Below are 57,671 nucleotides of genomic sequence, written 5' to 3'. Positions count from 1 at the left end.
CTCGACGCTCGCCACGCAAACCGAAAAGTTCCGCCACTCTCCGGGGGGCCGCACCCAAACGCCGCCCGAAAAACTCCGTCAGATTGCGTCGGCGTCGGTTCGCGCCTACCTCGGCGGAGAAAACACGACAGCGGTGCGCAAAAGCATCGTCGTGCACTACCTGAACACGGTGCCGCTCGCCGCGCGCGCCGGTATCGGCGAAGTGCAGGGCCTCGGCGACGGGATGACGGCTTGGTACGGGCGCGATTTCGACGAAGCGAACCAACTGCTCTCGCAGATCACCGCCGAAACCGGCAATGGGCCCGCCGCGCCGGGGGTATTGGCCAGCGAAGCACTCGCGTTCAAGCAGGCGCTCTCGCTGTTGATCGCCCAGCGCGCGCCCTCGTACTACCTCGTGCGCAACCGTCCGGCGCTCGATCGGCTGACCGATAGCTATATCCGGGTGCTCGCGGCCAACGGCGTGATCTCGGCGCCGCTTCGCGACGCCGCGCTCGCGGCCCCGCTCGATTCGCACAAAGGCGCCCCGCCGCAGCCGGCCGCCTCGTTCGTCGCCCGCAAGGCGGTGACGCTTGTGCGCTCGCGCCTGCAACAAGCGCTCGGCGTAAACGGTTTTTACGATCTCGACCGGCTCGACCTGACGGTCCATTCGACCTTGGACGACGCCGTGGAGCGCGCCGTCGGCGCCCGGCTCGCGCAGGCCGCCACGGTCGACGGCGCGAAGGCGGCCGGACTCTACGGGTTCGAGATGCTGCGCCCCGGCGACGATCCGTCGAAAATCTCGTTCAGCTTCGCGTTATTCGAACACGAGCCGAGCGGCCAGGACGTCGTGCGCGTGCAAACCGACAGCGTGAATCAGCCGTTCGACATCAACGGCGGCGCGCGGCTGAATCTCGGCTCGACGGCGAAGCTGCGAACGATCGTCACGTATTTGCAGATCGTCTCGACCTTGCACGCACGCTATGCGTCTCTGAGCGCAACGGAACTCAAACACGTGCCGCTCGACCCGCTCGACGGCTTGTCGCGCTGGGCCGTCGACTACCTTTCCCATACGAACGATCGATCGCTGCCCGCCATGCTCGATGCCGCCGTCGAGCGCAAGTATTCGGCCAGCCCGGGCGAAACGTTTTATACGGGCGGCGGGGCCCAGACATTCTCGAATTTCGACAAATCCGACAACGGCCGCATCCTGACCGTGCGCGAGGCCTTCCAGCACTCCGTCAATTTGGTTTTCGTGCGACTGATGCGCGATATCGTGCACTACGAAATGGTGCAGACGGCTGGTCCTTCCGCGCATTGGTTCGACGATCCGCTGCTGCGCCGCCGCTACCTCGACGCCTTTGCCGATCAGGAAAGCCTCGTCTATCTGCATCGGTTTTTCGTCAAATACCACGGCAAGGGCCCGGACGAGGCACTCGATCTGCTCGTTGCCGACATGCGCAAGAGCCCGCCGAAGCTCGCGACGGCACTACGTAGCGTCGCCCCCGACGAACCGTTTCCGTGGTTTGCGCAGCGCATGCGCGCGGCGCTCAAGCACACCCCTAGCGCGTCGATTTCCGACGACGATCTCGCCAAGCTCTATGCGAAATACGCCATCGACAAGTTCAATCTGAACGATCGCGGCTATATCGCGGGCGTCCATCCGATCGCGCTGTGGATGCTCGCCTATCTGCGCCAGCATCCGAACGCGACCGAGGACGACCTGCGCAAGGCAAGCCGCGACGCCCGCCTCACGTCCTACGCCTGGCTGTTCAAGACGCGCCATCACGTGACGCAAGACCGCCGCATCCGCCACATGGTCGAGTTACAGGCGTACGACGCCATCGGCAAATCGTGGCGTGCGCTCGGCTACCCGTTCGAGACGATCACGCCGTCGTTCGCCGCCGCCATCGGCGCTTCCGGCGACCGGCCCGACGCGCTGGCCCATCTGATCGGCATCATCGCCAACGACGGCAAGACGCACCGTGCGCAAAGCATCGACACGCTCACGTTCGCCGCGGGCACGCCGTTCGAAACGCGCTTCGGCCGTGCGCCGAGCCAGGGGCATCAAAGCATCTCGCCCGAAATCGTGACGGTCGCGCGCTCGCTGCTGCGCGATGTCGTCCTCGGCGGCACGGGCGCGCGTCTAGCGGCCGGTTTGCCGCTCGGCGATGGGCGCACGCTCGATGTCTACGGCAAGACCGGCACCGGCGATCAGCGCTACGGCGTCTACGCGCGCGGCGGGCGGCTCATCGAATCGCGCAAGGTCAATCGCACCGCCGTGTTCGTTTTCGTGATCGGCAATCGCTTTTACGGCACGCTGACGGCCTACGCGCACGAACCGTATGCCGCTCGCTACGACTATACGAGCGCAATGGCCGTACAACTACTCAAATCGCTCGGCCCCACCCTCGCCCCGGTGCTCGAGGCAAACGATGCGCCAACGCAGGCCACACGCGCCTCGGTTGGCACGCAAGGCGCAACCGCTGCCGCTACCACCCCGGCCTTTTGACGCGGCGGGCATTTCCGCTCGCCGCCCCGCTCCTTCCTATACGCCTTCTGTCCCCGCTGCGCAGGCGGGGACGGGCACGCGCGTTGCGAGAGAGTCGGTGTCGCACGTGCGGCATACGTAAAAGGAGAGCTCACATGAACAAGGATCAAGTGAAGGGCGTGACGGAAAAGGCGAAGGGTAAGGTCAATCAAGCAGTCGGTAAGGTGACGAACGATCCGGCTCGCCAAGCCAAGGGGGATCTCCAAGAAGCCGCGGGGGATGTCCGCAAGGGCTACGGCGACGCCAAGGAAGACTTGAAGGACGAACTCAATCGCGACCGCGACGTGAAAAAGCACCACTGACGGTCGCGCACACGCGCGCGCTTAAGCCCTCAGCGGGGCGGCCCGGCGAACGTCAGCCGGTCCGCCCCGCTTTTTTCGCATGGTCGAGAATGAACTCGATGAACGCGGCGGCCGCGCGGGTTTGATGACGATCCGGCATGTAAAGCAGGTACATGCGAGTGCCGAAGATGCTGAGCCGCCAGGCATCGAGCGTGGTCACCACTTCGCCCCGGCGGATGTCGTCCTGCACCACATAATCGGGCACGATGCCCACCCCGAGCCCGGCCAACACGGCCTGGCGCAAGAACAGAAAGTTCTCCGAAATCAACGTGGGCTCGAGCAGCACTTCGTGCCGCTCCTCGCGCAAATACGCCGCGACACGAAGCTGCCGGCCGACGACCGTTGCCGTAATCAGCGGTGTCGTGCGCAACGCCTCCAGCTCGGTCGGCAAGCCATGCTCGTCCGCATAGACCTTCGACGCGCACGCGACGTAGCGCACCGCGCCCATATCGCGCGCGACCACGTTTTGCGGCGGCTCCGACATCACGCGTACGGCAATGTCGACTTCGTCGCGCAGCAAGTCTTCCACGCGATTTTCGAACATGACATCGAGCACGATGCCCGGATGCAGCCGTTTGAAGGTCAGCAGCCAATCGGCCATCACGAGTTGCCCATAACCGCTCGGCACCGATAGCCGCACGCGGCCTTGAGGCGTTCGCCCGAGCGTTTCGACGGTTTCTTGCGCCGCTTCGAGCGCGCGCCGAATCGCGCGACCGTGTTCGACCAGGCGCAGCCCCGCTTCCGTCGGCTCGACGCGCCGTGTCGTGCGCCGCACGAGTTGCAGCCCGAGCGTGCGCTCGAACTGATTGAGGTGATAGCTGACGTTCGCGCGCGTCATTTTGAGCCGGCGCGCCGCCTCGCTCAGATTGCCCGCCTCCAGGATTTCGACGAGCAACGAAAGCGAATTGAGATCCATGGGTCCGCCGGTGTGCCGGGCTGCTTCGCCAGACAATATGCACTGTCAAAGAAATTTTTACAGTCTGTCAACCCAGGCTCTAATTGTCAATTCCCGCTATCCGATCGACAATCGCACGATCGTCCACCTCGCCTCGCGCCCCGCCATGACCTCCGTCCCTTCCGCCTCCGTCGTCTCCCGATCGCTGCACGGCAACGTGCTGGTCGTGTCCATCGACCACCCGCCCGTCAATGCCTTGAGCGTCGATGTGCGCCGCGGCCTCGTCGAAGCGATCGACGCCGCCGAAAACGACGCCGCCGTCGCAGCCGTGCTGATCGTCGGTGCGGGACGCAATTTCATTGCGGGCGCCGATATCCGCGAATTCGGCAAGCCGCCGCTGCCGCCCTTGCTGCCGATGGTCTGCAACCGTATCGAAAACTGCACGAAGCCCGTCGTCGCCGCCATTCACGGCGCGGCGCTCGGCGGCGGCCTGGAGCTCGCGCTGGCGGCGCACTACCGAATCGCCGTGCGCGGCGCCAAACTCGGCTTGCCCGAGGTCCAGCTCGGCTTGCTGCCCGGCGCGGGCGGCACGCAGCGCGCGCCCCGCCTCATCGGCGCGGCCGGCGCGCTCGATTTGATGCTCTCCGGCCGGCACGCACGCGCCGAGGAAGCGCGCTCGCTCGGCCTCGTCGATCGCCTCGGTGCAACCGACGACATCCTCGGCGAAGGGTTGGCCTATGCGCGCGAACTGCTCGCCGCGAAGGCCGGCGTGCGGCCCACGCGCGCGGCGGTCGCGGGGCTGGCCGATGCCGACGCGAATCGCGCTGCCGTTGCCGCCGCGCGCAAGGACACGCCAGCGCGGACGCGCGGACTCTTTTCGCCGATGAAGATCGTCGACGCGGTGGACGCCGCGCTGACGCTGCCGTTCGACGAAGGCCTCGCGCTCGAACGCAAGCTCTTCCTCGAATGCCTGGACAGCCCGCAGCGCGCCGGTCTCATCCATGCCTTCTTCGCCGAACGCGAAGTCGTCAAAGCGCCGGAAACCCAATCCGCCAGTGCGCGTCCGATCGCGCGCGTCGGGATCGTCGGCGGCGGCACGATGGGCGCCGGCATCGCCGTCGCCGTGCTCGACGCGGGGCTGCCCGTCACGATGATCGAGCGCGACGATGCCGCGCTCGCCCGTGGTCGGGCGCACATCGAACGCGTCTACGACGGGCTCGTCGCCAAAGGGCGTATGAAACCCGAGGCGAAGGACGCCGCCCTCGCCCGCTTCGCGGGCAGCACCGCCTATGACGCGCTGGCGAACGTCGACCTCGTCATCGAAGCGGTGTTCGAAGACATGGCCGTCAAAAAGGCCGTCTTCGCCGAACTCGATCGAGTGTGCCGCCCCGGCGCCATTTTGGCGACGAACACCTCGTATCTCGACATCGACGACATCGCCAGCGGAACGTCGCGGCCGGCCGACGTCATCGGCCTGCACTTCTTTTCGCCGGCCAACGTCATGAAGCTGCTCGAAATCGTGGTTCCCTCGCGCGTCGCGGCGGACGTCGTCGCCACCTCGTTCGCGTTCGCCAAGCAACTGCGCAAGGTGCCGGTGCGCGCGGGCGTCTGCGACGGCTTCATCGGCAATCGCCTGCTTGCCGTTTATCGCACAGCGGCCGATTACCTCTTGGAAGACGGCGCATCGCCGTATCAAATCGACCGCGCGATGCGCGCGTTCGGCTACCCGATGGGCCCGTACCAAGTGGTCGATTTGGCGGGGGGCGACATCGGCTGGGCCGCGCGCAAACGCCGTGCACCGACGCGCGATGCGCGCATGCGCTACGTCGAAATCGCCGATCGACTCTGCGAGCGCGGCTGGTTCGGGCAAAAGACGGGCCGCGGCTTTTATCGCTACGAACAAGGCGCGCGCGTGGGCACGCCCGATCCTGAAGTCGAGGCCATCATCGAGAGCGAACGCTTGCGCGCCGGCATCGCGCCGCGTAGTTTCACCGACGACGAGATCGTGCGCCGGCTCATGTGCGCCGTCATCAACGAAGCCGCGAACGTCGTGCGCGAAGGCATCGCGCTGCGTCCGCTCGACGTGGACGTTGCGTTGATCTACGGCTATGGCTTCCCGCGCTATCGCGGCGGCCCGATGAAATACGCCGACATGCTGGGGCTGCCGAACGTACTCGCCGAATTGGAGCGTTTGTCCGAGGAGGACGCGTTCTTTTGGAAGCCGTCGCCGCTCATCGTCGAACTCGTGCAACGCGGCGCCGATTTCGCGAGCATGAACGGCACGGCGTCGTAGCGCGCGGCTCGGTGCGGTGTTTCATCTGACGGGGGGCTAGCGATGGACCTGAGATTCACGGCTGAAGAACAAGCATTTCGTGCCGACGTTCGGCGTTTTCTCGACGAACGGTTGCCCGCGCGGACCGCGCACAAAGTCAAACACGGGCTGCGGCTCACGCGCGAAGACATGGCCGAGTGGCACGCGATCCTGAACGCGCGCGGGTGGCTCGCGAGCCACTGGCCGCGCGAGCATGGCGGCACGGGTTGGAGCGCCGTGCAGCGCTTTATCTTCGACAACGAATGCGCGCTCGCCGGCGCCCCGCGCATCGTTCCGTTCGGAGTCAACATGCTCGGGCCGGTGCTGATCGAATACGGCAGCGAAGCGCAAAAGCGCCATTGGCTACCGCGCATCCTCGACGGTAGCGATTGGTGGTGCCAAGGCTATTCGGAACCCGGCGCGGGCTCCGATCTGGCCTCGCTGTCCACGCGCGCCGTGCGTGCGATCGACGCGCGCGGCGAGCACTACGTCGTCAACGGCCAGAAGACGTGGACCACGCTCGGGCACTACGCGAATATGATGTTCTGCCTCGTTCGCACCGGCACCGACGGACGCAAGCAAGAAGGCATCAGCTTCTTGCTGATCGACATGCGCACGCCCGGCATCGACGTGCGTCCGATCGTCACGCTCGACGGCGAACACGAAGTGAACGAAGTCTTTTTGACCGACGTGCGCGTGCCGATCGAGAACCTCGTCGGCGAAGAACATCGCGGCTGGACCTACGCCAAATATCTGCTCACGTACGAACGCACGAACATCGCCGGCATCGGGTTCTCCGTGGCGGCGCTCGAGCGGCTTGAACGCGCTAGCGCGACGATCATGCACAACGGGCGGCCGCTCGCGGACGATCCGTTGTTTGCGGCCCGCATGGCGCGCGTCGCGATCGACCTCGAGCATATGAAGACGACCAACCTGCGTACCATCGCGGCCGCCGCGGACAGCGCGCCGGGCGTGCGCAGTTCGATGCTCAAAGTGCGCGGCACGCAGATCCGGCAAGAAATCGCCGCACTCATGCGTCGAGCGTTGGGTCCTTATGCGCAGCCGTTCGTCGACGAAGCGTTCGACGAGGGCTACACGGGTGCACCGCTCGGTTCGTTCGACGCACCGGATGCAGCCAAGAGCGACTTCAACAACTACAAGCTGTCGATTTTTGGCGGATCGAACGAGATCCAAAAGAACATCATCGCCAAGACGATCCTCGAACTTTGATGCGGCTAGGCGGTGCGTCTCGCTGAGCAAACAACCTAGGAGTGCCCGACGATGAATTTCGCGTTGACCGACGAACAACGAATGCTCGGCGACACGCTCGCGCGCTTCATCGCCGAGCAATACGGATTCGCGACACGCCAGCGCATCGCGTGCTCGCCCGACGGGTTCGATCGCACGATGTGGCGCCGCTTCGGCGAACTGGGTGCGATCGGCGCGTTGTTCGCGCCGGAACACGGCGGCTTCGGCGGCACCGGCGACGACATTGCCGTCGTCTTCGAACACCTCGGGCGCGGCCTCGTCGTCGAGCCGTTCCTCGGTGCGCTCGTCGCCGGGCGCGCCCTATCGCTGGCCGGCACCGCCGAGCAGCGCGCATGGCTCGCGCGCGTCATCGACGGCGAAGCAGTGGCCGCGTTCGCCCATGGCGAGCCGGACTCGCGCTACGCGCTGGCCCGCGTCGCCACGACGGCAACGCGCATCGGCGAGAGCTGGCGCCTGAACGGAACGAAGGCGGTCGTCCTATGCGCCGAAGCCGCCGACGGCTACGTCGTATCCGCGCGCACCCGCGCAGCCGTCGACGCCGAACATGGCATCTCGCTCTTCTGGCTACCGCGCGATGCGCCGGGACTGACGCTGCGCGGCTATCCGTTGATCGACGGCGGCCGCGGCGCGGAACTGTTCCTGCGGGACGTGACATTGCCGGCTAGCGCGCTAATCGGCCCTAAGGACGAGGGCTTCGAGACGCTTGAACGAGCGCTCGGCTGCGGCGTACTCGCCCTCTCGGCGGAAGCGCTGGGCGCGATGGAGACGGCGTTTGCCGCGACGCTCGAGTATTTGCGCACGCGCCGTCAGTTCGGTGTGCCGATCGGCAGCTTCCAAGCGTTGCAGCACCGCATGGCCGATCTCGCGATCGACCTCGAACAGACACGCTCGGCCGTGATCAATGCCGCCGCGGCGCTCGATGCCCCGCGCGCCGCGCGCGAGCGCGCCCTCTCGGCCGCCAAGCACACGGTCGGCCACATCGGCGCGCGCCTCTCGCGCGAGGCAGTTCAATTGCACGGCGGCATCGGCATGACCTGGGAGTTGCCGCTTGCGCATTACGCGAAACGGCTCGTCATGATCGATCATCAACTTGGCGACGAAGACCATCATTTGGCGCGCTATATCGCGTTCGGTCGAGTATCGAACCAAGCGACCGAAGCGACCGAAGCGACCGAAACGACGCCATCGACACAACCGCGATGACGAGCGGACCCGCCATGAGCGAATCGAATCGAAACCCAGGCCCCGCCCTTCCGCTTGCCGGCATCCGCGTGCTCGATCTGTCGCGCGTGCTCGCGGGTCCCTCGTGCGCGATGGCACTCGCCGATCTCGGCGCAGAAGTCATCAAGGTGGAGCACCCGCAGCGCGGCGACGATACGCGCGACTGGGGCTCGCGCATCGGCCGGACGGAGACGTGCTATTACAACAGCATGAACCGCAACAAGCGTTCGCTGACGCTCGACTTGCAAACGGACGAAGGGGCTCGGCTCGCGCGCGAGCTTGCCTTGAAGAGCGACGTCGTCGTCGAAAATTTCAAGCTCGGCGGCGCGAGCACGTTCGGCCTGGATTACGACACGCTGAGTCGAACGCATCCTTCGCTCGTGTACTGCTCGATTTCCGGCTACGGTCGCGGCGATCCCGAGGCGGCGCGGCCGGGCTACGACCTCGTGGTGCAGGGCGAATCGGGCTTGATGGCGCTGAACGGCGAACCCACGCAGCCGCCGTTGAAATTCGGGGTAGCCGTCGTCGATCTCGTGACAGGCATGTACGCAGCGCAGGCGGTGCTCGCGGCGCTGTTCGACCGGCAGCGAAGCGGACGCGGCCGCCGGATCGAGATGGCGCTGTTCGATTGCGGTGTGGCGATCACGTCGTACTACGGGCTCGAAGCGCTGCTTGCCGGCGAAGATCCGCCTCGCTATGGGAACGCGCATCCGTCGATCATTCCCTACGGCGTGTTCGATGCGCAGGACGGACCGATCGTCGTCACCGTCGGCACCAACGCACAGTTCGCGCGTTTTTGCCGCGAGGTGATCGAGCGGCCCGACTTGGCCGAGGACGATCGCTTTCGCACCAATGTCTCGCGCGGCGCGCACCGCGACACGTTGATCCCGCAGATCAAAGCGGAGCTGGCAACACGCAAGCGCGCGACGTTGCTCGAGCGCCTGACGGCCGCCGGGATCCCATGCGGCGAAGTGATGGGGCTGCACGAAGCGTTGACTTCGCCGCGCGCTGTCGCCGCTGGGCTCGTGACGGCGCAGCCGCATCCGGTTGCCGGGACGGAGCATGTATTCGCCCCGCCCTACCGAATCGACGGCGAAAGGCCGCCGGTGCGCCATGCCCCGCCGGTACTCGGCGAAGGGACGGAAGACGTATTGCGCTCGGTGCTGGGGCTCGACATCGAGGCGATCGATCGTCTGAGACGGGATGGCGTGGTCTAAGGGAACGATTTGCGGTTAGCGGCTCCGTGCTGGCTCGGTAGCGATTAGCGAGCGCTGTTGGCCGCTCTCGCTTGCGCATTTGCGTCTATGTCGGTTTCCACTTGAGATCTTGCCTCCTCCGCTCGCGTTGCGTGAAAGGCACGCAACGCCTCGGCCATGGCCGCATCGGAAACGATCGGTCGGATCAGGGAGGACGGCGTCGTCCGATCAAGCAGCGACGGGCACCGTCTTGCCCTCACGCACCACCCGGAGCAACTCGCCATCGCGGCGCAGCGCCGCTTGCATCGTTCGTGCGCCGTTGCTCCAATGCGTCGCAACCTGCGGCCAGGAAAAATCGAAGGTCTTGTAGTAGCGTTGGCAGGGCTTATCGTCGTATATCACGTCGTACACACGCAGCGACGGCTCCTGCAGCGCCGCGCGCGCCTGGCGGTACGCCGGCATTTCCCGGCAGTCCGACGGAAGCGTTTCGAGCAGCGCGGCGAGCAATGCCTTTGCGCTCTTGGCGGCCTCGACGGCGGCCATCGCGGGCTGCGTCCTGGCAGTGTATTGAAGATCTTGCATGACGGAGGCAACGCCCACCGAATCGACGGGCACCGTGCCGGGCGCACGCCATAGATCCAGGGCAATCGCAAGCGTGTCGATGTGAGGTGGATCGAGCAGTAGGCAGTCGAGCGGCGAGTTCGAAATCAGGCCTGCGTCCCAATAGTGCTTGCCGTCGATTTCGACGGGTGAGAATCCCGGCGGCAGCGCACAGCTTGCGACGACATGCTCGGGTGTGAGGCGCGTGCGTCTGTTGTCGAAATAGATGCACTCGCCGTTACGCACCTCGACCACACCTAGCGATAAACGCATCGAACGCGCGTCGTTGACGCGATCGAAATCCGCGAAGCGCGCCAGGGTTTCTCTTAAGGGGGAGACGTCGTACCAGCTCTCGAACTCGTGTCCCCAAAATCGCTGCATGAACGCCGGTACGAGCTTAGGCTGAAAGAAACCGGCGCTCCCGGCCACGAAGGTGCGCCATGCGCGCAGGGCAGCGGGATAGGGCAGCGCCGGCTGACTAATCGTCTTCCAGAACGCCCGTAGCCGCTCGAGCCGGCGCTCGGGCGGATTGCCCGCGATGATCGTCGCATTGAGGGCACCGCTCGAAATACCGACGACCCATTCCGGCTCGATGCCCGCGTCGTGAAGCGCCTCGTAGGCTCCGCATTGGAAACTGGCGAGCGCGCCCCCGCCTTGTAGCAGCAACGCGATTTGGGTTGGCGTGGCGGCGGGCGCGGGGCGGCTTTGGGCGGATTGGGACATGGTGGCGACAGCGACGGAGGGGCGATATGTCACTGTGCTTCAGTGGCCGGTGCTGCCGCCATGGGAAAATTCGCGGATACGCTCCCCTCACTGACGTTTCACGCCGTGCATGAACGAAAACTCACGCATCACCATCACCCCGGCCATCGCCACATGATCGCCGGCGTACCCGTCATCAACTGACGCCCAATACGACGAGCCCGGTTCACGTCGGCTCCGTTTTTCAGGCTAGCGACCTGACGACTTCTTTTCGCTGAACCACGTCACCGTGCCAGCGAACACGCCGAAAAGAACGACAAACATCGCCATTCGGCCCGCATGGATCCATGTCGGTAAGTGATATGGAATGTCGTTCAGCAGCCATAGGATAGCAGGGCCGGCAGCAAGTTCGATAATGGTGATGCCGATTCCCATCACAATCAGCCAAAGCAACACGTAGTGCATGCAACGGAACCATTCAAAGCTGGCCTTCGAACTCACTTCTTGTCACCTCCATCGGCCTTGCTCTGTACAGCGGCACCAGTCCTTGCCTGCGCTGCACCACCCAATGCACCGCCAACCCACGACGGAATCGTACTCGGCGGCACGTACTTCGACACCCCCATGCCAACGTCCGCCCACTCTTGTCGGTACCAAGGATTCAGTATGTCCTGGAGCTTGCTCTCAAATTTAGAGCCAAGCGGATACCCAATCACCGTTCCCACCGCCGCCCCAGTCATCGCTCCGTTCGGATTTTGACCTTGCAGCGCCGAGCCGGTCAGCGCACCACCCACTCCGGTCAGAAACACCGGACTGAACTTCATCCCCGTCGAGAGCGCACCCGTCGCGCCCGATAGCGCAAAGCTCTTCCAGTCAAACGGCTGATCGCCCATCACTTGTACGCTACCATTGGCTCCCAACCCAAGAAGCGCACCCGCGCCCATCATGCCACCCGGGGCCAGCGAACCACCCGTCGACACGCCAAGGCCGATCAGGCCAACACCGGCCAGCGTCGCTCCCAGCGGGTCATTTTTGATGTTCGCTGTCACCAACTCGTTATACGTTTCACCGCGCCCGAGTCGCCGCTGGCCAAGGTCATATGAGCCCCGATTCGGCTCGATGTATTCGCTGTTGTAGTCATGATTCGCATACCGCGGATCGTTCTTATAGCCGTCGCAGTTCAGGTTCTGGCAACCCACGATGCTCCGCACCTTGTAATCGTGCTTCCCGCTCGATGCCTGCGCCGTCTGCTTGTCCGAGTTCCTTAGTATCTCGGCAACGATCCGCCCTTCCGCTTCCTGCTCGCTGATACCCAATTCCTTCGCAACAGTTTTCGCGTGCCGCTTCGCATCGTCGTATTCGCGCTGGTGAAGTTGCCGATTAAATCGATCCGTAGCGGCCGAAGTGAGCGCTCCGGTCGACCCGCCTACCAGCGCGCCGCCCCCACCCGCCAGCACATTCGACGCCAGATTCCCGAGCAACTGATCCACGTCCGCATTGCCCGTCGGGCCCGCATCCCTGACCGACTGCGCAATCTCCTTCAACTGCGGCGCAAGCTTCGCCGACAACCCCGCACCCACTGCCCCTCCGACGGCACCGCCACCGCCTCCCGTCAGCCCTCCCGTGAGCGCACCGCCTGCAACATGCAACCCGACGCGATAGTCGCCGCCCTCTGCCCAATCTCTCGCCGTTTTCCGATAACTTTCGCGAAGCGTTGGATCGGTCTCGCGCTTCGCCGCCGCTAGCGCCTCGCGTTCCTTCTTGTCCGCATACGCTCCGATCTGCTTGGCGATCGTCTCAGCCGCCGCCTGCGCCGCATCGATCATGTCCGATTGATTGGCGAGCGCATTGCTCAAATCCGGCAGCTTGTCGACCGTCCCGTTCAGATTCGAGGTATCGCGATTCAGCATCGCTATATCCTGCCGCTGACTACCCTCGTCCATGATCGTGATGCTGCCGTCGCTTACCGCGCTCTTTGTCAGCGCTTGGCTGCTTCCGCTCTCACTCAGCACCATCGGTGACGCACCACCTGCATTCCTGCCCGCCGTTTGCCCATGGGTCGCATAGTTATTGCCGCCATCACCAACCCCGCCGCCCACACTTCCGCCTGCGCTCCTGGCGCGATAGTCCGAACCGTTTTCGATATCCGAGAACGACAACGTGCCTGTCGTCAACCGGTTCTTCTCTGGAGTAGCCGTGCCCGCGATATACGCTCCCTTCAAGTCCGTATTGCCCTTGACGGTAATGTCGAATCCGCCCTCTCCCGCCTGAATACCGGACTGCTCGCTCACGCCCGCGTAGCTTCCGCTCGCGTCGCTCTTGCTCATGCTGAAGCTCGCGCTGCCGCCGCCCTGGCTGACGCTGAAGCCACCGCCCGAACTGCGCTGTTGCGCCACACTATGCACTGTGTCTTGCACGGACGCGATATTCAAATTCCCACCGATTTCCCCGATCACCCTTTTCGCGCTGACGTTCGCCCCGATGATGTCCGTGTCGCCACCGCTTACGATCGTCGCCGCGTTGCTCGCGACGATATGTGTATTCGTTTGCATCGTCGCATCGGAATTTGCATAGCCCTTCCCCCGAGACATGGCGGCTGAGACACCCCATCCATTCGTGCCGAACGACACCCCCGCGCTCGCGCTCTGCGATTCGTTAGTACTCCTCACACGCTCGCTATCGGTGGCGTTGAGCAGATTGACCTTATTGGTTGCCTTCAGCAGCACGTCCTTGGCTACGATATCGGAGCCCACGATCGTCACGTTGCCTTGGCCGGCGCTCTTATCGCCCGTCGCAACGAACGCAACCCCGCCGCCCGCCTTGATATGGCTACCGTTGTTCAGCACGCTGTCCTGCGTATACGTCGATTTGCTGCGAGACGACCCAAAGCTCAGTTCGATCTTCGCTTCCGGCTTCCCCCCATCACTCAGCGCACGCGCCATGTCGCCTGATGCACCCGCAAGATCCGCCACACCACCCGCTGCGGCAATCGCATGCAACGCCGATGCGCGGCTATCCTGACTGCGGCTAGCGCCCTGTGCCTGCCGATTGAGGTTCTGCAGCGCGTCCAGCACCGGCGATTTGACAGCCAATGTGAATCCCGAACTCTTCGCCTCATGCGTGTCATAGCGATGCCGATCCGTCTGCGACGCCTCGACCTTGACCTCCTTGGCGACACCCGTCACGTCGTGCGCCGCGACAACATCGGATCCCGCGATGCGAAGCTTGTTGCCCGCACGCATAGAGACACTGCCGCCGAGGCTGCCGATCAAACTACCGCGAGCGCCTTTCTCCGTGCCCAAGCTCGAATCAATCGTCTGATTCGTGCCGTGTGAAATCCCCGCGCCTGCTGTTCCAAATCCCGACTTCTTTACGTCCTTGAAGTGGTATTCGCTCGACGATGTCTCCGCCGTCGTGATCGTCATGTCGTTCCCGGCTTCCAACGCCACGTCACCGGTGCCCGCAATCGTTGTTGCGCTCGCGGTTAGATTGTTGCCAGCCACTACTTCAACTGTGTTACCCGACAGCAGGGTACCTACCGCATCGGTATAGCGACTCGCGTCGATCGTATGCGTCGACTTCGACGACAAAATCCCGCTTTCTTTCATATGGTGCTCGTCGTACGCACTCGCACTTCGCTCGCCTGCACGGAGGTTAACGTCGCGCCCGGCGACTGCACTCAAGCTCCCTTGAGCGCTGGCACTCGCCGCAGTCGCATTGAAGTCGCGCCCGGCTACAATGCCGAGATTGCCTCCCGATTGGACCGTCGTCCCGATATCGATCGACGCACTACGGTTACTCCTATTCTTGTCGTCCCACCGCACATGGTCTTCGCTGCTTTGACGAAGCGTAGTTAGGCTGACATCGCGTTTCGCCGCGAGCAAAGCCTCTCCCGATGAAACGATCTGCGCCGCGCTCGCATCGAGGTCGCGTCCCGCCCGCGCCGTCAGCGTCCCAGCATTGATTTGCGATACCCGATCGAGTTCCGTAGCGGACCCGTTTGCTTTTGTACTCGTCTGAGTGGTGCTGACGAGCCGCACATCGCGTCCGGCCGAAAGCTCGATCGCGTCTCCCTGTATCAATCCACCAAGGTTAATCAGATCTTGCCGCGCCTCGGCTTTGACCGACCGCCCCGCCACGGTACCGACATTCGTGATCGAATCCGCCGTGACGATCGTGATGCCCCGGCTTGCGATCGTGCCCGAGTTCTTAAGCGCCCCCTCGTTGTTCACGACTACATCGTTGCCCGCAACGATCGATCCGGTACCGGTCACATCGGCCGAATTCGCACGCAAATACACTTGCGGTACCAAGACGGTCTGCTCCGACCCGTCCGGCAAGACCACCGAGCGATTCACGAGCCACACGATATCGTCGGTCAGCGCCGCCATCTGTTCATCGGTCAAAGCCGTGCCCACGTTCATGCCGAATCGCTGCGCGGCTTTCACGCCGTTGGCCATCAGGGCCTGGTAGGCCGATTCGTTATCGGTATAGTTGCCGATCAATCGGTGCCCGGTCGCTTGAACGATTTGCTGCTGAATCAATTGCTGCTCGTAGAACCCGTCGCCCAAACGTTTCTGCACCGAGCCCGGGTCGACACGGAGTGCCCCAATCATCTGCTCGCTCGACAGCCAGGCCTTCCGGTTCGTGAAGCGTGGATCCGTTTCGATCAGATATCGACTGCCCGGGTCGGCGACAACCCGATACAAGGCGTTGTTCGGCAGTTTGATGTTGGGCTCGATCATGCGAATTTCGATCGTCCCGAGCTTCGCTTGTGCCATGGCCGTGGGCGAACCCGTCGTTCCAAGCAGCCCACCGGACGCAGCGATCGTCCGCGTCGGATCGCCGCCGGGTGCCTGAATAGATTGCGCAGCGGCACCGGCCACGCGAATGTCGGACGTACCGATCATCACTGCCACGTCGGCTGCAATACGCTTGATCGGGTCTAGGTTCGTCGGCGTAGCGACGGCAACCGGCAGATCGATCTCCCTTGGCGGAAGCGGCGCGGCGTAGCCCCTTATGGCTTGCTTGCGATCATCGCCGCGGAATGCGCCCCCCGACTCGATCCACGTATGAATCGCCTTCCCCACTCCCTCGAAACTCTCGGTCCCCTTCGGCTGGCTGTTGTCTTGGATGGCGTCGTTCAAATACTGACGCCCGCCGGCCACCATCTGACTCTTGTCGTTGATGCCCGAGTGCGCAGAAATCGTCATCTCCCTTCCGGCCGTGACGATGCCCGGCTGCGTGGCGGTCACAATGTCCTTCGTGGATTTCACCTGAACGTCGTAGATGTTCCAGGTCGAAACGATCCGGCTCGCCACATTCTGGTTGTAGTCATTGATCGCGCGACTCAGTGCGCCGTATGACCGAGTCAGGCTTTTGTGCCACTCGTTGAGCGCCGTGCAGCGTTCGGTCGCCGCACCCGCGCAAAATTGCACTTGCGTCGGTGGCGCGCCGTCTTGCCGAGGCTGTGCGATCGGTGCGCTTAACGTGTACCAATCAGCCCCTAGGTGCCGTTGATGACCCCACGCGGTTAGGCGGAAGTCGGCCGGTTTGATCAACGACGGCTCCGGTGGCAGCGGAGGCGGTTCGATCCCGAATTTCGCCCACATCTCGGCGGGCACCGTGCGAAATACGCCTGCGGGTGCTGGATCGCTCGCGATTCCGTCGGCGTTCCTGAAGAAGGGCGCGAGATTCGGATAGTGAACGCGGTCGATCTTTCCTGCGATGCCGTTCATCGTGTACTTGGCGTACTCGGCGAAAGGGTATTGCGCCGAGGGAAGGAGCAGCGTCTTTTGGTCATCGTCGAGTGCCCATCCATAGTCGGTACCCGGCCGCGCCTCTTCCGAATTGCGTTGATAAAAGTAGACGGCGGACGAATCGATCCGTTCCGTCGAGCCGGGGACCGTGTACCAAAGCTGCCGACCGGAATCGGTTGTGATCTTTTCCGTTTCGAAGCGGGCATTGAGATTTTCAAAACGGTCCGTAGCAATGCTCAGGTTACCGCCCGCGTCGATCACCGAACCGACGTTCTTGATCCGCGCCGACTTGTTCTCGGAAGCGTTCTCGTTGGCATCGAGGGTTGCGCCTGTTCGAATATCGTTCGATGCATAGATTAGGCTGCCGCTCTCGTTTTCGATCACGGAAGCGCCTATATCGATGTCTCCACGCGATGCCATCGCCGCGCCCGCTCCGTTCGCGTCAGCGCGGTTACGCACGGTTTGCGCGCCAACGGATACCCAATCGCCATATATCCGCCCCGCATTCTCCGCCGTGTCCTTCGCCTTGACGAGCGTGCGCGTGCCATCGATTAGTCCTTCGTTCGACACCGATTCGGCGAGCACGCCTGTCTTGGTATTACCGACGATTTCCCCGCTCGCTGCATTGTGGATTCGCTTGCCCGCCACTTCGGCTACGCCGCGAGCGGTCATCGAGCCGCTATTGCCCACATTCCCGCCCGCAGCGGCACGGAGGTCGCCTCCCGCGCGAATGTCGCCCGAATTGTTTAGGTCGCCACGCGTTTCGACCTCTATGCGCCCGCTCGACTCGATCCGGCCTCTGTTATCCAGCGCACCGGCCGCCATATTGATCGCTTGGCCGCCAAGGACGTCGCCATCGACGTTCGTCAGTGTCTGATTCGCATCGATCGAGAGCCGACCTGACGAGCTGGCCACACCACGCGTATTCTCTATGCTCTGCGCGATCAGATGGGTTTTCTCATCGGATCGAATTGAGCCCTCGGTGTTCTCGATATGCGATCGGGCCGTCACCGATACCGTCGCCGCCTCCATCCCGGCCTGCAATGGCGGAAGACCCAATACGGGGGCGAGTGCCGTCTCTTTCGTCTGCCCGTTCACGATCGCGTCGCCCGTCACGGTCAGCGTTTCTCCGGCATGTACGCCACCCCGCGTATTGTCGATTGTCGTACCGGACATCGTCACATCCGCATTGCTGCCGATCTGGCCTGCGACGTTCGAAATCGGCCCCGCACTTTCCGCGTCGAGCTTACCGAGCGACAGGATTGCGCCTCGATCGTTCGATATCGACGGCGCCCTCACCTGTGTCGTATCCGACGACGAAATCACCCCGCCGGTATTGTCGAGCGCGCCCGTTGTCAGCACGACACCATTCGCGATCACGCTGCCGCCGGCCGTGGCGCCTTCCGCCGTATGGTTGTCGAAGCGATTCGAGTGCGTATCGACTGTCGCCGAGTCACTCGCTTGAATCAGCCCTGAGCGATTGTCGAATGCGCCCGATTCGCTCTCGAGTCGACCCTTAGCGCCAATCGTGCCGAGCGTGTTGACGATCGCTGCCTCGCCCATATTCAGGCCGACGTCAGTGCCCGATACGGTCCCCTGTGTGTTGACGAAACCCGAACCGGCCAACTTGACATCGCCGCCGGCCAGCATTGCACCTTGCGTGTTATCGATCGCGGCCGACACCGACGCGCTCAGCGTTCCGTCAAGCGCACCGATGAAGCCGCCCTGGTTAGAGAGCTTTTCGGCTTGAATCTCGGCCGTACCGACCGCGACGACCATGCCGCCGTCGTTTTTCAACGAGGCGACGTTCAGGTCGAGTTCACTGCCGCGCATCTCACCGTCGCGATTGTCCAGCGCGGCGCCTCTCACCGAGAGTGCCCCACCGGATCTCACGCCCCCGTCCACATTGTTCAATGCATCGTGCACTAGGATGCTCGCTCGGCCCCCTATGCTGCCGATCTCGCCCCCTGCATTGCTTTCAATCGAACGAGTCTGCAATTCCAAGCCATCGCCGCCAACGATCGACCCTTGGCCGTTCGTGATTCGTCCATCGACGATAACCTTCAGCCGCTGCCCGGAAAGGATCGTCCCATGGTCGTTATTCGCATCGAAGGCAATGCGAATGCCGCCGTCGCCTGCCACGATACCGATTTTGCCGTCCCGATTGCTCGCCAAACGACTGATGTCGAACCACAAGCCGTCGCCGCCGATGATGTGACCGCGATCGTTGAACAGACTTCCGCTTGCCGACAGATGAAGCGCGCCGCGGCGAGCGCCGATCGAGCCGTCTACATTGTCGAGATTCGCTGTCGAGATCTCGGAACGGCGTAGGCTGAGAAGATTGCCCCCGACATTGCGAAGATCGCCGGTTTTCAGCGACAGCGTCTCGCCGACAACTGTCCCGCCTAGGTTCGACGCCGATCGAGCATCGATGCGCGCACCGTCGACGGCGACGATCATGCCGCCGTCGTTGATCCATTCGCCTTCCGAGTGCAACGTTGCATTGAGCGAGTTGGCGATCGCCCCTCGCGTCGTCAATCGCTCGTCGGCATCCACGTTGAGCGCGCTTGCCGCCGATATCACGCCGCCATCGAGCGACACCGCCGATCCTTTCAGATTGACGTTATCACCCGCCGCAAGCGTGCTGTTACTCGACAGGACATCGCCCGTCAGGGACACGCTGCCCGGTGCCGATAACTCTCCGCTCGCGTCGAGACCCGCGAGAATATGGGCGGCGTTGTCAACTGTTGCTGCAGCGAGAGTGACATTGGATTGTGCCGCGATGGTCCCCTCGTTGCGAAGCGTCGAACCCGCGTCGAGCCGAACGGTTCGGCCGCTGACGATCGCGCCTTCGTTCGTCACGTTGGGCGCATCGATGCGTGCGTCGCCCGCGGCCTGGATGCGCCCGCCATGCACGATGGCGACATCGCCCTTGGCGGACAGTTCGATGTCCCCGGTCAGCGAATCGACGACACCTGAGCTGCGGACACCAACGCCCGCCTCCGTGCCGATGAGGCGCACGCTATTCGCGTACATGCCACCCAGTGCCTGGACATCGATTGCCACAGCCGGCGCATCGCCTTCGCCGGGGCGAACCGTGGCCGTGCCATCGGCATAGCTAACGTGGTTCGCGCCTGCCGTCGAGCGAATGGTGTCGGCCCACACTTGCCCGTTGATCTGCATCGCGCGGGCGATCAGGTCGATTGCGCTGCCACGGGCGTCGAGTCCCGCGCCGTCGATGGCGAGCCGCCCTTTCGCGACATCGAATCCCGCCAGCGAACCGTCCCGATTAAAAGACGGCCGCCCGGTGGTCAGCGATACGCGAGGAATGTTGATGAAGCCGCATCCGGCACACGTTATACCGGCAGGGTTGGCGACGATCAGATTGGCTCGGTTGCCGGCGATTTCGGTTACGCCTAACAGCCGTGTAGGGTTGCCCGTCGTCACTTGATTAATAATCAGGCGCGCAGGGGTATTGCCCATCAACGGGTTGCCTTGCACCCAGCCGGCGATTTGGCTCTGGGCGCTTCTTGGCGTGTTGACGATAACCGCGCCGTTCGTCCCGACGTTGTAGTGCGTAAAGTGATTCAAGGAGACGCCGGCTTGGTTCGGCGTGACGATATTGACCAACGGGACGCCCGAGGCCGACACGCCCACCACGGGATGGTTCGCGCCGCTGCGATCGGGAACCATCGGCAGCGTAGCTTGCGCCTCGGCTGCAAATGGCTGCATCCCAAATGCGCACAGGACCGCGAATGCACTCGCTCGAGCGGCGAACCATGGCGGGCTGGCATGACCGTTCGACAGTTTCCCAACCGCACTCGGCCGATGCGAACGCCTCCCGCACCGCCGCGCCGATGCATATTCGCCGGCTGGCACCAAGATGCCGTGCTCAGCGTTAAACACCAATCGATAAATCCCGGTATTCATGATTCGTTTCGTGACGGTCGCGAAGCGATAAGTTGAGCGGAGCGGCGACGACAAAACGACAGATCGCCGGCTCCGCTTACGGACTAAGCAACTACGAGCAGTTCAATACCGCGAGACCGTTGATCAGCCCCACCGTCGGTGAATGCACGCCGTAGGAGACGACGAGGTAGGGTTTGGAGGCGTCGGGGCCTAAGAAGGTCGTGTAAATCGACGACCGAGTGCTGCGGGACGTAGACATCCCACCCAACGTCACGGCTTGCACGAACGTCTGGTCGAGATCGTTGCCGATCGAATATTGCAGCGACAGATCCACGCTATTTTCTGCGACACCTCGCCCATTCAAAGCGCCCGCTACCACAGCCGTCGCGCCCTTCAGCAAGCCGGGCACGGTATTGCCGTCGCTCGCTGTCGGACGCGTCGCAGCGACCAGCTTGCAGGTCATCGCTGTCCGCGCAAGTGTCATTTCGACCGGTGCACCGACCGCCCAAACTCGGCCTTGTTGTGCGTTGAACGTTTGCCCGGCCGAATCGCTGCCCGCCGTCCACCGGCCAATCGCGAACTGGCCATTACCCGCAATGTCGGTCACTGTCCCAGCCGACAAGCTCAGTGCCTCATTGCCCCAAGGCAGCGTGGTATAGGCCCCCGGGGCCTGCGATTTCGACGCAAATGCAGGCGCACTCCGCGAGCCGAAACGAACCGTGCCTTGCGGAACCGAGCCATCAGGTGACCACGTCACCGGCGGCGTGACGACTTTAATCGTCTTGATGTCATTCGAAAGCGCAATCGACTGCCCCTCGACCTTAATCGCCGCGGGCGGTCCGCCATTGATCGCCGCGTTCGCCACGGCATCAGGCTGACCCGCGCCGCCTTTGCCGTCGCCCCCGCAAGCACTCAAGCTCAATGCGGCAAATATCGCCACACTCCCTACCAACGTCTTCTTATCACTGCACTGCCCGATTCCGTTTTTCATACTCCGATTTCCCTCATGCAAAGTTGCTGACCGTTGAAAATGACGCGGAAATCCGCGCCGCTTGCCTAAAATCCGAAGCCCTAGAAGAGCGTGCTGATTTGAAATAGAAACGTCGGCGAACCGCTGATCCCCGCTGGCCTCGACAACGGCCATCCCACCGATAGGTCGTAAATCAAAGCGGTGCCCAAGGCAGACTTAGGCGCAATGTGTCCCCTTGCACCGAGCACGGCGCCCGCCAAGGTCTGACCGGTCAAGAACTCGGCCGCACGACCTCTGACTCGCCCCAGATCGACACCGCCATAGAGGGATTGGGTGCCGATCGCTGTCGGCAGATACCAATCCAATTCGTTGGAAATCGCCCACCCGCTCTCGGCTGCGAGCGTGACCTGCTGATTGAAGCCCCGTACCGAATAGCGCGTGCCGATCGTGAAAAAGTCGGCGGGCGCCAGCGGCGTACGCGCGTTCTGCGTGTTCCAGTCGAACTGATAGGAAAACGACTGATTGCCGATCTTGAAGGGAAACTGCGCACCGAGATTCGCGACTGCGATTGCAGTCTTGCCATCGAAATCCGATGCATCGAGCACCATGCCCGGGTTGCTCGACAAACCGGGAAGCGAGGCTCGCCACGCAATCGCTGCGTTCAACACGACGTTGCCGATGTACTGCCGGTGCGATATCCCCAGCTCGTACCCCATGACATCGCGAGTTTGGGCCGGCAGGTCGACACCGTCGAAGGTGTTGCGGTTGATTCGGTGATGGAGGTCGCCGTGTACTTCCGTGCGCGCGCTCGCGTTCCGGAAAATCACGCCGGACAGCCCCGCCTGAAGCTGGGATTGCACACCGCTATATTGGAGAGGCCCTTCGAACGCCGGAACCGTTTGCTCATAGCGCGATCGGCTCGCGCCCAAGGAAGCCATCGCATAACCGATCGGTACGCTGTAGTTCGCCGCGACGGACTGGGTTCCCTCGCCCGCCGCACCGAAATTCGCGTTTGTCGCGCCTGCAATTTGCAGTTGGTCGTATAGATGCAGAGGCGAATCGTAGGTCAGCGATCCCGACAGCCCCGTCTTACCGGTCGAGTTCAAGCCGGCATTGTCGACGCCCAACACCACATGCCAGCGCTTGCCTACGCCGGGATGCAACACGAGGTCGGATTCGCCTTGGCCGGCACCCGGGGCAATGTCGAAGGTCGCATCCGACTGTGAGCGCAAGCGACGCAGGTTTTCGAGCGCTTGGTCGATATCTCGCTGGTTCAGCAGCTTACCCGGCGCGGTGGGCAGCGCCGTGCGCGACCAACCGATCGTCGCACCCTCGCTTCGGATGTGGCCCAAGCGCCCTGGCACGACCGCCAATAGCAACGTTCCAGACTGCAAAGACTGGCTCGGAACCAGGACACGCGAGGTCAAGTAGCCGCGCTCGATCAACGCGTTATTGGCGGCGTCCTGGACTCGCTTGAGCGCAGTCTTGCCGACGCACTGACCGACAACCGGTTGCAGGAAGCGCCCGAGCCAACCGAAGGTGCTGTCGTCGAGAACGAGCCGTTCGATTGTGAAACAGGGATTGTCGACGGGAAGACGCGCAAGGCCGACGGCGGGTGCCGAATCGCCAGCCGGCGAGAGTATGGTCGGCCGGGGATTCAGCTCCTTTGTCGCCTCGAGTTGCTGTTGCTGCAACCGCTGAATTTGCGCGCCCGGTGCGTTGTCGGAAGACGGCCCCCCTTGCGCCAACGCGGACACGCTCAGCCATGCCGACGCCCACCCGGCCGCCACTTTTCGCGTCCTCATCGGCGTCGACCTCTCGCGCCGTTTCCATTGCCTGACATCAAGCGCACGCAGCCACCCGCCTCTTACCGAAAAACGCGAATCTACAGTCGGCGCTTTCGATTCTTCGCAGTGGCCGCAAAAATTCAGACGGAGGGAAACAACGCTGCGAGCCGACGGAACCAGCCGCTCGACAAACGCGCATCCATTACCTCCCGCGTAATCGACGCGCGTCGTCCGATATCCGATGCTTCAGTCCAAGCGACGAGCAGCCCGCATGCAACGAACCGAGCACACGAGCCCGCCCGCCGCCCCGGCTTATGCCGTCACCCTAACCCCCGCGTTTTGGAGAAAGACATGACTGCCCACCTCGACCTAGTGGACCGCTATTTCGCCGCCTGGAACGAAACGGATGCCCCGCGCCGACGCGATTTGATCGCGCGCACCTGGGCCGACGATGCCTCCTACGTCGACCCACTGCTCGCCGGCGAAGGACACGAAGGCATCGACGCGATGATCGGCGCCGTGCACGAGCGCTTTCCGGGGCATAAATTCCGGCTCAGTACCGACGTCGACGGTTTCGGCAATTACGTGCGCTTTTCTTGGCACCTCGTCGCGCCGAGCGGCGACGCGATCGTGAAAGGCTCCGATTTCGGCGTCGTGGATGCCGCGGGGCGATTCAAAAGCGTGACCGGGTTCTTGGACGCCGCGCCGCAGGCAGCGTGAACCCGCACGAAGACGCGAGAAGAATGGCGAAGCGGCTGCGAAGCGAGCAGCCGCTGCGCCGTCAATCGCCTACCGCGATCTTAAGCGTCTCTTTGATTTCCTCCATGACGACGTAGCTTTTGGACTGCACGGCACCGGGGAGTTGGAGAAGGATGTCGCCGAGCAGCTTGCGGTAATCGGCCATCTCGCCGATCCGCGCCTTGATGAGGTAGTCGAATTCGCCCGAGACCAGATGGCATTCGAGCACTTCGGGGATCTTCTGCACTTCGCGCCGAAACTGGTCGAACATGTTGCCCGACTTGTTGCCGAGCGTGATCTCGACGAACACGAGCAGTGCCGCGCCGAGTTGCGCCGGATCGACGCGCGCGTAGTAGCCCGTGATGACCCGGTCGCGCTCCATGCGCTTCACGCGCTCGATGCAGGGGGTGACGGTCAGCCCGACGCGCTCGGCCAGATCCTTCATGGCGATGCGCCCGTCTTCCTGCAGTATTTTGAGGATGTTGCGGTCGAGCTTGTCGAGCTTGCGGATCGGCTGACGTTCCGTTCTCATCGATTTTCACCCAAAAATCCAAAAACTACAGGAACAAAAACTGCTTTTGTCGCAATAGTATAGCGCCATAAACTGGTTAGATCGGTATGTGGGAGCAACTATGCGAGTCGTCGTTTTGGGCAGTGGCGTCGTCGGGGTGACTAGCGCGTATTATCTGGCGCGCGCGGGCCACGAAGTGACGGTGGTCGATCGTGAAGCCGGCCCGGCGCTCGATACGAGCTTCGCGAACGCCGGGCAGATTTCGCCCGGATATGCATCGCCGTGGGCCGCTCCCGGCGTACCGATCAAAGCAGTGAAGTGGATGTTCCAGAAGCACGCGCCTCTCGCAATCCGTCTGGACGGCACGCAGTTCCAATTGCGCTGGATGTGGCAGATGCTGCAAAACTGCACCGCCGAGCGCTATGCCGTCAATAAAGGCCGGATGGTGCGCCTCGCCGAATACAGTCGCGACTGTTTGCAGGCGTTGCGCGCCGATACCGGTATCCAATACGAAGGCCGTACGGGCGGCACGCTGCAAGTGTTTCGCACGCAGCAGCAGCTCGACGGCGCACAAAAAGACATCGCCGTGCTGAAGGACGCCAACGTGGCGCATGAGCTCTTGAGCCCCACCGAACTCGCGCGTGCCGAGCCGGCGCTCGCCGCTGTTTCGCACAAGCTCACAGGCGGCCTGCGGTTGCCTGGCGACGAAACGGGCGACTGCCAGTTGTTCACCACGCGTTTGGCTGCGCTCGCGCAGTCGCTCGGTGTGAAGTTCCGCTTCAATACGTCGATCGACGCCCTCGAAATGGCGGGCGGCCGCATCGCCGGCGTGCGGTGCGGCACTGAAACGTTGCGTGCCGATGCGTTTGTCGTCGCGCTCGGCTCGTACTCCACGCAATTGCTGTCGGGCATCGTGAAGATCCCCGTCTACCCGCTCAAGGGCTACTCGATCACGGCGCCGATCGTCGATGCGGCGAAGGCGCCGGTGTCGACGGTGCTGGACGAGACCTACAAGATCGCGATCACGCGCTTCGACGATCGGATTCGCGTCGGCGGGATGGCGGAGATCGTGGGCTTCGACAAGAAGCTGCGTCAGGCGCGCCGCCAGACGCTCGAAATGTGCGTCAACGATCTGTTCCCGGGCGGGGGCGATACGCGCCAAGCGTCGTTCTGGACGGGGCTGCGTCCGATGACGCCGGACGGCACGCCTGTTGTCGGCCGCACGCCGGTGTCGAATCTCTTCTTGAACACGGGGCACGGCACGCTCGGCTGGACGATGTCGTGCGGGTCGGGGCAATTGCTCGCCGATCTGATTTCGGGCCGTCGTCCGGCAATCCAATCGGACGATCTCTCGGTTCATCGTTATCTCGGCGACCTCGGCAGCACCGGGCAACCTGCTTACGCGTAACGGCTCGCGCATACCCTCAGTAGCCGGAAGTGAGACGAGCGGCGCCCTAACCGGGCGCCGTTTGTTTTTTGGATAGGCGGACGCCTTTTGGTTGATCCGCTTCCTCCGGTCCAACCGGTGGATCTTTGTATATGCAAAGGCGCCGATCGTCGACATCGGGCCAGGATCGGGAAACTTGTAGCGTCGACTGCCGGAAGGGCGTCCGCCCCGCCCGGCAGCAGGACCATGTTGCCCTGCTCGGCAGCAGTCGGCCAGGACCGGACGCGCCACGGGGTCCGGTTTGCCAGCTTCGTTCGCGACGATCACCCCAGCTCAAACGACGTCACCCCAAATACGCGATCGATCTCAATCGCGGGTGCGTCCTTCGTGTACATCCGCGCGGTTTCGAAGACGCTCGTCATACCGTGCCGTTCGGCCAGCGCGACAGCCGCGGGATTCGTTTCAGGCACGTCAAGCACCATGATCTCGCCGGGCATGCGGGCCGCCAGCGCGCGAAACAATCCAGTGGCGACGCCGGCGTCGTCGGCGAAGAGCGGGCCGATTTTGCAGCCTGCCCTGCAGCGGCGCACGACACCGTATCCGGCGACACGGCCAGCGTCGACAGTGGCGAGCGCAACCGCATCCGGCTGCGCGATCCAGGCGGACACGAAACGCTCGCGCGCTGCGGGAAAACACCGCCGATCGTAGGCAAGCAACTGCTCGAACGGCACGTCGGTCGCCGCCACCACATGCGCGCAGCCGATGCCGTCCACGCGCCCCTGATAGCGGATGTTCCGGTACGCAAGCCGGAATCCGGACTTCCGGTAGTTCGCTTGCTGGGCAACGACACCATCGAGACCGACGTTGCGGTCTCCAAGGTAGCGCATGCCGTGCTGCCAGATATGCATACCGAAGCCTCTGCCGCGAAACTCGGGTTTCACGATGTAGAGACCGATGAAGCCAAAGCACTCGTCGTAGGCGACGGCGGCGAGGCACGCAACCGGTTCGCCGCGCCAAACGCCGACGAAGAAGCCGGCCGGGTCGGCTTCTCTGAAACAGTGCGGGTCATGCCAGCCGGGGTTCCATCCTTCCGCAGCCGCCCATTCGACCGACATGGCCACCTCACCGGCCGACATCGTGCGCACGATGAAGTCTCCGCTTTGATCCATGGTTCGCCCCCTGTTGCGGCGCTCAAGATTGCTGCCTCGCGTGACGGCAAATGCATCGGGGAAGTGCCGGCGGCGGCCAGCCAAATGACGGAACAGACCGTGCAATCATGAGCCAAGCCAGGGCTGCCGGACGAAAACGATTTCCCGGATTTCACATACTCTCGAGCCGTTGCTGCTGATCGAGGCATGATAATCCCGAGCGCGGGTAGCCGCCCTCGAATGTCCGAACGGGACCGGCTGCAACCGGTCGCCTTCGAGCGTATCAGGCAGTTGCCGGCCACAACCGGACCGTCGACAAGCTGCAGGGGATCGTCAACAATCGGTAGCGGTACCGAGGCCACGATCGAGAGTTGGAATGAAGAATCTTGGAATCACGCTCCGTGCGGTGACGCCTGCCGATGAGCCGTTTCTGTTCGATTTGCGTGCAGTGACGATGGACGAGCACCTAAAACGCGCTGGCGAGCCCACCGACGAGCGTACTCACTGGGACCGTGTTCGGTATCGCTACAACGACTCTTGCATAGTTTGCTGCGGGTCCGAAGAAATCGGACTTTTCAAATCCCTTCGGGACATGAATGAGTGGGCCATCGTGCAAATTCAGATTTTGCCCACGTATCAGGGGCGCGGCATCGGGACGCATCTGGTCCGTGAATTTCTACGGCTGGCAGACGTCGCCGATGTACCTGTCAAGCTGAGCGTTTTAAAAGGGAATCCGGCGATAAACCTTTACCATCGCTTCGGGTTTCGCGTGATAAACGCGACTGACACGTCGTTGCAGATGAGACGCGGATAGACGGCGGTCGGCGGCCAATATGAGACATCCGGCAGGAGCGCGTCAATTGTTGACAACCGCAACCTCCACGCATCGCGCATCGGTCCGTGACCGCCGTTCGTTCGCTCGTGCTACGATTCGCGATGTCTGAATGGCAAACGAAAACAGGCATTGACCACCCCGTAGCGAACTGCAACAGACCCCACTCAAATAATGTACGCAGCTGCCTGGCCTCCCTCGAAAACGCACTGAAAGCCTGTGTCGATGCAGTGTTGCATCCGCCTTGGCATTCGTCCCGGACCTGTTGTCAATAGCAGTCCGGGGATGTCGCTCGAATCGACTTATCGCGTCCAGATTCGTGCGATCGCACTTTCACGAGACCACTATATGCGTATTTTCAATACGATGGCGGCTCACGCCATCCCGCTCGTCCCCCGTTCGCTGATCCGTAAGATTTCGCGCCGCTATATCGCTGGCGAAACGCTTTCCGATGCCCGCGTGCGCATCCACGCGCTCCATGCAGCAGGCTTCCGAACGACCGTCGATGTGTTGGGCGAGACTGCGTCGACGTCAGATCAGGCAGAGTCGATGACTCGCGACTATCTCGATCTCATTCAAGCGCTTGGCCTGCAAAACGAGCCCGCCGAGCTGTCGATAAAACTGACCGCCCTGGGGTTGCATCTCGACGAAAACGCATGCATGGCGCGCGTCGCGTTGATCCTACGAGCGGCGGCAGCGCAGGGAATCAGCGGGTGCATCGACATGGAGGACATCAGTTGCACCCAGAAAACACTCGACGCGTTCTTGAAGCTCGAAGCCGACGCATATCCAATCGGAATCGCACTGCAAGCGTATTTGACGCGTACGAACGATGACATCGTTCCGCTAAAGGCTCGCAAGAGCCGCATGCGCATTTGCAAGGGAATTTATGCAGAGGCAAATGAACATCTCGTCGCCGGTGCATCGAGAGATCGGACAGCGATCAACGCGCACTTTGTTCGGCACGTTTCGAGCGCGATTCAGGCGGGATCGTTCGTGGGCATCGCAACCCACGATGCACAATTGATCAATTCGCTAACCAACTGGCTGCAACGCGAGCAGGTCGATAGGTCACGATTTGAGTTCCAGATGTTGCTGGGGGTTTGCGAACCGCTGCGTGATGCTTTGCTTGCGCAAGGATTTAACGTGCGCGTCTACGTGCCATATGGTCATGACTGGTACGGCTACAGCACCCGGCGAATCAAGGAGAACCCACGAATTGCCGGATATATCCTGTCGGCGATGATACGTCGCGATCGGACTCGCTAGCCGTCACAGCACGCACCGTGGATCGGGACCGACCAGATGGGTGGTTCCGGTTTGAACGGCAGCTTCCGAGACGGCCGACTGACCGCTCCGCGTCGTCTTCGGCCCCGCAACAACCAACAATCGGCGCCGAAACCCCAACCACTCGATCCGCGACATCGCACCAACGCTCAATCGAACAAACGCCGCGGAAACGACGAAGGGGCGCATCCGCCCCTTCGTCCGCACACATCACGCCGCACGCCCCGCGGCGGCGCTACCCGCTCAGCCCAAAGCGTTCACGAGTTCCGGCACAACCGTAAACAAATCGCCCACCAGACCATAATCCGCCACGCTGAAAATCGGCGCTTCGGGATCCTTGTTGATCGCGACGATCACCTTCGAATCCTTCATCCCGGCCAAGTGTTGAATCGCGCCCGAGATGCCGACCGCCACATAAAGCTGCGGCGCGACGATCTTGCCCGTCTGGCCCACTTGGTAATCGTTCGGCACATAGCCCGCGTCCACGGCTGCGCGCGAGGCGCCCAGCGCCGCACCAAGCTTGTCCGCCAACGGCTCCAACACTTTCGTGTAGTTCTCGCCGCTGCCGAGGCCTCGGCCGCCCGACACAATGATGTTCGCGCTCGTCAGCTCCGGACGGTCCAGCTTCGTCACTTCGCGGTTCACGAACTGCGACACGCCACGATCGGCCGCCGCTTCGATCTTCTCGACCGCTGCGCTACCGCCTTCGGCTGCGACCGCGTCGAAGCCCGTCGCACGCACCGTGATCACCTTGATCGCATCGCCCGATTGCACCGTGGCAATCGCGTTGCCCGCATAGATCGGTCGCTCGAACGTATCGGCCGACACAACCGCCGTGATTTCGCTGATCTGCGCCACGTCCAGCTTCGCGGCCACGCGCGGCGCCACGTTCTTGCCGTAGGCCGTCGCCGGCGCCACGATGTGCGAGTAGTCCTTCGCGATGTTCAGCACCGTCGCTTCGACGTTTTCCGCCAGGCCTTCGGCCAGTTGCGGCGCATCGGCCAGCAGCACCTTCGCCACGCCGGCAATCTTCGCCGCCGCGTCGGCCGCGCCTTGCGCGTTGTGGCCCGCGACCAGCACATGCACATCGCCGCCGATCTTCTGTGCGGCAGCAACGGTGTTCAGCGTCGCGCCCTTGATCGACGCGTTGTCGTGTTCGGCAATAACCAGAATCGTCATTTGTCTCGCTCCCTCTTACAGCACCTTGGCTTCGGTCTTCAACTTCTCGACCAGCGTCTGAACGTCCGGCACCATCACGCCGGCACTGCGCTTCGGCGGCTCGGCCACCTTCAGCGTCTTCAAACGGGGAGCGACGTCCACGCCGAGGTCTTCCGGCTTGATCGTTTCGAGCGGCTTCTTCTTCGCCTTCATGATGTTGGGCAGCGTCACGTAGCGCGGCTCGTTCAGGCGCAAGTCCGTCGTCACCACGGCCGGCAGGCTCAACGTCAGCGTCTCGGCACCGCCGTCGACTTCGCGCGCCACCGTGGCCTTGCCGTCGGCGATCGTCACCTTCGAGGCGAACGTCGCTTGCGGCAGGTTCGCCAGCGCGGCCAGCATCTGGCCCGTCTGGTTCGAGTCGTCGTCGATCGCTTGCTTGCCCAAAATCACGAGCTGCGGCTGTTCCTTGTCGACGAGCGCTTTGAGCAGCTTCGCCACGGCCAACGGCTGGAGATCTTCGTTCGATTCGATCAGGATCGCGCGATCGGCACCGATCGCCAGCGCCGTGCGCAGCGTTTCCTGGCACTGCGCCACGCCCGCCGACACCGCCACCACTTCCGTGGCCACGCCCGCTTCCTTCAGACGAACCGCCTCTTCCACGGCGATTTCGTCGAACGGGTTCATCGACATCTTCACATTCGCAATATCGACGCCCGTGCCGTCCGACTTCACCCGGAGCTTGACGTTGTAGTCGACCACGCGCTTGACAGGCACCAAAATTTTCATGCACACGCTCCAAAGTTACGAATACGTCAACCCAGCGGCCATTATAGCGACAGCGCATGCTGCGGCCGCACTCGCCGACGGTTCGGCAAAGCCCCAATGGGCAAATTGCCGCAGCCGTGCGGCCCGGATGCCTCATCTCCCCGAGGCGACGCGCCTTAGAATAACGAACGATCGTTTTATTTTAATGATGAAGCGGCCCGGGCGCCAAGCCCGGGTTTCGACCAACGCCTCTAACGCCTCCAGCACCGCTAACGCCCTTAACCTCTACGCTCGCCCCGTTCACCGATGGCTCAACCGCCGCACGAGCCAATCGCCGAACGACTGGACAAGCTGCACGAAGACGATGAGGATCACGACGACGGCCACCATCACTTCCGGCAAGAACCGCTGATAGCCGTAGCGAATCCCGAGATCGCCCAACCCGCCGCCGCCGATCGCGCCGGCCATCGCCGAGTAGCCCACGAGCGACACGAACGTGATCGTGAGGCCGGCGACGATGCCCGGCAACGCTTCGGGCAGCAAGACCTTGAAAACGATTTGGCGCGTGGTCGCGCCGAGCGCTTCGGCCGTTTCGATCAGCCCGCGATCGACTTCCCGCAGCGCCGTCTCGACGAGCCGCGCGAAAAACGGCGCGCAGGCGATCGTCAAAGGCACGACGGCGGCAGCCGTCCCGATCGAGGTACCGACGATCACGCGCGTGAGCGGAATCACGGCCACGAGCAAAATAATGAACGGCGTCGAACGGACGGCATTGACGGTCAGTCCCATCACGCGGTTCGCCGCGACGCTTTGCAGTACCCCGCCGCGATCGGTCAGGAACAGCAGCACGCCGAGCGGCAAGCCCGCGAGCGCGCCTACCACCCCCGAGATGCCCACCATCACCAGCGTTTCCCAAAACGACTGAACGAACATCGAGGACATTTCACTGAACATGCGAGAGCTCCTCGACAACGACGCCTTGCTCGCGCAAGAAATGAAGGGCGGCACTCAATTGCTCCGGCTCGCCGTCGGCCAGCACGGCGAGCGAGCCGAACGCACGCCCCTGAATCTCGTCCACCTGACCGTGAAGGATATTGAAGTCGAGTTCGTAGCGACGGATCGTCTCGGACAAAATCGGGCGCTCCACGCCGCCACCGGCGAAAGCGAGCCGCAGTAGCTGGCCCTCGCCCGCCTCGATGTGCGCCGCGACCCGCGCCTTGACGGCGCTCGGCAGCTCGTGCGCGATGACGTCGCCGAGCAACGCGCGTGTCACGGCGTGGCGAGGCTTTAAGAAAACGTCGACGACATTGCCCTCCTCCACCACGCGCCCCGCATCGAGCACGGCAACGCGATCGCACACGTCCTTGATCACTTCCATCTGGTGCGTGATGAGCACGATCGTCAAACCGAGTTCGCGATTGATGCGCTTGAGCAATTCGAGGATCGAACGCGTCGTTTCGGGATCGAGCGCGGAGGTGGCCTCGTCCGACAACAGCACCTTGGGCCGGCTCGCCAACGCGCGAGCAATCCCGACACGCTGTTTCTGCCCTCCGCTGATGCGCGAGGGATAGCGATCTTTGAGCGCCGTCAGGCCGACCAATTCGAGTAGCGGCAAAACCGTCGCTTCGATCTGCGCGCGCTTCATGCCCGCCAGTTCGAGCGGCAGCGCGACATTGTCGAACACCGTGCGCGAACTGAGCAGATTGAAATGCTGAAAGACCATCCCGATTTCGCGCCGCGCCTCGCGCAGTTGCGGCGCCGAGAGCGTATTGAGCGCCTTGCCGTCTACGATGACTTCGCCCGCGCTTGGCCGGGAAAGCAGATTGATCGTGCGCACGAGCGTGCTCTTGCCCGCGCCGCTGCGGCCGATGATGCCGAAAATCTGGCCTGCGGAAATCGTGAGAGTGATGTCGTGCAGCGCGTCGACCCAGCCGTTAGGGCCAGCGAAGCGCTGCGAGAGATGACGAAGTTCGATCATGAAAAAAAAAAAAACGGCGCAGGCGTCAACCGGGGACGCGAGCATGCGCCGCCCGAACGGTCGCCGTGACTGCAACGAGAGGAAAAATGGCGAAAGTCCGATTTTATCGCGTCGCACAAATGCGGTTTAATAATTAATCGCCACGCCTTAATGACTTCTGGCTATTAGAGGCGCACGTCGTCGGCGACCGGTCGTGGCGGCTCGCGCCAGCGGCTATGATCCAGCGCAAACGACGCAGACAACGAAGAGGGAGACAAGCGATGTCGACGACGAGTCCGCCGCCACACAGTGCGCGCGCAGCCGCGACGAACAGCCGCAGCGGCATGCAGCCCGTCCCGACCGGCTCGGTCCGAACGATCGACGGCCTCGAACTCGCACTGTACCGCTGGCCTGCTGCCGAGCCGGTGCGAGCCACGGTCGCGCTGCTGCATGGGCTAGCCGAGCATGCGGGCCGCTACGCGGCACTCGCCGAACGGCTCGCGGCCGCGGGCATCGAGCTTGTCGCGATCGATTTGCGCGGGCATGGCCGATCGCCGGGCGAACGCACCTGGGTCGCGTCCTTCGACGCCTATTTGGATGATGCCCAAGCCTTGCTCGACGCCGCCGCGCGCCCCGGGACACCGCTATTACTGATGGGCCATAGCATGGGCGGCACCATCGCGACCTGCTTCGCGATCGAGCGGCTCGCGGCTTTCGCCGATCGAACCCACCCCGTCTCGGGCCTCATTCTGTCGAGTCCCGCGCTAGCGCCCGGCAAGGATGTCCCGCGTTGGATGCTCGCCGCGAGCCGCGCCGTGAGCCGCCTATGGCCGCGCTATAAGGCCATGAAGATCGAGGCCGCGCTACTCTCGCGCGACCCGCTCGCGGTCGAAGCGAACCGCACCGATCCGCTCGTGCATCATGGCGCCGTCCCCGCGCGCACGGGCGCTGAGATTCTCGCCGCCATGGAACGTATCGAACGCGGGCGGGCGTCGTTGCGCCTGCCGGTCCTGGTCTATCACGGGACGGCCGACAAACTGACCGAACCCGCGGGCAGCCGTGCATTCGCCACCCACGTCGGCTCGCCCGATTGCACGCTCACGCTCTACGAGGGCGCCTATCACGAAACCATGAACGACCTCGACCGCGATAGCGTCATCGACGCTTTGACGCAGTGGATCCTCGCGCATGCCTGACGACCCAGGTAGGAGAAAGCCCGCGTAGAGGCGGCGCGTCAAGCGTTCCAGTTCGGTTTGCGTTTTTCGACGAACGCCTGCATGCCTTCCTGCGCGACGGGATCGGCCGCATTGCAAGCGATCGCCTGGTCCGCCATCTGATACGCCGCTTCGATGCCCGCCTCCAACTGCCGATAGAAGAGCGACTTGCCCAGCCGCACGGCGGCGGGCGGCTTGTCGCAGATGCGCTTGGCGAGCGCCGCGACATCGGTGTCGAGCGCATCGAGCGGAGTCATGTGATTGATGAGGCCGAGTTCGCGCGCCTTGGCCGCATCGATGAAATCGCCGGTCACAAGCATCTCGAACGCCGCCTTGCGCGGAACGTTGCGCGAGAGCGGCACGGCCGGCGTCGAACAGAACAAGCCGTAGTGAATGCCCGACGTGGCGAATCGCGCCGTATCGGCAGCCACAGCGAGATCGCACATCGCGACGAGTTGGCAACCGGCTGCAGTCGCGATGCCCTGCACACGGGCGATGACGGGCTGCGGCATCCGCTGAATCGTCATCATGAGCGCGGAGCAGCGCGCGAACAGCTTTTGATAGAACTCGGGCGAAGGCGTCGCGCGCAGCTCCTTCAAGTCATGACCCGCGCAGTAGGCGCGCCCTTCCGCCGCGAGCACCACGACGCGCTCGTCCGATCGAGCGATCGCCGCGAGCGTCGCCTGCAGTTCGTCGATGAGCTGCTCGGATAACGCGTTGAAGGCGTCGGGACGATTGAGCGTCACGCGAACGACGCCGGGCAATCCATAAGCGGCATACTCCACGCGCACCCAATCGGAAGCGGGCGAACCGCCGGAGGGGGAAGACGATGCGGAAGGATTCATGATGAGCTGACCCTCGAAGCGATGAAAGGCGGCCGTCGAATTCCGTACCGACTGCCGAGATGCGGCCGGCTGCGTCGGTGCGTCAAATGCCGGCCAATGCACGCACGTGCGCGACGACGCTGCGTCCGAGCGCCGATAAGTTGTAGCCGCCTTCGAGGCAGCTGACGATCCGTCCGCTCGCATGACGATCGGCGACGCGTCGAATCTGTTCCGTGATCCATGTGTAGTCGTTTTCAACGAGCCCCATGTTGCCCAGATCGTCCTCGCGATGCGCGTCGAATCCCGCCGAGACGAAGATCATCTCCGGCTTGAACGCCTCCAGCCGCGGCAGCCAGAGCATATCGATCGATTCGCGCACGGACGAACCCGGCGTGCGCGCCGGCATCGGCAAGTTGACCATGTTCGGTGCCTGATTGTCCGCGCCGCTGAACGGATAGAACGGATGCTGAAAGAAGCTGCACATGAGCACGCGCTCGTCGCCGGCGAAAGCGGCCTCGGTCCCGTTGCCATGGTGCACGTCGAAATCGACGATGGCGACGCGCGCGAGGCCGCGCACTTCGAGCGCATGGCGCGCCGCGATCGCCACGTTGTTGAAGAAGCAAAAGCCCATCGCACGCGCCGGCTCCGCGTGGTGCCCCGGCGGACGGACGCTGCAAAACGCACTGTCGTAGCGGCCGTCGATCACCGCGTCGGTCGCCGCCACTGCCGCGCCGGCCGCGCGCAATGCCGCTTGCCACGTATGCAGGTTCATCGCCGTATCGGGATCGAGCCACGTGTAGCCTTCGCGGGGCGCACTGCGTTCGACGAAATCGATGTGCGCCCGCGTGTGAACGCGCGCAATATCGGCGATGTCGGCGAGCGGTGCGCTCTCGCGCTCGATCAATTCGCCGATGCGGCTCGCGATCAACTGATCCTCGATCGCTGCAAGACGCTCCGGGCATTCCGGGTGCCCCGGCCCCATCTCGTGCAACAAGCAATCGGGGTGTGAGTACAAAGCGGTTGCCATGGTCGTTCGTTCGCCGCGGGCGCGGCCTGTCTCCAAAGTGGCTTCGTCGGCCTCGGCCATCGGTCGGGCCAAGATCGGACTACGTTACCACACGCGGCCCGCGCGTTTGCTCCTGCCCAGCCGCCGGCGCCCCTTTTGCGCCGGGCATAGCGCGAGCCGGTGCCTGCGATGTGGGGCGAAGCACGTCGTGCCCCAGCTCGCGGCGCGACAATCGCTTCGCGACGGTTCCGCCACGCGCGGCCGTTCGTTATACTGCGCCGAACCCTTGCCCTCGCCTTCCTATGACCGGACAACACGCTTCACCCGCAGCAAGAGCGCGACGCCTCGCCGTGCTCGTCGCCTTGGCGCTCGGCGCCGCCGCTTCCTGGCAGAACGCTTGCGCGCAAAACCGCCCGCCGGCTTCCAAGCCCGCCAAGCACGCCGCCCGTATCGCGCAGAACCAGGCAACGCAACCGGCCCAATCCGGACAATCGGCACAGTCGGGATCGACGTTCGAGGAAGAAATCATCCCGCAGCGCTACGCCGACAACGCGGACGTCAACGCATTCATCGACGACATGGTCGCGCGCTACGATTTCGACCCGAAGGCGCTGCATGCCCTCTTTGCCGGCGTCAATTACTCGCAGACGGCGGTCAAGCTCGTCACGCCGGCACCCAAGGCATTCGTGAAGAACTGGCGCACGTACCAGGCGCGATTCCTCGATCCCGTGCGCATCAACGCAGGCGCGAAGTTCTGGCGCGAGAACCGCGCCACGTTGCAACGCGCCTACGAGCAGTTCGGCGTGCCGCCGGAAGTCGTCATCGGCATCATCGGCGTCGAGACGATGTACGGGCACTACATGGGCAATTTCCGCGTGCTGGACGCGCTGACGACGCTCGCATTCGACTATCCGAACACGCCGAATCGCGCCGATCGCGAGATGACGTTCCGCAAGAACCTTGAGGACTACCTCGTTTGGACGCGCGACGCGCAAATCGATCCCGCGACGGTGCTCGGCTCGTATACCGGTGCGATCGGCATTCCGCAATTTCTGCCCAGTAGCATCGTCAAGTATGCCGTCGATTACGAAGGCAACCGGCACATCGACTTGCGCTCGAGCCCGGCCGATGCAATCGGCAGCGTGGCGAACTACCTCGCGCAGAACGGTTGGGAAACTGGGCGCCCGGTCGTTTGGCACATTGGATCGGACGCGGGCAGCCTCGGCATCGCACAGGCGGCCGCCGACGGACAACCGGAGCCGCACTGGCCGCTCGCGCAGTTGCTGCGAGCGGGCATGACGCTCGACGAGCCGGGGCTCGATCTGGCATCCGAAGACAGCACGCCGGTCACCGTCATCGACTTGCCGACGCCGGGACAGGCCACCCAGTACATGCTGGGACTGCAAAACTTCTACGTGCTCACGCGCTACAACCGCAGCTTCTTCTATGCCCTCGCGGTGTACGAACTCGGCCAACGCGTGAAAGCGCGCATCGACGCGGAAGATGGCAGCACGCGGGCGACCGGTTCGACAAGCGCACCGGCAGTGGTACCCGCGCCGGCTTCGGCGCCGTCGCCCGCGGCATTGCTAGGGGAACCCGCGGCGGCCGAGCCCTCGGTGCCAGCATCGGCACCGGCGTCGACATCAGCCCCTGCACAAGCACCGGCACCGGCACCTGCACCTGCGCCGACACAGCCGCCCGTACCCATGCCTGCACCGGCGCCGCAACAACCGCAGTAAGCGCTCGGCTCGACGGGGCGTGCCGCACAGCTGGCGGCACGTCCGCCACTCGAAGAGAGCGCGCTACGAATTCGGTCTCGCGCTCATCGGCGCAATCGCTACCCGCGGTTGCCGGCCGGCGCACCGACATGGCGTGGTGTTAGGCAGGAAACACGCCCGTCGATAGATAGCGATCGCCGCGATCGCAGACGATGAACACGATCGTCGCGTTCTCGACTTGGCGCGCGATGCGCAATGCCACCTCGCAAGCACCGCCCGACGAGATCCCGCAAAAGATGCCTTCGACCGCCGCCAAGCGACGCGCCATCGCTTCCGCCGCAGCCTGCGAGACGTTTTCGGTACGATCGACGCGTGCGCGATCGAATATCTTCGGCATGTAGGCTTCGGGCCACTTGCGGATGCCCGGGATACGCGAACCGTCCTCAGGCTGGGCGCCGATGATTTCGATCGCCGCGTTTTGCTCTTTCAGATAGCGCGACGTCCCCATGATCGTGCCGGTCGTCCCCATCGACGATACGAAGTGCGTCACCCGCCCCTCTGTATCGCGCCAGATCTCGGGGCCGGTGCCTTCGTAGTGCGCGACCGGATTGTCCGGGTTCGCGAATTGATCGAGGATGATGCCGCGGCCGTCGCGCTGCATCTGCTCGGCCAGATCGCGGGCGTACTCCATCCCGCCCTTGACGGGCGTGAGCACGATTTCCGCCCCGTAGGCGGCCATGCTTTGCCGCCGTTCGACCGACAAATCCTCCGGCAACAGCAACACCATCTTGTAGCCGCGAATCGCGGCGGCCATCGCGAGCGCGATGCCGGTATTGCCGCTCGTCGCCTCGATCAGCGTATCGCCCGGCTTGATCCGCCCGCGCGCCTCCGCCTTCTTGATCATCGATAGCGCCGGCCGATCTTTCACCGAGCCGGCGGGATTGTTGCCTTCGAGCTTGGCGAGGACGACGTTGTTCCGGCTGCGGATGTCATCGTCGGCCACACGGACGAGTTGGACGAGCGGCGTATTGCCGATCGTGTCTTCGATGGTTTTGTAGGGCATGTGTAATGCGCGCGGCGCGCCGTTGTCTTGAGCAGATATGAATGGGTTCGATTGTAAAACACCGAGGCGCCCATCGCGCCGTAGGGTCTTTCGGCCCATGCGGACAAAGCAGCCGCTACGCAGCTCCACGGACGCGACCGACGCTACTGCGCCGGCTCCGTTCAACGAAAAAACCCGCGACAGATCGCGGGAAACCGTCGATCGAACATGACGGCCGAAGGAGCCTGGCGTGAGCCGCGAAACGAGGGGCTCGACGAACTAGGCGTGCCCGAGCCCCATGGCCCGTGGACGGAAACCATACGCGAAACCATCCTCGACAATGCGCGCCGCGCGAGTCGTGCGCTCATCCATGGATCGCGGTGCGGCCGATCGCTCCCGGCCGAGGCCCAACGTCAGCCCCTCGGTACGCAATCGCTCGACCGCCTGTCCGCCCAGGCCTTTCACGCGATGACCGAGATCGTCCGCATCCTTGAAGGGGCCGCCGGCGGCGCGTTCGTCGACAATCGCCTTGGCTCGGGCCGGCCCAATGCCCTTCACGGCGCGCAATGCCGCCTCGTCGGCGGTATTGACGTCGACACGAAGATGAACGGCGTGAGCGAATAGAAACGGGCACGCGGCAGCGCATGCCACCGCGAACGAGAGAAAACGCTTGAACATGAGGCCTCCTGACGCTGCGCCGGCCGGCGGGTGCCGACCGTGAGGCCTTAGTCTACGAATTGCGCGCTGCGCGTTACAGTTGGCCGGATAGCCAACGCACGTAGCGATCCACGCCCTCTTGCACCGTCAGGAACGGCGCATCGTAGCCGGCCGCGCGCAGACGGGCCGGATCGGCTTGCGTGAAGCACTGGTACTTGCCGCGCAGCGCATCGGGGAACGGAACGTACTCGATGAGCCCGCGCTGAACCATCTCGGCCAGCGACAGCGCGGGCTGATTCTCCAGCGCGCGCAGCGTGTTGACGACAGACGTGGCAATGTCGTTGAACGGTTGCGCGCGGCCGGTCCCAAGGTTGAAGATGCCCGACTTCTCCGGGTGATCGAAGAAGAACAAATTCACGTTCGCGACATCCTCGACCGACACGAAATCGCGCGTCTGCTCGCCCGCCGCATAGCCGTTGTACTCGCCGAACAGCTTGACCTTGCCCTCGGCGCGAAACTGATTGAAGTTGTGGAACGCGACGGACGCCATGCGGCCCTTGTGCGCCTCGCGCGGCCCGTACACGTTGAAATAGCGGAAGCCCACGATCTGGCTCTTCGCGCTCGGCAAGACACGGCGAACGATCTGATCGAACAGAAATTTCGAGTAGCCGTAGACGTTCAGCGGCGCCTCCACCTCGCGCTCTTCCACGAAGCGGGTCGAGCCGCCATAGATCGCCGCCGATGAAGCGTAGAGAAACTGCGCCCCCTGCGCCAGGCACGCGTCGAGCACGGCACGGCTATAGCGGAAGTTGTTCTCCATCATGTAGCGGCCGTCGGTTTCCATCGTATCCGAGCAGGCGCCCTCATGAAAAACGGCCCGGACCTTGCCGAAATCGCCGCGCGCGAACCGTTCGACGAACTCCGTTTTATCGAGGTAATCGTCGATCTCGCAATCGACGAGGTTCTTGAACTTATCGGCGCGCGTGAGGTTGTCGACGGCAACGATGCGCGTTTCGCCCCGCGCATTGAGCGCTTTGACGAGATTGGCGCCGACGAAGCCGGCGGCGCCGGTGACGATGAGAGTCATGATCGTGGTAGCGGTGGTTCGATAACGAGGAAAGGCAGCGGATGCCGGCGCCAAGCGCCGGGGCTCGGCTACCGGCTAGCGTGCTTGCGGCGGGAACAGCTCGTCGTAATCGACGGTGGCCGTCCCGAGCTTTCCGACGACGATACCCGCAGCGCGGTTCGCCAACGCGACGGCATCCACGAGCGGCAATTTGGCGGCGAGCATGACGGCCAGCGTCGCGATGACGGTGTCGCCGGCGCCCGAGACGTCGTACACTTCGCGCGCGACGGCCGGCGCGGTCAACACCTCGCCATCGGCCGTAAACAGCGTCATGCCCTCCTCGGAACGCGTCAGCAAAAGCGCATCGATTTCGAGCGAGGCACGCAGCGCATCCACACGCGCACGCAAGTCCTCTTCCGACTTCCACTGCCCCACCACTTCGCGCAATTCGGCCCGATTCGGTGTGATCAACGTGGCGCCGCGATAACGCTCCCAGTCGTCGCCCTTCGGATCGACGAGCACCGGCTTGCCGGCGGCGCGGGCCTTCGCGATCATCTGCGTGACATGCGTGAGACCGCCTTTGGCGTAGTCCGACATCAAGATCACGTCATGCGAGGCAAGCAAGGCATCGAAGCGCGCGAGGCCCGCGAGCAACGCCTCGTGCGCCGGCATGTTCTCGAAGTCGACGCGCAGCAATTGCTGCTGACGGGAGAGCACGCGCAGCTTAATGGTGGTCGACAGTTCGGGATCGCGCTCCAGATGCGTTGCCACGCCGCTATCCTTGAGCAGATCGACGATCCGCTCGCCCGGCTCGTCGCCCCCGACCACGCACAGCAGCCCCGCCTTCGCGCCCAGCGCGGCCGCGTTGCGCGCGACGTTCGCGGCGCCGCCGAGCCGGTCTTCCTGCCGCTGCACGTGCACGACCGGCACCGGCGCTTCGGGTGAAATGCGGTTCACGTCGCCGAACCAGTAGCGATCGAGCATTACGTCGCCGACGATCAGCACGCGCGCCTCGCCGAGCCGCTCGCGCGCCACGTGCGGACCGCCCGCAACGTCCACCTGCCGCGGCGCGCTGCTACCGTCACGCGCGGCCGGGTCTTTCGCCGATTCAGCGGCGTGCATCGGTCGTGGGAGCGAGTTGGACATAAGGGCGCCCGATTGCGTAGTAGTCGATGCCGAGTTCGGCCATCGCCAAAGGTTCGTAAAGATTGCGGCCGTCGAAGATCACCGGCGCTTTGAGCACCGACTTCAAATGCGTGAAATCGGGGCTCTTGAATTCCTTCCATTCGGTGACGATCACGAGCGCATCGGCGCCGACGAGCGTCTCGTCTTGCTTCGTCACGAAGGCCAGCCGCGCCATCGCGTCGGGCGCGTCGGCCAAATCGAGCGCGAACACGCGTCGCGCCTCCTCGATCGCCACCGGGTCGTAAGCGCGCACGCTCGCCCCGCGCGCCAGCAGCGCGGCGATCAACCGCCGGCTCGGCGCTTCGCGCATATCGTCCGTGTTCGGTTTGAACGCAAGCCCCCAGACCGCGAATGTGCGACCCGTCAGATTCTCGCCCAAACGGCCGACGATCTTATCGACGAGCACTTCCTTTTGCTCGTGATTGACCGCTTCGACGGCCTCGAGAATGCGCAGGTTGTGCCCGTTCTCGCCGGCGGTGCGCACGAGCGCCTGCACGTCCTTCGGAAAGCACGAGCCGCCGTAGCCGACGCCCGCATAGAGAAAGTGGTAGCCGATACGCGGATCGGAACCGATACCGCGGCGCACCTGCTCGATATCGGCGCCCACGCGATCGGCCAAGTTCGACATTTCGTTCATGAACGAGATGCGCGTCGCCAGCATCGCATTGGCCGCATACTTCGTGAATTCGGCCGAGCGCACGTCCATATAGAGCGTGCGTTCGTGGTTGCGGTTGAACGGCGCGTACAGGCGCTTCATCTTCTCGCGCGCGAGCGTTCCCGCTTCGTCGTCGTCGATGCCGATCACGATGCGGTCCGGCCGCATGAAATCGTCGACGGCGGCCCCTTCCTTCAGAAACTCCGGGTTCGAGACGACGGAAAAACGATGCGCGGCGCTGCCGCCCAGCCCGCGAGCACCAAGCTCCGCGGCGATCACGCCGCGTACGCGCTCCGCGGTGCCGACCGGCACCGTCGATTTATCGACGACTACCTTAAAGCCGTTCGAGTAGCGGCCGATGTTGCGCGCGGCTTCCAAGACGTATTGCAGGTCGGCGGACCCGTCTTCGTCCGGCGGCGTCCCCACCGCGATGAATTGGATGTCGCCGTGCTCGACGCTCGCTTTCACGTCGGTCGAGAACGTGATCCGGCCGTGCGCGCGCGTGCGCGCGATCATCTCTTGCAGGCCCGGTTCGTGAATCGGTACGCCGCCGCTGTTCAGGATATCGATCTTGCGCGGATCGACGTCGAGGCAAAACACGTCGTTGCCGATTTCCGCCAGGCATGCGCCCGTGACGAGGCCGACGTAGCCGGTGCCGATGATGGTGATTTTCATACGCGTTCCACTAGTTGGTGCCGGCCCATGAGCCGGCGCTCGGCCGCTGGCGCCTACACGTGCCGCTCGCGCGCCGCTGGGCCGAAGAATCCATGAAGCCTTGCACGCCCGCCGCACGACGGGCGGCGACACGACGCGTCAAGCCTGTTGTACCGCCGCGATCGGCTCGACGCGGCGCGGGGCATACGTTTCCCAGCCGCTACAGCCCGGGCATTGCCAATAGAACAGCCGCGCCCGGAAACCGCAATTTTGGCATGTGTACCGTGGCAAATTTTTGGTGCGCTGCTTGATCAGCGTCCGCATGAGTTCGAGTTCGCCGCGACGCGGCTCCTCGGCCGCTTCGATCTGCGCGTCGAGCAGGCGCGTCATGCCGGCCAGATTCGGCGCCGCCCGCATTTGCGCACGGGCCAGCCCATGGGCCGCGTCGGCCCCGCAGAGTTGGGCGACATGCGGATAGGCGAGATCGAGCAGATCGCTCGTACCGTATCGTTCGACGTACCCGGTAAGCAGCGCCGCGCCTTCCTGAGCACGCGAGAGCGCGCCGTACGCCTTCATCAGTTTTTCGGCCACGAGCGGCAAGTAAGACGGATTCTGCGATTCGACGCGCTGCCAGGCCGCGATGGCCGCCGCGTGATCGCCGCGCGCGGCGGCGACGTCGCCCGCCAAGATCGTGGCGCGGACATTGTTCGGGTTGTCTTGCAGGGCGGATTCGAGTTGCGTAGCCGCCTCGACCGCGTCCTTACGCTGCAGCGCCTCTTGCGCGAGTTCGCAATGAAACTGAGCGCGCTCTTTGGCCAGCGAATCGGCCCCCATCGTTTCGAGCCGGCCGGCTGCGTCGATCGCTTTGATCCACTCTTTCTCGATCTCGTAGATCGTCAACAGCGCGCGTTGCGCGTCGCGCGCGTACTCGCCCGCGTCGAGCCGGCCGAGCGTTTCTTCCGCGCGATCGAGCAGCCCCGCTTTCAGAAAATCCTGACCGAGTTCGAACAGCGCATGATCGCGCTCGCTCGCCGGCAGATCGGCGCGGCTCAGCAGATTTTGATGAATGCGGATCGCGCGATCCGTTTCGCCGCGCCGGCGAAACAGATTGCCGAGCGCGAAGTGCAGCTCGATCGTTTCCGGGTCGAGCTTGACGACTTCGATGAACGCATCGATCGCCTGATCGGGCTGCTCGTTCAGCAGGAAATTCAAGCCGCGAAAGTACGAGCGCGGGAGGTTGGCGCTCTCGGACAGCAGCGCTTTCAAATCGTAGCGCGACGCCATCCACCCGAGCGCGAACGCGACGGGCACGGCGAGCAGCCACCAAAAATCGAGATCCATGCGAAGGCCGGAAAAGCGGGAATAAAAATGAACGCGCAGCGGCGCTCAAATAACGGGCGGCATCGGCGGCTCGACGACGACGGGCGGCGTCTCCTCGCGCGTGGCACGCAACTCGCGCCTCAAGCGGCCGTTCTCGAGTTTAAGCCGGACCACGGGCGGCAACGCCGAAATCAGGCCCGCGAACAGCCCCACCGCAAAAAAGGCCAAGCCGATCAGAATCAGCGGCGCTTGCCAGGCATATCCGGCGAAGTTCACCGTGGCGCTTTGCGTGTTGGCGAGCGCGAGAACGAGCAACACCACGAACACGAGCACACGGATCAACCAGACGATAAATTTCATAAAGGCTCTCTCGACGGCAACTGCGGTTCTCGATCCAGGCGCAGGGCGCCCGACGCAATGGCGCCCGAACAAAAGTGCCCGTATTGTAATGGAAAGGATGCCGGGCAGGCCCAGGCACCGGCGCGCTGCGTGCAGCCGATGCATGGTTCGTGCCGTGGTAGCTGGGCTGGCGGGCCGGGTTGCCCTGGCTGACGCTCGAACTGCTGCGCGTACCGGCCCCGCTGCCCCGTCGGGGCGCAGATCGCACTCGCACTCGCACTCGCACTCGCACTCGCACTCGCACTCGGGCTCGGGCTCGGGCTCGGGGCTCGATCAAACAAAAAAGCGCCCGAAGGCGCTTTTTTTTCAAACGTGCTTGCCGACACTCGGCATCGGCATTGGCATCGAGACGACGCTACCGATAGAAATCCGCTGCACGCAGCACCCTCCGGAAAGAGCGCACCGCGTCACGTCAGAGATCGTCGTCGGTACGGTCGACGGCCAGGGGCTCGCCGGCCCGTCCATCCACCCGCTCGCGCAATTCCTTGCCGGGCTTGAAGTGCGGCACGTGCTTTTCGGGCACGAGCACCTTCTCCCCCGATTTCGGATTACGCCCGACGCGGGATGGGCGGCGGTTCAAACCGAAGCTGCCGAAGCCGCGAATTTCAATGCGATGCCCTCTGGCCAACGCCTCGGACATCGCATCGAGCATCGTCTTGACCGCGAAATCCGCATCCTTGAGAACAAGTTGCGGAAATCGCGTTGCCAACTGGGCGACCAATTCCGATTTGGTCATACTGCGGCAGACCTCTCAAAGGCTTACTGATTCTGGCCGTCGAGCTTGGCCTTGAGCAGCGCGCCAAGGTTCGTCGTACCCGAAGCCGCCGAGTTCGTGTCGGCCGCGAGGCCGCGCATCGCTTCTTGCTGCTCGGCCGAATCCTTGGCCTTGATCGACAGGTTGATCCCACGCGACTTGCGATCGATGTTGATGATCATCGCGTTGACCTTGTCGCCTTCCTTCAGCACGTTGCGAGCATCTTCCACGCGGTCTTGCGCGATTTCCGAAGCACGCAGGTAGCCTTCGACATCCGCCGTCAGCGTCACGACCGCACCCTTGGCGTCCACTGCCTTCACCACGCCGTCGACGATCGAACCCTTGTCGTTCAGTGCAACGAAGTTGCTGAACGGGTCGCCTTCGAGCTGCTTGATGCCGAGCGAAATGCGTTCCTTCTCGACGTCGATGCCGAGCACGACCGCTTCCACTTCGTCGCCCTTCTTGTACTTGCGAACGGCTTCCTCGCCCGTCTCGCTCCACGACAGATCCGACAGGTGGACCAGGCCGTCGATGCCGCCGGGCAGACCGATGAACACGCCGAAGTCGGTGATCGACTTGATCGCGCCCGTGATCTTGTCGCCCTTCTTGAAGTTGCGGCTGAAGTCGTCCCACGGATTCGGCTTGCACTGCTTCATGCCGAGGCTGATACGACGACGGTCTTCGTCGATCTCGAGCACCATGACTTCGACTTCGTCGCCGAGCTGAACGACCTTCGACGGTGCGACGTTCTTGTTCGTCCAGTCCATTTCCGACACGTGCACCAGACCTTCGATGCCCGACTCGACTTCGACGAACGCGCCGTAATCGGTCATGTTCGTGACCTTGCAGAACAGACGCGTGCCCGACGGGTAGCGGCGCGAGATGCCTTCCCACGGATCGTCGCCCAGTTGCTTGATGCCGAGCGAAACGCGGTTCTTCTCTTGGTCGAACTTGAGGATCTTGGCCGTGACTTCTTGGCCGACCGACAGGACTTCGCTCGGGTGACGCACGCGACGCCATGCGATGTCGGTAATGTGCAGCAGGCCGTCGATACCGCCCAGATCCACGAACGCGCCGTAATCGGTAATGTTCTTGACCACGCCGTTGACGATCGCGCCTTCCTTCAGCGTCTCGAGCAGCTTCGCGCGCTCTTCGCCTTGCGTCGCTTCGATGACGGCACGGCGCGACAGCACGACGTTGTTACGCTTGCGGTCGAGCTTGATGACGCGGAACTCGAGCGTCTTGCCTTCGTACGGCGTCGTGTCCTTGACGGGACGCGTGTCGACGAGCGAACCCGGCAGGAACGCGCGGATGCCGTTGACCATGACGGTCATGCCGCCCTTGACCTTGCCCGTGATCGTGCCGGTCACGAGTTCGTTGTTGTCGAGCGCCTTTTCCAGCGACAGCCACGAAGCGAGGCGCTTCGCCTTGTCGCGCGACAGGATCGTGTCGCCATAACCGTTTTCGAGCGCGTCGATCGCGACCGAAACGAAGTCGCCCGCCTGCACTTCTACCTCGCCCGCGTCGTTCAGGAATTCTTCGAGCGGAATGTAGGCTTCGGACTTGAGACCCGCGTTGACGACCACGAAGTTGTGGTCGACACGCACGACTTCGGCGGAGATCACTTCGCCGGCGCGCATGTCTTGCTTGGTCAGCGACTCTTCGAAAAGGGCCGCAAAAGATTCGGTGTTCGGGTTGGAGGTTTGCAGGTCGGACATAAAAATGCGTAATGGCATGGCTTCGCGGGTGTCAGTGCCGACCGAGTTCGAACTCGGCGCTTATAGGCATGATGCGACTTGATGCGAACGCCATACGGGGTTAAGGGTTGATCCCACGCTCAGGGCACCGCCACCGGTACCTCGAGCACCTACCGCGCTCGATACCAATTCACCACTTCGCCGACCGCCTGGTCGATCGAAAGCGCCGAAGTATCGAGCCGCTTTGCGTCTGCCGCGGGCTTAAGCGGTGCGGCGGCGCGATTGCTATCGCGTTCGTCGCGCTCGCGCAAATCCCGGAGCAAGTCATCCATATTAGCAGAAAACCCTTTTTGGATCAATTGCTTATATCGTCTGGCCGCGCGAGCCTCGACGCTGGCCGTCAAAAACACCTTCAGCACGGCATCCGGGAAGATCACCGTGCCCATGTCGCGGCCGTCCGCGACAAGCCCGGGCTCCTTGCGGAACGCCCGCTGACGCGCCACCAGCGCGGCTCGCACGTCCGGGTGGACCGCGATCGCCGAGGCCCGATTGCCGATTTCCTCGGCACGGATCTCGCTCGATACGTCGACGCCGTCGAGTTGCGCGCAGCCCTCGCGAAACGTGATGTGCAGCTCGCCCACGAGCGCGGCCAGCGCCTGCTCGTCGGTCGGCGCGACGCCGTAGCGAACGCTGGCCAGCGCGGCGAGCCGGTACAACGCGCCGCTGTCGAGCAGGTGAAAGCCGAGCTGGGCGGCCACGAGGGCCGCGACCGTGCCTTTGCCGGAAGCGGTCGGGCCGTCGATCGCGATGACGGGGGTCTGGTGAAACGGGCGAGTCGGTTTCATCTAAGCAAAAAGTCGAGCGTCAATCGCGCTTCAAGCGCGAACGAGCGTTTGAAAGCGTTCGAAATAATCGGGAAACGTCTTGCCGACGCACTTCGGGTCGTTGATCCGCACGGGCACGCCGCCGAGCGAGACGAGCGAGAAGCACATCGCCATGCGGTGATCGTCGTAGGTATCGATCGCGGCATTCGGCGTCAGCTTCGCGGGAGGGGTCACGACGAGGAAGTCTTCCCCCTCCTCGATCGTCGCGCCGACCTTGCGCAGTTCGGCCGCCATCGCCGCAATCCGGTCCGTCTCCTTCACGCGCCAGCTACCGATGTTGCGCAGCTTCGTCGTGCCGCGCGCGAACAGTGCGCACACGGCAATCGTCATCGCCGCATCGGGGATGAGGTTGAAATCCATATCGATCGCTTCGAGCCGGCCATGGTCGTGGCCGCTGCCGCGCACCTCGATCCAATCCTCGGCCATCGTGACGTTCGCCCCCATCGCCGTCAGTGCGTCGGCGAACCCGACGTCGCCCTGAATGCTCGCACGCCCGACGCCGACGACGCGCACGGGCCCGCCCGCGATCGCCCCCGCCGCGAGGAAATACGAGGCCGACGAGGCATCGCCCTCGACCATGATCGAGCCGGGCGAGCGATATCGCGCCCCGGCCGGCACCGAGAAGCGCTGCCAGCCCTCGCGCTCGACGCTCACGCCGAAGCGCTCCATCAGCTTGATTGTGATCTCGATATACGGCTTCGAAATCAGCTCGCCCTCGACTTCGACGACGATCTGGCCGCTTTGCGCGCGCACGAGCGGCAGCGTCATCAAGAGCGCCGTTAGAAACTGGCTCGAGACGTCGCCGCGCACGCGGATCGGTTCGCCGACCGCAATCGCTCCGGCGCGGATGCGCAGGGGCGGAAAGCCTTCGTTCCCTTCGTAATCGATGCGCGCGCCGATTTGACGCAGACCGTCGACGAGATCGCCGATCGGCCGCTCGTGCATGCGCGGCACGCCGTGTACGCGGTAATCGCCGCCGTTGACGGCGAGCGCGGCCGTCAGCGGACGGATCGCTGTGCCGGCGTTCCCGAGAAAGAGGTCGGCGGTCTTGGCGGTGAACGCACCGCGCGTGCCTTGCACGACGCACCGGTCGCCCTCGCGCGCGAGCTTCACGCCGAGTTTCTCCAGGGCATCGAGCATGACGCGGGTGTCGTCGGAATCGAGCAGATTCGAGATCGTGGTCTCGCCTTCGGCCAGCGCCGCCAGCAAGAGCACCCGGTTGGAAATGCTCTTCGAGCCGGGCAAGCGGATCGTGCCTTGCGCCTGCGAGTAGGGTCCGAGATCGAGGTAGTCCATGGGGGTCCTTTTATTTCGGCGCCAGCGGGCCGCTTGGGCGGCCGCCGCATTCCTGCCATTGGGTACGCGCTTCGCGCGAGCGTGCGAAGACGGCCTCGAGCGTCGCGCCGTCGCCCGCGACGATCGCCGCGCGCAATTGCGCCAGCACCGTCGTGTAGCCGTCCAGCTCTTCGACAAGCGCGTATCGATTGGCCAGGCAGACGTCGCGCCACATTTCGGGGCTCGATGCCGCGATGCGCGTGAAATCGCGAAAGCCGCCGGCCGCGAAGAAAAATTTCAGCGCCGCATCGGGCGCGTTCAAGATGCGCTCGACGAGCGCGAACGACAGCAAGTGCGGCAAATGGCTCACCGCGGCAAACACGCGATCGTGCTGCTCGTGGCTCATCGTGCTGACGCGCGCGCCCGTCACGGACCACATCGCGTCGATTCGGGCCACGTCGGCGGGTCGATTCTCGGGCAGCGGGCACAAGACGACGTTGCGGCCCACGTACAAATCGGGCAACGCGGCTTCGACGCCGCTCGATTCGCGTCCCGCAATCGGATGGCCGGGAACGAATTGCGCGGCACGCTCGCCAAGCGCCGCACGCGCGGCGGCGACAACGTCCGATTTCGTGCTGCCCGCATCGGTGACGATCGTGCGCGCATCGAGCAACGGCGCGATGCGTGCGAGCAAGGGCTCGGTTTGTGCGACGGGGGCGGCGAGCACAACGAGATCGGCGCCCGCTAGCGCGGCGGCGATCTCGCCGTCGTCGCCAAGCGACGCAACGTCGTCGACGACGCCCAATTCAAGTGCGCGCTCGGCTGAGCGGCGCGTACGGCCGACGCCGACGATGCGCCCGGCGCGCTGCTCGGGACCGCCCCGCTCGCGCAAGGCCCTCGCGAGCGAGCCGCCGATCAGCCCCACGCCGAAAATCACGAGTTTGTCGAAAGTAAACGTGGTCAAAACTGGCTCGCAAGCGGAAAAAAGCGCGCGCACCGAACGCGCGCAAGGTTTGCGGCGCCGCCCTCAGGCCGGCGCCAGCGATTTTTCGAGTGCGGCGATGAACGTTTCGTTCTCGTCGGGCAGGCCAATGGTGACGCGCAGCCATTGGGGCAACCCGTAATTGCCGACCGGACGCACGATCACGCCCTGCCGCAGCAGCGCCAGATTGACGCGCGCACCGGCGCCCTCGTCGTCTCCGACGCGCACCAGCACGAAATTGCCGAACGAGGGCACGTACTCGAGACCGAGCCGATCGAACGCTTGCGTCAGATAACGGTAGCCCGCGGCATTGAGTTCGGCCGTCTTCTCGAGGAACGCGGCGTCGTTAAGTGCCGCAATCGCGGCGGCTTGGGCGATCGTGTTGACGTTGAACGGCTGGCGCAGCCGGTTCAAAAGATCGGTCAACTCGGGCTGCGCGATCGCGAAACCGACGCGCAAACCGGCCAAGCCGAAGGCTTTGGAGAACGTGCGCGACACGACGAGGTTCGGATAACGGCGCACCCAGGCGATCGAATCGTAGCGGCGGTCGGCCGCGAGATATTCCGTATAAGCCTCGTCGAGCACGACCACCACGCGTTTCGGTACCTTGTCGAGAAACGCTTCGAGCGCGGGTCCTTCGATGAACGTGCCCGTCGGATTGTTCGGGTTGGCGATGAACAGCAGGCGCGTGTCTTCTTCGATCGCGGACAGCATCGCATCGAGATCGTGCCCGTGCTTCACCGCGGGCACGACGATCGCACGCGCGCCGAGGCCTTGCGTCGCCAATGCGTACACGGCGAACGAATACTGCGAATAGACGACCGACTGCCCCTTCTCGACGAAGGCGTGCGCAGCGATTTCGAGAATGTCGTTGCTGCCGTTGCCGAGCGTGATCCATTCGGCCGGCACGCCGTAGCGCGCGGCGAGCGCAGCCTTGAGTTCGAACGCGTTCGCATCGGGATAGCGGCCGAGTTCGGCGGCCGCCCGCGCCATGGCGAGTTTGGCCGACTCGGGCACGCCGAGCGGATTCTCGTTCGACGCGAGCTTGACGATGTGCGCTTCGTCGAGCCCGAACTCGCGCGCGACTTCCGAAATCGGTTTACCGGCGACGTAAGGGGCGATTTGCCGCACGTAGGAAGGGCCGTATTGCATCGTCATGAATGTCTCCAAAGCGGACTGTTCGAATTCGTTGGACCGACCGATGCACGCGCGCATCGAGCCCGTCGAGCGTGCCGGGTCGGTCGGGTCGGTCGGGTCTGGCAGGGCGCGAGCATGAGCGGGACTCGCCCTAGCGCGAGCGCGGGTACGAGCCGAGAATCTTGAGGAACGCGGCCTTCTTCTCGAGTTCGGCAAGCGCGGCCGCAACCGGCGGATCCCCGCGATGGCCTTCGACGTCGATATAGAAGTAGTACTCCCACGTCCCGACGCGCGCGGGGCGCGACTCGAATCGCGTCATCGACACGCCGTGCCGGGCCAGCGGCTCGAGCAGTTTGAAGACGGCGCCCGGCTCGTTCTTCACCGACACGATTAGCGACGTTCGGTCGTTCCCGGTGGAGCCCGCCGGCGCATGGCCGATCATCACGAAACGGGTTCGGTTGTGAGGATCGTCCTGAATCATCGCGTTCGCGACCTGCAGCCCGTAAAACGACGCCGCCCGATCGCTGGCGATCGCCGCGACGGTCGGATCGAGCGAGGCCAAACGCGCTGCCTCGGCATTGCTGGAAACGGCTTGACGCTCGATGTGCGGCAGGTGCGCCGTGAGCCAGCGCTGGCACTGCGCCAAGGCCTGCGCATGCGCGCAGACACGCACGATGCCCGTCAGTGCGCCGCTTTGCGTCAGCAAGTTGTGTCGAATCGGTAACGCGAGTTCGCCACCGATCGTCAGCTGAGACTGAAGCAGCAAATCGAGCGTGCGCGATACGGCGCCCTCGCTCGAATTTTCCACCGGCACGACACCGAACTGCGCACTGCCCGCCTCGACTGAGCGAAACACTTCGTCGATCGACTGGCACGACAGCCCCCCGATCGAATGGCCGAAGTACTCGACCATCGCCTCTTCGGTATAGCTGCCAACCGGGCCGAGATAAGCGGCGGTCACCGGCTGTTCGAGCGATCGGCTCGCCGCCATGATCTCGCGCCAGATCGCGCTGATGTGATCGCCCTCGAGCGGACCGTCGCTCAGCGCCTGCAAGCGCGAAATGACCTGTTGCTCGCGCTCCGGCCTAAAGACCGGGGCGTTGTACTGTTTCTTGACCTCGCCCACTTCGAGCGCGATCGCTGCGCGCCGATTGAGCAGCGCGATGACCTGCGCGTCGATCGCATCGATCTGGTCGCGCAGCGGCTTCAGCTTTGAATTGAGTTCGTCGTCCATGCGTAAAACGGCCGTGTCGAAAACGGGCGGCGCGACGCGCACGCCCTGCCCCGCGCGGTTAGGCGCGAGTGCGTTCGAATTCCTTCATGTACTCGACGAGCGCGGTGACGCCTTCGAGCGGCACCGCGTTGTAGATCGAGGCCCGCATGCCGCCGACGGACTTGTGGCCCTTGAGCTGCATCAGCCCGCGCGCTTTCGCGCCGGCAAGGAAATCTTCGTTGCGCGATTCGTCCGCGAGGAAGAACGGCACGTTCATCCGCGAACGCGAATCGCGCTCCACTTTGTTGATATAAAAGCTGCTTGCATCGATCGTGTCGTAAAGCAGCTTCGACTTTTCGAGGTTGCGCGCCTCGATTTCCTGCAACCCGCCTTGGCGCTTGAGCCATTGGAAAACGAGGCCCGCGATGTAGATCGCGTACGTGGGCGGCGTGTTGAACATCGAATTGTTCTCGGCCACGATGCGCCATTCGAAGGCCGACGGGCAAATCGACAACGCGCGGTCGAGCAGATCCTCGCGTACGACGACGATCGTCAAACCGGCCATGCCGATGTTCTTTTGCGCGCCGCCGTACATCACGCCGAATTTGGCCACGTCGAGCGGCCGCGACAGCACATGCGAGGAAACGTCGGCCACCAGCGGAACGTCGCCCAATTCCGGAATATCGAACGTCTCGACGCCGTGGATCGTCTCGTTCGTGCAAAGATGGACGTAGGCCGGATCGTCGGACAATTGCCATTCGCCGCGCTTAGGGGCGCGCGTGAAACCTTCCGCGGTCTCGCCCGAGGCGGCCACATGCGGCTTGCAGTACTTGCCGGCTTCCTTGAGGGTTTTTTGCGACCACGAGCCCGTGACGACGAAATCCGCCACGTCGCGTTTGCCCAGCATGTTCATCGGCACGATCGCGTTTTCGCCGAGCCCGCCGCCCTGCAAAAACAGCACGCGGTGGCTCGCCGGCGCTTGCAGCAAGTCGCGCAGATCCGTCAGCGCTTGCTCGTGGATCGACATGAATTCGCGCCCGCGATGGCTCATCTCCATCACGCTCATGCCGCTGCCATGCCAATCGAGCATTTCGTCGGCCGCCTGACGCAACACTTCTTCGGGCAACGCCGCGGGCCCGGCCGAGAAATTGAACACGCGCATCGAGAAACCCCTGAGAAAGTGGATGAACGGGTGAGCGGACTAGAACGCCCCCGCACGCCGCCGACGCATGCGCCGGACTCAAGTCAGAAATAGATAATGGCCGTTCGCGCATTTCGCGCAAACGGCCATTATCGCACCACCGATTGAAAACCGCTCGCCTAGGCCCGCTGTAAGGGCGCAGGCACGCAGCCCGAGCGCGCCGACCCGATAGCCGGTGCAACTCGGGCCCGCACGGGTTTTACTTGCCGGGCTTGACGGAGGCGACTTCCTTGTCGGCTTGCGCACGGGTGGCGTCGACCGCTTGTTTCATATACTTCTGCATCAGGCTGCCCACAACGTCACGGCCCACCTGATCTTGCACTTGGATGAACTTGCGGCCCGTCGAACTCTTGTAGAACTTCGTCAGATCCTTGATTTCATCCGTCGAGTAGTATTTCGCGTAGGCGTCGTACTGCGCTTGCATTGCGTCGTTACGGAATGCGTCCGTCGTGAACACTTGACCCGCCGAATCCACGAGCTTTTGCACAGCATTCTTCTGCAACGTCGGCACCGCAGCCTGCTTTTGCTTGTCGGTCAGCGTCTTGTTCTCCGACAGCGCTTCCGACAGGATTTCAGGCACGTACTGCTTCGCTTGCATCTGAGCGCTGTTAGCGATCGCACCGACGAGCTTCTGCGCGTCGATCGCATCGAGCAGCTCCTTGATCGCGGCTTGCTTGGCCGGATCCACCGGCGCGGCGGCAGCCGCCGCCGGAGCCGCCGGCGCTTGGCTCTGGAGGGCTTGCGCCATCGCGAAAGTCGGCACGAAAGCAGCCAGCAGCATCCATTGCTTGAATCGTCGTTGCATCATCACTCCCTCAAAAAAATGAATCGTTCGCGCGCGACACGTTGCCGCCGGTTCGCCGCACCCGCCGGCCTCAGCCGCGACAGGCACCCTCACCACGCTCGCGATCGCTCGCACGCTTCGTTGTCTTTCGTCGAACCGGCGCCCACACGGCGCCAGTCGATCTATCTTCACGGCTGCCCGCCGTCCTCGCCTGCTTCGTCGTCGGCCGCACCGTCGATGTCCACGTCGGAATCGGCTTCCGCGATCTGCTGCAGGCCCGACAGCTTCGTACCCTCGTCAAGGCTGATGAGTGTAACACCCTGCGTGGCCCGTCCCATCTCGCGAATCTCGGCGACACGTGTGCGAATCAACACACCCGTGTTCGTGATCAGCATGATTTGATCTTCGGCGTCGACCAAGGTCGCCGCCACCACCTTGCCGTTACGCTCGGAGGTCTGGATCGCGATCATACCCTTCGTGCCGCGCCCGTGCCGGGTGTATTCGGTGATCGGCGTACGCTTGCCGTAACCGTTTTCGGTCGCTGTCAGCACCGTTTGGGTTTCGCTGCCGGCCACGAGCATCGCGATGACCTGCTGCCCGTCTTCGAGCTGCATGCCGCGCACGCCGCGCGCCTCGCGGCCCATCGGACGCACGTCGTTTTCGTCGAAGCGCACCGCCTTGCCGGCGTCCGAGAACAGCATGACGTCGTGCTGACCGTCGGTGATCGCCGCACCGATCAGGAAATCGCCCTCGTCGAGACCGACGGCAATGATACCTTTGCGCAATGGTCTGCTGAAAGCCTCGAGCGGCGTCTTCTTGACGGTCCCGAGCGAAGTCGCCATGAACACGAACTTATCGGCCGAGAACTCCTTGACCGGCAGCACGACGTTGATCTTCTCGCCCTCTTGGAGCGGGAACATGTTGACGATCGGCCGGCCGCGCGAGTTCCGCGAGCCTTGCGGCACCTCGTACACCTTGACCCAGTAGACGCGGCCGCGATTCGAGAAGCACAGCATGTGATCGTGCGTGTTCGCGATGAACAGCGTATCGATCCAATCGTCTTCCTTCATCTGCGTGGCTTGCTTGCCGCGCCCGCCGCGCTTTTGCGCACGGTATTCCGACAGCGGCTGCGACTTCACGTACCCCGTATGCGACATCGTCACGACCATGTCCTGCGGCGTGATCAGATCCTCGGTATTGAGTTCGGTCGCGTTCAGTTCGATCTTCGAGCGGCGCGCGTCGCCGAACTCCGCTTTCACGGCCGTCAGTTCGTCGCCGATGATGGCCGTAATGCGCTCGGGGCGCGCGAGAATATCGAGCAAATCGGCGATCTGAGCCATGACTTCGCGGTACTCGCCGATGATCTTGTCTTGCTCGAGCCCCGTCAGGCGCTGCAAACGCATTTGCAGGATTTCCTGCGCCTGCGTGTCGGACAGCTTGTACAAGCCGTCGCCCTGCATGCCGAACGCCGGGTTCAACCCTTCGGGACGATACGCCTCGCGTCCGCCGGCCGAGGCGTTGTCGGACTCGGCGCGAGCCAGCATGTCGCGCACGAGCGACGAATCCCACGCGCGCGCCATCAAATCTTGCTTGGCGATCGGCGGTGTCGGCGCGGCCTTGATGATGGCGATGAATTCGTCGATGTTCGCGAGCGCGACGGCCAGCCCTTCGAGCACGTGGCCGCGTTCGCGCGCCTTGCGCAGTTCGTATACAGTGCGCCGCGTCAGCACCTCGCGCCGGTGCGCGAGGAACGCGTCGAGCATCTCCTTCAAATTCAGGAGCTTGGGCTGCCCGTCGACGAGCGCAACCATGTTCATGCCGAACGTGTCCTGCAGCTGGGTCGCTTTGTACAGGTTGTTCAGCACGACCTCGGGCACTTCGCCGCGCTTCAGTTCGATGACGACGCGCATCCCGCTCTTGTCCGATTCGTCGCGGATATCGGAGATGCCTTCGAGCTTCTTCTCGTTGACGAGTTCGGCGATACGCTCGAGCAGCGAACGCTTGTTCACCTGATACGGCAGCTCGTCGACGATGATCGCCATGCGCTGGCCGCGGTCGATTTCCTCGAAGTGCGTGGCGGCCCGCATGACGACGCGGCCGCGTCCCGTCCGATAGCCGTCGCGCACGCCGGCCACGCCGTAGATGATGCCGGCTGTCGGGAAATCGGGGGCGGGGATGATCTCGATCAGTTCGTCGATGCTCGCCTGCGGATTTTTCAGCAGATGGTGGCAGGCATCGACGACTTCGTTCAGATTGTGGGGCGGAATGTTGGTCGCCATCCCCACGGCAATGCCCGAAGAACCGTTGATCAGCAGATTGGGAATACGCGCCGGCAGGATCAGCGGTTCGTTTTCGCTGCCGTCGTAGTTCGGCCCGAAATCCACCGTTTCCTTGTCGATGTCGGCGAGCAGTTCGTGGCCGATCTTGGCCATGCGGATTTCGGTGTATCGCATGGCGGCGGCGTTGTCGCCGTCGATCGAACCGAAGTTGCCCTGGCCGTCCACCAGCATGTAGCGCAGCGAGAAATTCTGCGCCATGCGCACGATGGTGTCGTACACCGCGGTATCGCCGTGGGGATGGTATTTACCGATGACGTCGCCGACGATACGCGCCGACTTTTTATAGGCACGGTTCCAGTCGTTGTTCAGCTCGTGCATCGCGTACAGTACGCGGCGGTGCACCGGCTTCAGGCCGTCCCGGACATCGGGGAGCGCCCGTCCCACGATCACGCTCA

At 63.6% G+C, this 57,671-nt stretch carries 44 protein-coding genes (1 of these 44 running past the window's edge); 13 read left to right on the top strand and 31 right to left on the bottom strand.

What is annotated here, in order from left to right:
- Window positions 1–2,488, top strand: partial view of a transglycosylase domain-containing protein gene (locus tag ACTHN9_RS26195; RefSeq protein WP_440539728.1) — the 3' portion only. 647 nt of this gene lie to the left of the window's left edge; 2,488 of the gene's 3,135 nt are visible here — the last part of the coding sequence; the start codon falls outside the window, past its left edge; it ends in the stop codon at window positions 2,486–2,488.
- A 134-nt stretch (window positions 2,489–2,622) separates the two neighbouring features.
- The gene (locus tag ACTHN9_RS26190; RefSeq protein ID WP_440539727.1) at window positions 2,623–2,829 is read left to right on the top strand and encodes a CsbD family protein; all 207 of its coding nucleotides are present in this window, start codon (window positions 2,623–2,625) and stop codon (window positions 2,827–2,829) included.
- 52 nt (window positions 2,830–2,881) lie between these two features.
- Here the strand turns inward: ACTHN9_RS26190 and ACTHN9_RS26185 are convergent, their stop codons facing one another.
- Window positions 2,882–3,784: a LysR family transcriptional regulator gene (locus ACTHN9_RS26185; protein ID WP_440539726.1), complete on the bottom strand. Its 903-nt coding sequence runs from the start codon at window positions 3,782–3,784 to the stop codon at window positions 2,882–2,884.
- A gap of 145 nt (window positions 3,785–3,929) precedes the next feature.
- Here ACTHN9_RS26185 and ACTHN9_RS26180 point away from each other — a divergent pair, with 145 nt between their 5' ends.
- The 4 genes from ACTHN9_RS26180 to ACTHN9_RS26165 are packed head-to-tail and all read left to right on the top strand — an operon-like array spanning window position 3,930 to window position 9,781.
- Window positions 3,930–6,056 (top strand): 3-hydroxyacyl-CoA dehydrogenase NAD-binding domain-containing protein, encoded by a 2,127-nt coding sequence (locus tag ACTHN9_RS26180; protein WP_440539725.1) that lies wholly within the window; start codon window positions 3,930–3,932, stop codon window positions 6,054–6,056.
- Between the two features lie 42 nt (window positions 6,057–6,098).
- Window positions 6,099–7,304, top strand: coding sequence for an acyl-CoA dehydrogenase family protein (locus ACTHN9_RS26175; protein ID WP_440539724.1), 1,206 nt, complete (start codon window positions 6,099–6,101; stop codon window positions 7,302–7,304).
- 51 nt (window positions 7,305–7,355) lie between these two features.
- Window positions 7,356–8,546: an acyl-CoA dehydrogenase family protein gene (locus ACTHN9_RS26170; protein ID WP_440539723.1), complete on the top strand. Its 1,191-nt coding sequence runs from the start codon at window positions 7,356–7,358 to the stop codon at window positions 8,544–8,546.
- Window positions 8,547–8,560: 14 nt separating this feature from the next.
- The gene (locus tag ACTHN9_RS26165; RefSeq protein WP_440539722.1) at window positions 8,561–9,781 is read left to right on the top strand and encodes a CaiB/BaiF CoA transferase family protein; all 1,221 of its coding nucleotides are present in this window, start codon (window positions 8,561–8,563) and stop codon (window positions 9,779–9,781) included.
- 207 nt (window positions 9,782–9,988) lie between these two features.
- Here the strand turns inward: ACTHN9_RS26165 and ACTHN9_RS26160 are convergent, their stop codons facing one another.
- Entirely contained in the window at window positions 9,989–11,083 is a 1,095-nt protein-coding gene (locus ACTHN9_RS26160) for a patatin-like phospholipase family protein (RefSeq protein ID WP_440539721.1), read from the bottom strand.
- Window positions 11,084–11,143: 60 nt separating this feature from the next.
- Here ACTHN9_RS26160 and ACTHN9_RS26155 point away from each other — a divergent pair, with 60 nt between their 5' ends.
- Entirely contained in the window at window positions 11,144–11,266 is a 123-nt protein-coding gene (locus ACTHN9_RS26155) for a hypothetical protein (protein WP_440539720.1), read from the top strand.
- 45 nt (window positions 11,267–11,311) lie between these two features.
- Here the strand turns inward: ACTHN9_RS26155 and ACTHN9_RS26150 are convergent, their stop codons facing one another.
- The 4 genes from ACTHN9_RS26150 to ACTHN9_RS26135 all read right to left on the bottom strand — a co-directional run bounded on the left by ACTHN9_RS26150 (window position 11,312) and on the right by ACTHN9_RS26135 (window position 23,505).
- Window positions 11,312–11,563, bottom strand: coding sequence for a hypothetical protein (locus ACTHN9_RS26150; RefSeq protein WP_440539719.1), 252 nt, complete (start codon window positions 11,561–11,563; stop codon window positions 11,312–11,314).
- The gene (locus tag ACTHN9_RS26145) at window positions 11,560–20,553 is read right to left on the bottom strand and encodes a two-partner secretion domain-containing protein (RefSeq protein ID WP_440539718.1); all 8,994 of its coding nucleotides are present in this window, start codon (window positions 20,551–20,553) and stop codon (window positions 11,560–11,562) included. Before ACTHN9_RS26145 ends, ACTHN9_RS26150 begins: the two co-directional genes overlap by 4 nt.
- A 289-nt stretch (window positions 20,554–20,842) precedes the next feature.
- Window positions 20,843–21,874, bottom strand: coding sequence for a hypothetical protein (locus ACTHN9_RS26140; RefSeq protein WP_440539717.1), 1,032 nt, complete (start codon window positions 21,872–21,874; stop codon window positions 20,843–20,845).
- A complete protein-coding gene (locus ACTHN9_RS26135) occupies window positions 21,802–23,505 on the bottom strand; it encodes a ShlB/FhaC/HecB family hemolysin secretion/activation protein (RefSeq protein WP_440539716.1) in 1,704 nt (567 codons plus the stop codon). The genes ACTHN9_RS26140 and ACTHN9_RS26135 overlap by 73 nt, the downstream gene beginning before the upstream one ends.
- Window positions 23,506–23,838: 333 nt before the next feature.
- Here ACTHN9_RS26135 and ACTHN9_RS26130 point away from each other — a divergent pair, with 333 nt between their 5' ends.
- Complete coding sequence (locus ACTHN9_RS26130; RefSeq protein WP_440539715.1) at window positions 23,839–24,207, top strand: nuclear transport factor 2 family protein; 369 nt, start codon at window positions 23,839–23,841, stop codon at window positions 24,205–24,207.
- A gap of 61 nt (window positions 24,208–24,268) precedes the next feature.
- Here the strand turns inward: ACTHN9_RS26130 and ACTHN9_RS26125 are convergent, their stop codons facing one another.
- Window positions 24,269–24,757 carry an Lrp/AsnC ligand binding domain-containing protein gene (locus tag ACTHN9_RS26125; RefSeq protein ID WP_440539714.1) on the bottom strand — a complete coding sequence of 163 codons (489 nt, stop codon included), beginning with the start codon at window positions 24,755–24,757 and terminating at the stop codon, window positions 24,269–24,271.
- 100 nt (window positions 24,758–24,857) lie between these two features.
- Between ACTHN9_RS26125 and ACTHN9_RS26120 the strand changes: the two genes are divergently transcribed.
- Window positions 24,858–26,144: a D-amino acid dehydrogenase gene (locus tag ACTHN9_RS26120; RefSeq protein WP_440539713.1), complete on the top strand. Its 1,287-nt coding sequence runs from the start codon at window positions 24,858–24,860 to the stop codon at window positions 26,142–26,144.
- Between the two features lie 302 nt (window positions 26,145–26,446).
- Here the strand turns inward: ACTHN9_RS26120 and ACTHN9_RS26115 are convergent, their stop codons facing one another.
- The gene (locus ACTHN9_RS26115) at window positions 26,447–27,292 is read right to left on the bottom strand and encodes a GNAT family N-acetyltransferase (protein WP_440539712.1); all 846 of its coding nucleotides are present in this window, start codon (window positions 27,290–27,292) and stop codon (window positions 26,447–26,449) included.
- A 355-nt stretch (window positions 27,293–27,647) separates the two neighbouring features.
- Here ACTHN9_RS26115 and ACTHN9_RS26110 point away from each other — a divergent pair, with 355 nt between their 5' ends.
- On the top strand, window positions 27,648–28,085 hold the full coding sequence (locus ACTHN9_RS26110) for an N-acetyltransferase family protein (protein ID WP_440539711.1): 438 nt from the start codon (window positions 27,648–27,650) through the stop codon (window positions 28,083–28,085).
- 303 nt (window positions 28,086–28,388) lie between these two features.
- Window positions 28,389–29,372 carry a proline dehydrogenase family protein gene (locus tag ACTHN9_RS26105; protein ID WP_440539710.1) on the top strand — a complete coding sequence of 328 codons (984 nt, stop codon included), beginning with the start codon at window positions 28,389–28,391 and terminating at the stop codon, window positions 29,370–29,372.
- A 261-nt stretch (window positions 29,373–29,633) separates the two neighbouring features.
- Here ACTHN9_RS26105 and ACTHN9_RS26100 read toward each other — a convergent pair whose 3' ends face one another.
- The 4 genes from ACTHN9_RS26100 to ACTHN9_RS26085 all read right to left on the bottom strand — a co-directional run bounded on the left by ACTHN9_RS26100 (window position 29,634) and on the right by ACTHN9_RS26085 (window position 33,291).
- Window positions 29,634–30,569 (bottom strand): electron transfer flavoprotein subunit alpha/FixB family protein, encoded by a 936-nt coding sequence (locus ACTHN9_RS26100; protein ID WP_440539709.1) that lies wholly within the window; start codon window positions 30,567–30,569, stop codon window positions 29,634–29,636.
- 15 nt (window positions 30,570–30,584) lie between these two features.
- Window positions 30,585–31,334, bottom strand: coding sequence for an electron transfer flavoprotein subunit beta/FixA family protein (locus tag ACTHN9_RS26095; protein ID WP_440539708.1), 750 nt, complete (start codon window positions 31,332–31,334; stop codon window positions 30,585–30,587).
- Between the two features lie 279 nt (window positions 31,335–31,613).
- Window positions 31,614–32,267 (bottom strand): methionine ABC transporter permease, encoded by a 654-nt coding sequence (locus ACTHN9_RS26090; protein ID WP_440539707.1) that lies wholly within the window; start codon window positions 32,265–32,267, stop codon window positions 31,614–31,616.
- Entirely contained in the window at window positions 32,257–33,291 is a 1,035-nt protein-coding gene (locus ACTHN9_RS26085; protein WP_440539706.1) for a methionine ABC transporter ATP-binding protein, read from the bottom strand. The genes ACTHN9_RS26090 and ACTHN9_RS26085 overlap by 11 nt, the downstream gene beginning before the upstream one ends.
- 323 nt (window positions 33,292–33,614) lie before the next feature.
- On the opposite strand from ACTHN9_RS26085, the gene ACTHN9_RS26080 reads away from it, so the two are divergent.
- Entirely contained in the window at window positions 33,615–34,466 is an 852-nt protein-coding gene (locus ACTHN9_RS26080; protein ID WP_440539764.1) for a lysophospholipase, read from the top strand.
- A 38-nt stretch (window positions 34,467–34,504) separates the two neighbouring features.
- Here ACTHN9_RS26080 and ACTHN9_RS26075 read toward each other — a convergent pair whose 3' ends face one another.
- Both ACTHN9_RS26075 and ACTHN9_RS26070 read right to left on the bottom strand, forming a co-directional pair.
- Window positions 34,505–35,329: an enoyl-CoA hydratase gene (locus ACTHN9_RS26075; RefSeq protein WP_440539705.1), complete on the bottom strand. Its 825-nt coding sequence runs from the start codon at window positions 35,327–35,329 to the stop codon at window positions 34,505–34,507.
- A gap of 82 nt (window positions 35,330–35,411) precedes the next feature.
- A complete protein-coding gene (locus ACTHN9_RS26070; RefSeq protein WP_440539704.1) occupies window positions 35,412–36,335 on the bottom strand; it encodes a histone deacetylase family protein in 924 nt (307 codons plus the stop codon).
- A gap of 281 nt (window positions 36,336–36,616) precedes the next feature.
- Between ACTHN9_RS26070 and mltB the strand changes: the two genes are divergently transcribed.
- Complete coding sequence (gene mltB / locus ACTHN9_RS26065; protein WP_440539703.1) at window positions 36,617–38,053, top strand: lytic murein transglycosylase B; 1,437 nt, start codon at window positions 36,617–36,619, stop codon at window positions 38,051–38,053.
- A gap of 139 nt (window positions 38,054–38,192) precedes the next feature.
- Here the strand turns inward: mltB and cysM are convergent, their stop codons facing one another.
- The 17 genes from cysM to gyrA all read right to left on the bottom strand — a co-directional run.
- Window positions 38,193–39,095: a cysteine synthase CysM gene (cysM, locus tag ACTHN9_RS26060; protein WP_440539702.1), complete on the bottom strand. Its 903-nt coding sequence runs from the start codon at window positions 39,093–39,095 to the stop codon at window positions 38,193–38,195.
- Between the two features lie 258 nt (window positions 39,096–39,353).
- Window positions 39,354–39,752: a ComEA family DNA-binding protein gene (locus tag ACTHN9_RS26055; protein ID WP_440539701.1), complete on the bottom strand. Its 399-nt coding sequence runs from the start codon at window positions 39,750–39,752 to the stop codon at window positions 39,354–39,356.
- Window positions 39,753–39,825: 73 nt separating this feature from the next.
- A complete protein-coding gene (gene rfaD / locus ACTHN9_RS26050) occupies window positions 39,826–40,818 on the bottom strand; it encodes an ADP-glyceromanno-heptose 6-epimerase (RefSeq protein WP_440539700.1) in 993 nt (330 codons plus the stop codon).
- A 75-nt stretch (window positions 40,819–40,893) separates the two neighbouring features.
- Window positions 40,894–41,943: a D-glycero-beta-D-manno-heptose-7-phosphate kinase gene (rfaE1, locus tag ACTHN9_RS26045; protein WP_440539699.1), complete on the bottom strand. Its 1,050-nt coding sequence runs from the start codon at window positions 41,941–41,943 to the stop codon at window positions 40,894–40,896.
- Window positions 41,906–43,312 carry a UDP-glucose dehydrogenase family protein gene (locus tag ACTHN9_RS26040; protein WP_440539698.1) on the bottom strand — a complete coding sequence of 469 codons (1,407 nt, stop codon included), beginning with the start codon at window positions 43,310–43,312 and terminating at the stop codon, window positions 41,906–41,908. The genes rfaE1 and ACTHN9_RS26040 overlap by 38 nt, the downstream gene beginning before the upstream one ends.
- A 138-nt stretch (window positions 43,313–43,450) precedes the next feature.
- Window positions 43,451–44,632, bottom strand: a complete 1,182-nt coding sequence (lapB, locus tag ACTHN9_RS26035) for a lipopolysaccharide assembly protein LapB (protein WP_440539697.1) — start codon at window positions 44,630–44,632, stop codon at window positions 43,451–43,453.
- A 45-nt stretch (window positions 44,633–44,677) separates the two neighbouring features.
- Window positions 44,678–44,971, bottom strand: coding sequence for a lipopolysaccharide assembly protein LapA domain-containing protein (locus ACTHN9_RS26030; protein WP_440539696.1), 294 nt, complete (start codon window positions 44,969–44,971; stop codon window positions 44,678–44,680).
- Window positions 44,972–45,422: 451 nt separating this feature from the next.
- Window positions 45,423–45,746, bottom strand: a complete 324-nt coding sequence (locus ACTHN9_RS26025; RefSeq protein WP_440539695.1) for an integration host factor subunit beta — start codon at window positions 45,744–45,746, stop codon at window positions 45,423–45,425.
- 23 nt (window positions 45,747–45,769) lie between these two features.
- Window positions 45,770–47,500, bottom strand: a complete 1,731-nt coding sequence (rpsA, locus tag ACTHN9_RS26020; protein ID WP_440539694.1) for a 30S ribosomal protein S1 — start codon at window positions 47,498–47,500, stop codon at window positions 45,770–45,772.
- Window positions 47,501–47,631: 131 nt separating this feature from the next.
- Window positions 47,632–48,306, bottom strand: coding sequence for a (d)CMP kinase (gene cmk, locus ACTHN9_RS26015; RefSeq protein WP_440539693.1), 675 nt, complete (start codon window positions 48,304–48,306; stop codon window positions 47,632–47,634).
- A 30-nt stretch (window positions 48,307–48,336) separates the two neighbouring features.
- The gene (gene aroA, locus ACTHN9_RS26010) at window positions 48,337–49,641 is read right to left on the bottom strand and encodes a 3-phosphoshikimate 1-carboxyvinyltransferase (RefSeq protein WP_440539692.1); all 1,305 of its coding nucleotides are present in this window, start codon (window positions 49,639–49,641) and stop codon (window positions 48,337–48,339) included.
- Between the two features lie 10 nt (window positions 49,642–49,651).
- Window positions 49,652–50,584: a prephenate dehydrogenase gene (locus ACTHN9_RS26005; protein ID WP_440539691.1), complete on the bottom strand. Its 933-nt coding sequence runs from the start codon at window positions 50,582–50,584 to the stop codon at window positions 49,652–49,654.
- Window positions 50,585–50,647: 63 nt separating this feature from the next.
- Window positions 50,648–51,760 carry a histidinol-phosphate transaminase gene (gene hisC / locus ACTHN9_RS26000; protein WP_440539690.1) on the bottom strand — a complete coding sequence of 371 codons (1,113 nt, stop codon included), beginning with the start codon at window positions 51,758–51,760 and terminating at the stop codon, window positions 50,648–50,650.
- 130 nt (window positions 51,761–51,890) lie between these two features.
- Window positions 51,891–52,973: a prephenate dehydratase gene (gene pheA, locus ACTHN9_RS25995; protein WP_440539689.1), complete on the bottom strand. Its 1,083-nt coding sequence runs from the start codon at window positions 52,971–52,973 to the stop codon at window positions 51,891–51,893.
- Between the two features lie 58 nt (window positions 52,974–53,031).
- Window positions 53,032–54,114, bottom strand: a complete 1,083-nt coding sequence (gene serC, locus ACTHN9_RS25990) for a 3-phosphoserine/phosphohydroxythreonine transaminase (protein ID WP_440539688.1) — start codon at window positions 54,112–54,114, stop codon at window positions 53,032–53,034.
- Window positions 54,115–54,352: 238 nt separating this feature from the next.
- On the bottom strand, window positions 54,353–54,958 hold the full coding sequence (locus ACTHN9_RS25985) for a DUF2059 domain-containing protein (RefSeq protein ID WP_440539763.1): 606 nt from the start codon (window positions 54,956–54,958) through the stop codon (window positions 54,353–54,355).
- A 167-nt stretch (window positions 54,959–55,125) separates the two neighbouring features.
- Window positions 55,126–57,671, bottom strand: a 2,546-nt coding sequence (gyrA, locus tag ACTHN9_RS25980) for a DNA gyrase subunit A (protein WP_440539687.1), incomplete at its 5' end; no start/stop codon positions are given.

This window comes from Trinickia sp., assembly GCF_051953405.1.
In the GTDB taxonomy this organism is placed as follows: Bacteria; Pseudomonadota; Gammaproteobacteria; order Burkholderiales; family Burkholderiaceae; genus Trinickia.
This window is presented reverse-complemented; position numbering and strand designations above follow the sequence as displayed.

Bases quoted from the DNA above. Each gene is read 5' to 3' on its own strand.
- rfaE1 (WP_440539699.1), bottom strand. From the start codon at position 41,943: ATGTCCAACTCGCTCCCACGACCGATGCACGCCGCTGAATCGGCGAAA.
- ACTHN9_RS26190 (WP_440539727.1), top strand. From the start codon at position 2,623: ATGAACAAGGATCAAGTGAAGGGCGTGACGGAAAAGGCGAAGGGTAAG.
- ACTHN9_RS26170 (WP_440539723.1), top strand. From the start codon at position 7,356: ATGAATTTCGCGTTGACCGACGAACAACGAATGCTCGGCGACACGCTC.
- mltB (WP_440539703.1), top strand. From the start codon at position 36,617: ATGACCGGACAACACGCTTCACCCGCAGCAAGAGCGCGACGCCTCGCC.
- ACTHN9_RS26090 (WP_440539707.1), bottom strand. From the start codon at position 32,267: ATGTTCAGTGAAATGTCCTCGATGTTCGTTCAGTCGTTTTGGGAAACG.
- ACTHN9_RS26040 (WP_440539698.1), bottom strand. From the start codon at position 43,312: ATGAAAATCACCATCATCGGCACCGGCTACGTCGGCCTCGTCACGGGC.
- ACTHN9_RS26070 (WP_440539704.1), bottom strand. From the start codon at position 36,335: ATGGCAACCGCTTTGTACTCACACCCCGATTGCTTGTTGCACGAGATG.
- ACTHN9_RS26155 (WP_440539720.1), top strand. From the start codon at position 11,144: ATGGGAAAATTCGCGGATACGCTCCCCTCACTGACGTTTCACGCCGTG.
- hisC (WP_440539690.1), bottom strand. From the start codon at position 51,760: ATGACGATGCAATACGGCCCTTCCTACGTGCGGCAAATCGCCCCTTAC.
- aroA (WP_440539692.1), bottom strand. From the start codon at position 49,641: ATGGACTACCTCGATCTCGGACCCTACTCGCAGGCGCAAGGCACGATC.
- rfaD (WP_440539700.1), bottom strand. From the start codon at position 40,818: ATGACTCTCATCGTCACCGGCGCCGCCGGCTTCGTCGGCGCCAATCTC.
- ACTHN9_RS26130 (WP_440539715.1), top strand. From the start codon at position 23,839: ATGACTGCCCACCTCGACCTAGTGGACCGCTATTTCGCCGCCTGGAAC.
- ACTHN9_RS26145 (WP_440539718.1), bottom strand. From the start codon at position 20,553: ATGCAGCCATTTGCAGCCGAGGCGCAAGCTACGCTGCCGATGGTTCCC.
- lapB (WP_440539697.1), bottom strand. From the start codon at position 44,632: ATGGATCTCGATTTTTGGTGGCTGCTCGCCGTGCCCGTCGCGTTCGCG.
- ACTHN9_RS26125 (WP_440539714.1), bottom strand. From the start codon at position 24,757: ATGAGAACGGAACGTCAGCCGATCCGCAAGCTCGACAAGCTCGACCGC.
- ACTHN9_RS26095 (WP_440539708.1), bottom strand. From the start codon at position 31,334: ATGAAAATTTTGGTGCCTGTCAAGCGCGTGGTCGACTACAACGTCAAG.
- ACTHN9_RS26080 (WP_440539764.1), top strand. From the start codon at position 33,615: ATGCAGCCCGTCCCGACCGGCTCGGTCCGAACGATCGACGGCCTCGAA.
- ACTHN9_RS26120 (WP_440539713.1), top strand. From the start codon at position 24,858: ATGCGAGTCGTCGTTTTGGGCAGTGGCGTCGTCGGGGTGACTAGCGCG.
- cmk (WP_440539693.1), bottom strand. From the start codon at position 48,306: ATGAAACCGACTCGCCCGTTTCACCAGACCCCCGTCATCGCGATCGAC.
- ACTHN9_RS26030 (WP_440539696.1), bottom strand. From the start codon at position 44,971: ATGAAATTTATCGTCTGGTTGATCCGTGTGCTCGTGTTCGTGGTGTTG.
- pheA (WP_440539689.1), bottom strand. From the start codon at position 52,973: ATGGACGACGAACTCAATTCAAAGCTGAAGCCGCTGCGCGACCAGATC.
- serC (WP_440539688.1), bottom strand. From the start codon at position 54,114: ATGCGCGTGTTCAATTTCTCGGCCGGGCCCGCGGCGTTGCCCGAAGAA.
- ACTHN9_RS26175 (WP_440539724.1), top strand. From the start codon at position 6,099: ATGGACCTGAGATTCACGGCTGAAGAACAAGCATTTCGTGCCGACGTT.
- ACTHN9_RS26135 (WP_440539716.1), bottom strand. From the start codon at position 23,505: ATGAGGACGCGAAAAGTGGCGGCCGGGTGGGCGTCGGCATGGCTGAGC.
- rpsA (WP_440539694.1), bottom strand. From the start codon at position 47,500: ATGCCATTACGCATTTTTATGTCCGACCTGCAAACCTCCAACCCGAAC.
- cysM (WP_440539702.1), bottom strand. From the start codon at position 39,095: ATGCCCTACAAAACCATCGAAGACACGATCGGCAATACGCCGCTCGTC.
- ACTHN9_RS26105 (WP_440539710.1), top strand. From the start codon at position 28,389: ATGTCGCTCGAATCGACTTATCGCGTCCAGATTCGTGCGATCGCACTT.
- ACTHN9_RS26075 (WP_440539705.1), bottom strand. From the start codon at position 35,329: ATGAATCCTTCCGCATCGTCTTCCCCCTCCGGCGGTTCGCCCGCTTCC.
- ACTHN9_RS26160 (WP_440539721.1), bottom strand. From the start codon at position 11,083: ATGTCCCAATCCGCCCAAAGCCGCCCCGCGCCCGCCGCCACGCCAACC.
- ACTHN9_RS26055 (WP_440539701.1), bottom strand. From the start codon at position 39,752: ATGTTCAAGCGTTTTCTCTCGTTCGCGGTGGCATGCGCTGCCGCGTGC.
- ACTHN9_RS26165 (WP_440539722.1), top strand. From the start codon at position 8,561: ATGAGCGAATCGAATCGAAACCCAGGCCCCGCCCTTCCGCTTGCCGGC.
- ACTHN9_RS26110 (WP_440539711.1), top strand. From the start codon at position 27,648: ATGAAGAATCTTGGAATCACGCTCCGTGCGGTGACGCCTGCCGATGAG.
- ACTHN9_RS25985 (WP_440539763.1), bottom strand. From the start codon at position 54,958: ATGCAACGACGATTCAAGCAATGGATGCTGCTGGCTGCTTTCGTGCCG.
- ACTHN9_RS26180 (WP_440539725.1), top strand. From the start codon at position 3,930: ATGACCTCCGTCCCTTCCGCCTCCGTCGTCTCCCGATCGCTGCACGGC.
- ACTHN9_RS26115 (WP_440539712.1), bottom strand. From the start codon at position 27,292: ATGGATCAAAGCGGAGACTTCATCGTGCGCACGATGTCGGCCGGTGAG.
- ACTHN9_RS26185 (WP_440539726.1), bottom strand. From the start codon at position 3,784: ATGGATCTCAATTCGCTTTCGTTGCTCGTCGAAATCCTGGAGGCGGGC.
- ACTHN9_RS26085 (WP_440539706.1), bottom strand. From the start codon at position 33,291: ATGATCGAACTTCGTCATCTCTCGCAGCGCTTCGCTGGCCCTAACGGC.
- ACTHN9_RS26100 (WP_440539709.1), bottom strand. From the start codon at position 30,569: ATGACGATTCTGGTTATTGCCGAACACGACAACGCGTCGATCAAGGGC.
- ACTHN9_RS26140 (WP_440539717.1), bottom strand. From the start codon at position 21,874: ATGGCCGTTGTCGAGGCCAGCGGGGATCAGCGGTTCGCCGACGTTTCT.
- ACTHN9_RS26025 (WP_440539695.1), bottom strand. From the start codon at position 45,746: ATGACCAAATCGGAATTGGTCGCCCAGTTGGCAACGCGATTTCCGCAA.